This window comes from Photobacterium carnosum (assembly GCF_021236965.1).
Lineage (GTDB): Bacteria > Pseudomonadota > Gammaproteobacteria > Enterobacterales > Vibrionaceae > Photobacterium > Photobacterium carnosum.
Map to the genome: position 1 here is coordinate 115,344 of NZ_WMDN01000006.1, position 57,671 is coordinate 173,014.

A 57,671-nucleotide genomic window follows, 5' to 3' on the forward strand; every position below is an offset into this window, starting at 1 on the left:
AAATATTAGATGAAATTTCAGTCATTTGATTAACAAAGGTTAGTCGGCTAGCACCTTTGACCAATAACTGTTTATTTATACCAATATTGCTTTTAAAGCCAAATGTTTTAAACAAATAATTGGTTTCTTCACATTCACGAAAATAGACCTGAGCTTTCGAGTTACGATCTAAAAAGTGACTAACTCCGTTGCAATGATCATGATGACGATGTGAAATAATAGCTGCGTCTACATTGTTAATATCAACATTCAATAATGCTGCATTATCACAAAAAGCTTCACTGCTTCCGGCATCAAATAATATACTTTTCCCCATAGCGCTTGCGTGAATAGATAGCCCTCTTTCTATCGCTAGGTCTGTTCGATTATTCAATCTTGTATTATCAATTAAAGATGTCAATATCATAAAAGAATTACCTATCAATATAAATTTGAGCCTTAGCTCTTAACGCCTGCATACGTTTACTACCATGCAACTATACTTAATATTGACGCCTTAAAACGAGAAACACTCAGCAAACTGATATTACCAAGCGTAGTAAATCGGGTTGATACATTTGTTGAACGAACAACACATTACCCACCTAACTCTACAAGATAAACGTCCTGCCACTATTGATGGTTATAATCGTACATTTTGACGTGATTGAAAATAATGATCGTTGATTTATGCGTTATGGTAAAGAATAACGCTGGTTATTATTCGTCATCTCGGAAGTTGAGGAACGAAGCTATCCGTGATCTATTCATCACGTAATCGAGCCTAAAAGACACCAACAAAAATAGCAAAAATAGCAAAAATAGCAAAAATAATGGCATTAATGCGTAATAATTAAAGAGGATCTAATTATAAATCAATGAATTAAATTGATTGGTTCACGCCAAGGATGACGCTCGGCATCACCCTTCATGATATTTTCAATATTTACTTATATAAAGTGGCTTGGGCTTGTCCAACACTTCGAATAGGTGTCGGCTGCGCGATACATGTGCTTATTTGTTAGACAACTTGCCGCTACGAATGAAGATCACTGTCGAACATTTACAATCCGGTCTATACCTGTGCTGTATTTTATAAAGCCACCTTCACCGAAGTTTTCTTTTGTTTTTGAATCAATACTATTGCTCTGCATCGTAGAAAGGAATCGGACCAAATATAGTCCAGATGTACTTGCTTCATAAGCATAAGAAATATCATATTTTTCATGGGGTCCAATATCAATATAAGGCAATGTGATTTTGTTTTGTCCTTGATACCTAGAGTGACCCAGATACACAGGTTCGTCGTAAACAACTTGTCCATCTTTAAATTTCATTTTTGTAACTAAAATAGAATTTTTATCAAGTGAAATACGAACATCTTCATTTCCTATATTTTCTAGAGTAATTTCCATAGCTAAAACAACACCGCTCTTTGTCATAAACTGCTTAACAGTCATCTCCGTCAGGACACTAGACATTAAACTCGTTTTTTGTTGAAGCTCAATAACCTGAAGCTCAGCGATGCTTTGTTCCCGTTTAACCCAAGTACCATACACCGCCCAAGCAGCAACACAGATGGCTGCGAGAATTGAGAATACTTCTTTCGCTATGGTAACTTTTTCAACAATCTTCATTTTGCCACCTTGGTTGCCTAACGCCGCATTAAGCGGACTAAAATTGTGGGTTATACTGTGTAGCGAAGCGGAACGTAACCCACTGTTTTAGTTCCGTTTAAATGCCTTGTTAGCTACTCTATTACGTATTCAATGAATCGAGTAAAATAACGTGACTATATTCCTCAGAGCTTATTGTGCCATTCCCAAGAAAAGCACTAAACTTTTTCTCAGAATCGAATAACAGAGAATGGCTTCTAGTTTTAAGTTGTAGGTCTTCTTTTATACCTAGTGGCTTTAAAAAAGCGTCATTAAACTTATCAAAGTCTGCAAATATATTAAAATGCATAACTTCCATTGATTTCCCTTTTACTAAATTGGCTGAGCCACTAAATACTTCACATCGCTCTCGACTGATACCACAATATATTTTGGCATGAAAGTCATTTGTTTGTTTAAGCTCTGACAACAAGTCTGAACCAAGCTCAAATTCACTGAGTGTTTCATAAGGAATATTGTTCTCTTTTAAATATGCTTTTCTAAAACTCAAGAACTGACCATATTTTAGTAAAATCTTTGATTTTTTGTGATCTAATCTATTTATTAACTCTAGCCAAGTATCCATTAATTCTGCGGATTTTAACCACTGATGACCAACGAATGGGGTTATAATATAAACTTTCTCAAATAAGAGTGTCCACCTTGGTATTAATTTATATAACCAAGATACAGAATTGTTCTTAGAGTAAACACCTGACGTAATTCGGTTATCAACATCACTAGCCCCCAAAATGTTACAAATTGAAAAATCTCCAATTTCAACATTTACAGTTTCGGCATACTTTTTAAAAAAGAAGCTTTTACATTCATTACCACAGGAACATTTAAAGCCCAACTTGACTATTATATGCTCTGGACTTTGACCTCTAGAATTTTTCAATGACCAGTTTACATAGTTGTAATATTCCTTTTGGAATAGATCAAATTTCTCTTCGAATACTCCAAGAGATAATCGTTCAAGGTTTTCACCACATTGATTACAGACGTAGAGAGGATAATCATCATAAATGTAATTAAGGTAATATTGTTTTAGTTTATTATCACCTTCCACACTAGTTGTAGTATTTAATAAGTTTTTATATAACTCTTCTTTGCCTGTTTCGTCATTATTGAAATAATAATCTGTTTTAGTAGCACCATTACTAAATTCTGAAAATTCTGGATTGATTACATCTACTGCGAAATTTTTATTACACTTAGAACATTCCCCAATCATCACACCATCTTCATCGAATGCAGGAACTGTAATACCATTATCTAAAGCACATGATTTTGTAAATGCTTCAGAGATAGTTACAACACTGCTACAATTAGGGCATTTTGTGTTTTTTTCAAAAACCTGCTCGTTTGATTCTATTAACAAACGTTTATTCATTCTTAAAAATTCAGGGGGAAGTTGAAGCTTTCCGTTTTGAACAATCATAGTGAACTCTCAATTATATAGCTTGATAGCTAACAGCTTATTATATTAACAACTTACCCGAATTTATTCTTTGAACATGCGCCCGTATTTATCTTTTCATAATATAAAAAACATTATAAATCAGATACATTTTTACTGTTCAAACCCAATAATAATCACAAAATCGGCACTGACCTATTAGTTTCTGGATTTTCTACTAATGATGAATATAAGAATATTTGGCAGTAGTATATTTAGTTTGAAAACTCAACGCGCTGTGAGTAGATTCCCTATCGCCCTCGCGGGCATTCACTGTAGGGAATGACGGATACACTCAGCCCATTATTCATCATCTCGAAAGTTGAAAAACGAAGCTATCCGTGATCTATTCACCACGTAATCGAGCCTTAAAGACACCAGCGAAAATAACAAAGCCAATGGAATTAACGCGTAATAATTAAAGAGGATCTAATTATAAATCAATGAATTAAATTGATTGGTTCACACCAAGGATAACTCTCGACTTCTTTTCAGCACCCCCCTTCATGATATTTTCAATATTTACTTATATAAAGCTGCTCGGGCTTGTCCAACACTTCGAATAGGTGTCAGCTGCGCGATACATGTGCTTATTTGTTAACTGCGCTTTTCAGCTTTAGTTACACAAACAGAAAATAGCTCTTTCATTGGCGCATAATTACAATGGTAACCATGGATATTTGCAGTTACCCACTGTTCAGACGTAATACCAGAAAAATTAATATTGTAACCACAGTTAATTGCAATGTGTTCAAACAACAAACGTTGGGTGCGACCATTACCTTCACGAAATGGATGTAGAACGTTAATATCGCAATAATACTCAGCTAATTTAGTAAGAAATTCATCGAATGATAGATCAACTAAATACTTATCTTTTTCTAACATTGAAAACAGATTATTCGCTTCTTTTCCAATCCTAGCAACATTGCAGAAGCGTGTATTTCCTTTTGAAATATCAATCGTTCTTAACTCGCCAGCCCATTCAAATAGATCAGAGAACAAGATACGGTGAATTGAACACAAATAAATAAAGTCGTAAGGAGGTAATTGAAACTCCACATACATTGCAGCTAACGTCGTTAAATCACGCTCAGCAGCCTTTAATACTGCTTCATTATTAATATTGAGCTTATTAACTAGAACCGTACTATTTTCGTAAGTATAAGGATCATGTGTTGTTCCATATTTATCAGCCATTGAGCGCCTCTAACGAATTTACGTTTGAGTATTTATTTAACAATATTTGACGTTGTTGCTCTCTATCGAGAGATAAATCGAAATCACTAGCAATATCATGCCCTTCTAAACGCATACTTTCTTTAAAGTTATCCATTTTGACTTGCTCGAAATAGGCATGTTTATCTTCATAAGAAGAAAGTATTGAATTACTAGGCATCACTAAATCAATATTATTAAGTTGAGATTGAATCGCTTTCCCTGATTCAAAAACACCCCAACTATTAATAGAAAAATGAAAGGTTCGACCTTGACGCTTTCTTTCAATATTTAAGCCTAGGTTTTCAATTAGTGAATTAACTACAGATTGTACTTTACGTTCAGAGATCCCAGTAGCAGCAACAATAGCTTGAGTATTTGGAGATTCTAATCGTGTCATTGCAGCTAAAACTAATAATTCGTACTTCATGCTTACCTCGCACATTTATGCGGAAATAATATTAGTCTACAACTCAAAGAGAATGATTGCCATATTTTGAAAGCTACAGTTAACGCCCAACAACATGCTGATAGTAGATTCCCTATCTCGTTCGTAACCTCACTGTAGGGAATGACGGGGTAAGTTGGGCATTCACTAGCAGGAATGTTTATGTTTCACCACAGAGATACAAGACACCCATATCTATACGATTCAATGTAGATTTCAGTGCGTGGTGAACAAACAGAGCCCTCAGTACAAAATTGAACGCTCTATTTCTGATAACCACTAATTGCAGAGCGGTAATTTTTATTGCCAGTTGGGATTTTGGCTCAAGGCTTGTGTGAAGACACTTTTTACTTGCTGATCAGGCTGACCAATATATTGATATGTTGCGTAAATACTTGGGGTATTCAATGCGTCAGGCACATCTTTTACATGCACAATCATTGAATATTTTTTATTATTATCGGCCGTTAAGGTGATCATAAAATCACTGGCACAATCATGAGGTTTACAAAAAGAAACAGCATCGTAAGTATCGCCGCCCATCACAATCGCTTCTAACGGTGATGTTACCATGTCATCTTTTATCCAATCTGGAAGCTGTTTTTCGACACTCGCTATCGATTGAACTGCATTTGCTGTCACAATTTTAGCACTCGGCTGAGTTGACGATGTATGAGAATTATTACACCCCACAAGCATGACACTGATTACTGCTACTAATAACAATTTTTTCATTCTGACTCTTGTAACCAATAGTTAGGTTTATAATTAAAATATAAGTAATTAACATCATATAGTGATACCACATATAACGACTATTATTTTATTCTTTTAACTGTCTATTAAATCTTACTGGGGTATATTTAATTCAATCACAACACAATGTAACAACTGATTTTATCGAAAAAAATCAAATAGCATACCCTATTATTGTGATTTAGGTTATGGTGTCAGCAATTGAATAAAAGAAGTGATGATATGCCACTAATTACAGAAAAACTGATTACTTTAAAAAACGCGTGGATGGCTAGCCATGTTACTGATGCTGAATTTCCAACCCCATTAAGTGAACTAGGTTTACATCTGTATCAACTCGCACACTCAGAACTGTCTACACAGATCATTGACTCAATTATCTCTCCAAGTGAATCATCGTTAACGTTTTATCCTGTTGATTGTCATCCCCTCACTATCCGTTATGCATTGGTTTATTCAAGCTATTGGCAACAAGAAGATCAACAACAAGCTATTGTTGAGTACCTGACTCAGATTATGTTTGAAGCCGACACAAAAGCACAACTGTATGTGGGTTTTTATAACGGTAAGCCTGCAGCAACAGGTATGATTTATACTGATATTAACGATGATAAAAAAATATCATTAGTCAGTGATATCCATGCATTACCACTGCCTAATCAGACCCAACTAATGCAAAACATGGAGCAGTTTTTATTACATACTGCTCAACAAACCTCTGCAACAGTAATACTGCAAAAATAATATTGATAATCAAGATGTAGTTATATTACATCTTGATATTTTTACTACCTAGATCTCAAATATATAATGTTCTTTACACTCCCTTTTGACGCACCAATAAACTCTGCCATAATTACTAACACAACGTCCCCCTTAGTGATTGGTTGCATAATAATTACACTAACTGGACAGTATTAGATAATAAGGGACGATATGAAAGGGATTATTTTTACTGAATTTATTTCGATTGTAGAAACACAATTTGGTTTAGAAATAAGTCAGCAAATGTTTGATCATGCTAATGATGCTGGTGTTTATACCACTATTGGCAGCTATGATCATCGTCGGTTAATTAAACTCATCATGAGCTTAAGCCATATCACTCACATTCCGGCACAAGATCTACAGCAAACCTATGGTCGATTAGTTTTTCCTGCACTATTACAAGCACTACCCATACCTGATATTGAAAATGATGATACTTTTAGCTTTATTGCAAAAGTCGAACGACATATTCATATTGAAGTCAAAAAACTCTATCCTGATGTAACACCACCTAAATTCACATTTAGTAATCAAACCCAATCAACCATGATCTTAGATTATCATTCAGCTCGTTGCATGGGGTACGTTTGCATGGGCGTATTAGAAGGCTGTGCTAGTTATTTTAATCAATCATTAACCATCGCAATGCAACCTATGAATGCCTCACAAAGTCATGTCCGATTTTCATTAACACTCACTGGTGACTAACATGGATACCAATCGCCATATTATGTTATTAGAACGCAAACTAGAGCGAGAACATGCTTCGCGTATTATGGCTGAGAAATTATTAGAAATAAAAAGCCGCGAACTTTTTGAAATTAATAACATATTAGAAAAATCATTAGAAAAACTACGACTACAAGCAGAGTTAGATTCTGCTCAACTCGCCTATCAAACAAAGATAGAAAATTTACTCCTTACTTATGCACGGTTATTTCTCAAACAAGCGCCCTCTTGTGACAATATTCAGCAATTAATCGAAAGCCTCATTGATGGCTACTACATTACTGCCTGTCATATTTCCATTATGCCCATTGAAAACATTACCATTAGTGGTGAATATTGCAGTGGACGTGAACAGATATGGTGCCCACCAGCCGCTCTTAAAAATCAAATCTCTTTATGGGATCCAACAACCAACCTTTACTGGACGGCATTAATTAATAACAACGATATTGTGGGATATTTTGCAGCAAGAATATCGGCCCCAACAAATAGAACAACCATAATTCAGCAGCATCTAGCACTTTTTTGTGAATTATTTCGGTCTGCTATTGGGCGTCAAATCACACTAAGCCGCGCAATTCATGCCCGTCAACGTGCTGAGGATTCAGAGCAATCAACCCGTGATTTTTTGGCGATGATTAACCATGAATTACGTACTCCCCTTAATGGTTTATTAGGGACTGCAGAGCTATTACAAGACACAGAATTGAATGCCAATCAAAATAAATTATTAACCACATTAAATCATTCCGGCGAACTACTTCGCGCTATTATTAACGACTTACTTGATTACAGTAAAATAAATGCTGGCATGTTAGAGCTAATAGAAAAACCCTTTAATAGCCATTTATTAGTCACTAAATTAAGGGATATATTTTCTCATCGTGCGTTAGAAAAACGGTTAGATTTCACCATTGATTATGATACTGATATTCCACGTTCAATTAATGCAGATGAAGATCGTCTTAAACAAATCTACGTTAACCTTATTGCTAATGCGATAAAATTTACCCATCAAGGATTTGTACGTGCAAAATTTAGTTGGCAGGATAATCGTCTAATATTTACCGTAGAAGACAGTGGTTGCGGTATTGAACAACAGCAACAACATAAATTATTTAAACCGTTTAGTCAGATCGATATATCAAGTAAGCGTAGCCATGAAGGTACTGGATTAGGACTGGCAATCTGTAAACAATTATGTGAACAAATGAACGGTAATATTACGTTATCGAGTGAGCCTAAAAAAGGAACTACGTTTTCAGTATCACTGCCATTAACAATAAGTACACGTGACGAAACACTCTCTAATCATCCACCGATTACACACGAAGCATTACAAAAATTAAATATTTTGGTCGTGGAAGATTTAAAAACAAACCAAATGATCATTCAACTAATGCTTCAAAAACATAATATTAATGTCACTATCGTTGATAATGGTCAGGCGGCGTTAGATATCATTGCCAACCAACCTTTTGACATTGTACTGATGGATTGTCGTATGCCGATTATGGATGGCTATTGTGCCACCAAAATTTTACGTCAACAACATTTCACCAAACCTATTATTGCATTAACGGCAGGTACAACAACCGCTGAGCGAGAAGCGTGTATTAACGCTGGTATGGACGATATTTTATGTAAACCTTACATGGCCTCTGAATTACTCGCGATGCTAAACGAATGGTTTAATAGCTCGCATCAATCTCATTTTAGCCGTGAGTCAAAGACTTAACATCACGGCTAAACGATTCTATTACCGATTAATACCCATTCATCATTATGGCTGTTTAGTTTGGGGCGAATGTAACCCCACAAGTGATGGTGATGGCTGTTGTACTAACTCATTAGGCTGAGGATGTAATGTCGGTTTCAGCAAAACATACTCCATAATATCTCGCGCCAAAGGAGCAGCATGCCAACCCCAACCACCATGTTCTAACACCACCGTCACTAAAATAGTGGGATCATTAGCAGGAGCAAAACCCGTAAATAAAGCGTGATCTTTAAAATGCTCAGCAACTTCATTCGCGTTGTAATGTTCAGTATCCTTCATTGAATAGACCTGACTTGTACCTGTTTTACCCGCCACTTGAAATGGCATATTTTGGAACATTCGACTAGCCGTTCCTTTTTCAACAACAAGCTCCATACCCTTTTTAATGATCGCCCAATCTTTTTGAGGTACTGAGGTCAGAGGTTTAAAATCAGCAAAAGTAACCGGTTGCTGAACCTTACCATCAATGATGTCTTTTAATAAATGAGGACGATGCTCAATGCCGTCTTCTGCAATAACTGAGGTCGCTTTCGCTATCTGTATCGGGGTTGCGGTCCAATATCCTTGACCAATTCCTAGTGGTACAGTGTCTCCTTGCATCCAATGATGATGAAAACGCGCCATTTTCCATGCTCGAGTAGGCATAATACCGGTTGAATCTTCATCGATATCAATACCTGAGTGTTGACCATAACCAAATTTAGTCATCCACATTGATAATCGATCAATGCCTAAATCATAAGCCACTTGATAAAAATAGGTATTCACTGATTTTTCAATCGCTTTATAGATATCAACATTGGCAAAGCCTTGCTTTCTATCATCTCTGAACTTACGACTTTTACTATGAGGAATACGCCACCAGCCATGGTTATTACGCACCGTATGTACCGTGATGACCCCTGTTGTTAAACCAGCGGCAGCAAGTTCAGGTTTTACAGTTGAACCCGGCGGATATAAACCTAGAGTAGCGCGGTTAATAAGCGGACGTGCGGGGTCATTCAGTAATGCGGCATAGGCTTTCGATGAGATGCCATTAACAAACAAATTCGGGTTATAACTCGGACTTGAAACCATGGCTAAAATCGCTCCATTCTTCGGGTTCATTGCCACGATAGCACCTCGACGAACTTTCGTTACTATCAAGCCTGTTATTGGATCTTGCTGTTGTAATGTCAGTAATTTTTGTGAATAAAGCTGTAAGTTAATATCAATCGTTAACGTTAGATCTTTGCCTGCAACGGGCGGTACATAAGATAATGTTCGTACAACGCGACCATGACTATTTACTTCAACTGTTTCATAGCCAGTTTTACCATGAAGAAGATTCTCATAGTGATGTTCAATGCCTAACTTACCAATAGTACGGGTTGCTTTATAATTTTCGTATTCACCGCTCTTTTTTAAGGCTGCAATATCACGATCATTAATTTTCCCAACATAACCTAATAGATGTGTTAATGCGGCACCATAAGGATAATAGCGCTCTAAATGCGCATCAACATTCACTCCAGGATATTCAAATTCATTAACGGAAAATACCGCTACTTGTTTGTTATTCATCTGCGCAATGAGCGTTACAGGTTTAAAGGCTTGAGTCTGTGATTTTGCTTTATTAAACGCAGTAATATTTTGATCTGATATTCCCAACAATTGCTGAAGTTGGTTTAATACCTGTGGCAGATTTTTTACTTGATCAGGTGTTATTTCTAATGAACAAACGGGAATATTATCCGCCAATATCACCCCATTACGATCATAAATACGACCACGATTAGGCGCGACAGGGATCAATTTAATACTATTATTATTAGATCGCGCTTTATATTGACTATAATCCTGTACTTGTAAATGATAAAGGTTGGCAATCAACACACAAGTTAAAATCAAAATGCCAATAAAAGCTTGAATGGCTCGACGAATAAATAAGGCTTTTTCTTGTTTATGATCGCGAATCTGACGGTAGCATTTTTTCTTCATAGAACGTTTAATTGACTCATAATCGGGGCGATAATTCGCTAATCCTCAAATAATAACACCGTATTGATTCTTTTATAGAATACAATATGCCAGCATAGTTTAAATAATAATAACATACTGATGTTTACTGCTAATTTTGTTATTGAAAGTGGTATGAAATTCACAACCTACGATTTACAACCTTAATGATCACGCTACAATACGGCTCGTCTTAATAGCTAAAGATTAAAAAATGATTAATTCTCGTTCCGCAGATAGCGTTATCGTACTCGACTTTGAAACAACGGGCTTATCACCAGCCCAAGGTGATCGAGCCATTGAGATAGGTGCTGTTAAACTTGAACATGGTCAGGTAGTTGCACATTTCCAGCAATTAATGAATCCCGGCTTTCGTGTCAGTAGTTTTATCGAGAACTATACTAGCATTAGTAATAATATGCTCCGTACGGCACCTTGTTGTGAAGACGTTATGGCTGATTTCGCTGATTTTATTGGTGATGCTAACCTTGTTGCTCATAATGCTTCTTTTGATCAACGTTTTCTTACTGCTGAATTAGATATTATTGGTCGTCAATACCGTGAACAATTTGCCTGTTCAATGCTAATTGCTCGACGTTTATACCAACATGCACCCAACCACAAGCTGGGCACTTTAGTGGAATATAAGCATATTCACCATGATGGTGTTTTTCACCGAGCATTAGCAGATTCGGAAATGACGGCCCGATTATGGCTAACAATGATTGATGATATTAAACATCAATATGGCATTAACGATATACCATTTTCATTAATGCAAAAATTCGCTAAAACGCCTAAAGCCAATATCAACAAAGTGTTCTGCTAGCGGGAGGTCTTCTCCCACATTCAAAGCATCACTGTTATTAATGTCTCACTCTGGTATGCTACATATCAATAATTTAGCGTAATCATAAAGCCTAAGTCATGCACTTCGGCTTATATTTACTGAGAGTGTGTAGTGTGCCAAACGTTAATCAGCCTTCTTATGAAGTGCCCGTACCTACCGTTAAAATTGCCAGTTTTAACTTATTAAATTATCTTGAGCCACCAATGGCTTATTATGATTTTCAAAATATTTATACCCTTGAACAATGGCATAAAAAACAAGCATGGATAACTCGATTTCTTGATAAAAACCAACCTGACATTATTGGTTTTCAAGAAGTATTCAGTAGTGAGAGTCTACAATCTCTGTTGGAAAAAGCGGGTTACCCTTATTATGCGGTAATTGATTCTCCCACAGTGATTGATGATTTTATTTACCGTAGCCCTGTCGTTGCTATCGCATCAAAATTTCCTATTACTGAAATATCGACCGTAACAGCCGATCAACAAGCTGCTACATTATTGGGTTTGCACGATTTTCACTTTAGTCGAAAGCCCCTTAGAGCCACAATTAATATTCCACATATTGGCTTAACTGACTGCTATGTTACGCATTTCAAATCAAAACGTTCATTATTTGATGATCCACTTCCTAGTACTATTGTTCCATCAGACACTGCATTATCACGTTTTGCAGGACAACGCTTAGGCAGTTGGGGCTCAGCGATGTTGCGCGGCACTGAAGCGAATCTATTATTGTTAGCCATTTTAAAACAACGCGAATCAAGCGCTCGACCAATGTTATTAATGGGCGACTTTAATGATGAACTATCAAGCTCATGTTTAGAACAACTGATCGCTGGCAATGTTTTTGGCATGTCTGACAGTGATATTGAGCGTTTAATTGGTTATTACCGTTTATACGATAGTTGGACGTTGTTTACCCAAAATACTGAACAAGCAACATTGTCCCGACCACCAACGCATTACTTTGGTGCAAAAAGCTCAGTACTTGATTATATTTTATTATCACAAGAGTTTAATGCCCAATACCGCGGTTCATTATTTGAAGTCAGCCATTATCATACGGAAGATAAACACCTAGTTAACAGCAGCTTTGAAGAAGATGGTTATAGTACTGACCATGCTCTTCCCTGTGTGACATTGTCATTACGATGTTAATTACACAAATTATAGATAAAAAAAACCAGCGTTATGATTCATCATCATTAACACTGGTTTTTATTAAGTCTATTTACTAAAGCGATTTATTAAACCGCAGTAGCGACTTTAGTTTACCGTTGCAGCAGGCTTACGGTTACGTTGCGGTGTGCGACGAGGTGGCTTACCATCTACTGCTTTAGGTTTAGCATCTGCAGGACGTGGCTTACGAGCAGGTTTTGCACCTTCACTACGTGGCGCATCATCACTGCGAGGTGTTGCTTTACGTCGAGCAGAAGGCTTACTGTTAGAGAAAGTACGCTTTTCGCCATTAGCATTTGGCTTCTTAGCTGTTTTAGGCTTGCTAAGAGGACGTGTGTCTAATCTTGACGCTGGTAAATTAATCGATGGTTCAAAACCTTCAACAATTTCACGATCTAATATTTGCTTTGTTAGACGCTCAATGGCAATTAAATCGCCGTATTCATCAGCACAAACTAATGAAATAGCTTCGCCAACACAACCTGCACGGCCTGTACGACCAATACGGTGAACGTAATCTTCAGCAACATGCGGTAATTCAAAGTTAACCACTTGCGGCAATTGTTCAATATCTAAGCCACGAGCTGCAATATCTGTTGCAACAAGTACACGAACATTACCTGATTTAAAGTTAGCTAGCGCTTTTGTACGTGCGCCTTGGCTCTTATTACCGTGAATAGCAGCAGATGAAATACCGCGGCTTTCTAAGTGAGTCGCTAATCGGTTTGCACCATGTTTAGTTTTAGTAAACACTAACACTTGCTTCCAACTACGCTCATTTAACAACTTCGTTAATAAGTTTGCTTTTTTCTTTTGATCAACAGGGCAAATCCACTGCTTAACCGTCGGTGCCGCTTGGTTGCGAGGATTAACATCAATCTCAACAGGATTATTCACTAAGCCTTTAGCAAGCGTACGAATGTCATCAGAGAATGTCGCTGAAAACAATAGGTTTTGACGTTGCTTTGGTAATAACGCTAAAATTTTACGAATATCACGAATAAAGCCCATATCTAACATACGGTCTGCTTCATCCAAAACTAAAATTTCAACATCACGGAATTTAACCGCATTCTGGTTGTGTAAATCCATTAAACGACCAGGTGTTGCAACTAAAACATCAGCACCTTGACGTAGACGGTTTATTTGTGGATTGGCTTTTACACCACCAAATACAACGGCTGAATTAATTGGTAAATTTTTACTATATTTTGCAACATTCTCAGCAACTTGAGCCGCAAGCTCACGGGTTGGTGTTAGAATAAGTGCACGAATATGATGTGAACGAGCAGGTTGACCACCAGATAATTTCTCTAGCAGCGGCAATGTAAAACCTGCTGTTTTGCCTGTACCCGTTTGTGCCGCCGCCATGACATCCTTGCCTTCCAAAATTGCTGGAATTGCTTGCGCTTGAATTGGGGATGGTTTTTCGTAGCCTTGCTTAGCAACGGCTTCAAGAATTGGGGCGGATAGGCCTAAAGAGGCAAAACTCATAGCATCTCTCTTTGTATAAAATAAACGCACAGTAGCGTAGTAGCTTGTTCATCTGATGATAAGCAAGCAATCACCCTATAAATAATAATAGGTATGATACGAAAAAACAGAAAAACGACCAAAATCATGTTTCTGTTTAAGGTATAACATTAATATTTTTTAACTATTAATTAACTGTAGATTCAATTTCACTATCAATAATAGTTTCTGATGTTGCATCTACAGTTTCAGTAACCAGTGCGGCTTCATCATCAAGCGTGGCACGTTCTGCTTTAGAAATATAACGGGGCTTAGTGCTTTTATTCAGCTTAGCATTCGCCTTCTTTATTCTCTTTTTTAGCGTTTCGTTAATTTTTTTCTTTCTATTCATAATCGTGTCAGTTGATATTTTGAGCCATTTTTAAACAGGGAGCTGATTGTAATCATTCGCAGCTGAATAACAAGCATTATCCTCATAATGCAATTATAAAAGCTAAATTATCATCCTCGACACACCTGATCATAACTAATTAGACTATTACTAAGGAGATCAAGTTCATTAAAAGGAATAAATAATGTCCGTTCGACAAACTGTCACCGTTTTACTGTTTGAACAATTTGAATTACTTGACGCATTAGGCCCATTGCATATGTTTGGTTTATTACCCGAGTATTATCAACTGCAAATCATAACAATCAATGGGCAGCATGTTACTAGTACTCAGGGTATTAATATGCAACCAACACTAAGCTTTAATGACACAATATCTGCGGGAATCTTAATTATCCCTGGAGGCGCGGGTATTCGGCTTGCAACTCATAACAAAGACATTTTAGCTTGGCTGAAAAAAGTCGCACCACAACAACGCATTGTATGTTCCACGTCAACTGGCGCTGCATTACTTGCCAACGCGGGATTACTCGACAATGGCAAAGCAACTACCACTCAAAAAAACCTTGATTGGGTGTGTCAATTTGGTCACAACATTCAGTGGCAAACTTCAGCTCGATGGGTACGTTATGGCAATGTTTTCACAGCATCAGGAAGCTCAGCAAGCCTTGATATGTCATTAGCGATTATCGGTCATCAACATGGTGATTCTATTGCTCGCCGCATTGCTGCTGACACGGAATATTTATGGCTTAACGATCCTAACGATGACCCTTTCGCCCCCCTCCATCTCGTTAAATAATTTCATTAATGAAACAAATAAGCGACACTACTTCCACATAACATAACTTTTTACTGATATTGCCGTCTTTAATAAGTCAATAAGGGGAATAGCACGAACTACAATACTAATTTTCACTTCTTTTTCATTGTCATCGTTATCCACATCAACCACTTGCTGTGTATTCTGCGCTAACACTTGTTGTTGCTTTGCAACCGTGAGATTTTTTTCTAAATTAGCTAAAGCACTCCCAACATCTTCTGCTGTTATTGCTCCTGGTATCTCTGTTGTAAATTCCATCATCGTAATCAATGATTGCGCAATATCACCAAACATTGTGACATTATTATGAGATTTGCTACTAAATGTAACTAACATTATTGTCTCCAGCGTTTAATACCAACGTAATTGTTTATCTATTTAACCACACAAACACCTTTGCTACATTAAAATTACATAAAAAAACAGTCCTTAATGAACATTAATTGTAATTACGCACAGGCTTGTATATGCCATTAATGTCGGTATAATATCATTGACTAAAAACTATAAATACTGTGGAATATGAACATCTTACGCAATTTTATGTTTCTTCTATTATGCTTCATTACAGGCTGTGATAAAGAAAGCTATATCGATTATTCTTCTTTTAATATCAAACCTGAAATTATTCCATATCAAAAACAACAAGGCTTTATTATAACAAACAACTATAGTCCGTTTAAAATACCATCAGAGTTTAATAATCTTGAATATGCAGCTAAAAAATTAGTTTCGTCAAACTGGTTATCTAATCCACATTATCTTGAAGATATTAACCATCTAATATATTTATTTAATCAAACACACATTAAAAATTCAGATGTTTTTATTCAAGCACTTAATAATAGCGCTTTAATCTATAAAAAAAACATGATTGAAGTTAATATTATAAAAAGAAAACTTCAAGCAGACATCACTCAAAAATTAAATCATTACCAACAACAATTAACATTAATAAACACTCAGCTTGAAATAATGCAAATCAATGAAAAGAAACAGATTAAACATATTTCAAATATAAAAAACACCATAAAAGAAAAGCAACAATATTATACTAAATTACGTCGTTCTTTAAAGCGTGACTTACAAGCTATTTTACTCAATAATGATCTTACTTTTGACCTAATATCCGATATTAAATTCAAATATAGAATAGACAAAACACTTCATTGCTCAAAGTATTTAGATATTTATCAAAAAATAAAATTAACCTCCCCTTATGCTTGTATTTATTATAATAAAGAAGAATTAATTAATAAAATACCAAAAGAAAAACAGCATAAAATAGCTGTTATTATTGATACGTACATACCAAAATTGTGGAAGACAATGGTACAACTTAATGGCTATTTTGAATATGATTATAACAAACAAGTTTTTAATAATTATTTACAAAAAGATTTAATGGTAGCTAATAATAATTTAGCTATTAAACGTACCTTTAAGACAGAACAACAAGTTCAATATTCAATAGAAAAACTCATTAATAAAAGTAAACAATTAAATATCGCAATGGCTGCTAATATTAATAAAAACTTATTAGATAAAGATAATATGATTGATATATCAAGCACTGCATTTTATGATCAATTATTACCATTGTTAAGTAATAATATAAAGGACCCTACCCTTAATTTTTCATTACTTTATAATAATAAATCCTTAATTAAAAAATTCACTCAAGAATATGCAATAAAAATACTGAATGAATACCCTAAAAAATTAACATTTAGCGTTGCAGACAACGGAAAATTTACCCTTCCAAAAATACGCGAGAATCGCTATAAAATAGTTATTGATGTAAAAGAAAGTTACAGTGTCATTTATAATAATGATAATATTCTAACACTACCTACAGATCTCCGCCGAAACACGCCCAATACAATAGCTATGGGGTATAATCTTAACCAAGTTATCAGCCAGAAATTATTTAAACAGTGGTATAACAGCTAGTAAGCATATTGTTAATATCATCTTAGGAGTGTTCTGATATTATCCATACAATACTTATAGCCTCGTTTATACTGATCGCATTGATATTTAAATAAAATTATTCTCTTATTATAATAAACAACAGTTAAAGAATAGAAAAAACAAATGAAATTTTAAATGTTTTGTATATAAAATAACAAATTGTGCCTTATTTATCGTACATCTTAAATTATTTATTTCCACAAAACTTAACATTCTGAGTACACTTAATAAGTAGTCCTTATTTTTACACCCTTATTACTTGCGATAATTTGGAGTTATTATGACTGATAAAACACTTATAGCTGACACTCATGATATTTTTAATGCTTTTATTGTTAATGGGTTACACCATCATTATTCAATATATTGCCAATTCCCTTTTAATGAAGATATTGTTAATCAACATAGTTATGGTGATAATTTTGATATCGAATTTAATGATGGTCACAGGCATCATCAATAAAGCCCCTACTTTTATAATAAATAAAGGCTTTTGTAATGTGCTTATCTATCATCAATTTAAATGACTGATCATCATTTATGACGACGCGTTCTAACATCTGCCGCAAGTTGACGTAAAACTTTATCAGTATCATTCCAACCGATACAAGCATCAGTAATGCTTTGACCATAAATTGGTGTTTCACCATCAATAATATCTTGACGACCTGCAACTAAATGACTTTCTATCATCACACCAAAAATAGCCTTATTACCATTGGCAATTTGCTGACCAACATCTTCAGACACAATAACCTGTCGTTGATATTGTTTTGAACTATTCGCGTGACTAAAATCAATCATCAATTTATTACGTAAACCCGCATTAACTAGCTGCTGCATAATAACATTGACATCATCTTCACCATAATTTGGCGCTTTACCACCACGCAATATAATATGACAATCTTCATTCCCCGCAGTTGCAACAATTGCAGAGTGGCCATATTTTGTTACTGATAGAAAATGATGAGGTGCACTTGCTGAACCAATAGCATCTGTTGCTATTTTAATATTGCCATCGGTGCCATTTTTAAAGCCAACAGGACAAGAAAGCCCAGACGAAAGCTCACGATGGACTTGCGATTCTGTTGTTCGAGCGCCAATTGCCCCCCAACTTATAAGATCCCCCATATATTGAGGTGTGATCATATCTAAGAACTCACCTGCCGTTGGTAATCCTAAATCAGTCAGATCGGCGAGCAGTTTTCGTCCAATCCTCAAACCATCATTAAGTTGAAAACTATTATCCATATACGGGTCGTTAATCAACCCTTTCCAACCAACCGTTGTTCGTGGTTTTTCAAAGTAAACTCGCATCACAATTTCAAGATCGTCTTTAAGCTCTTCTCGTAACAGCCTAAGCTTATTGCCATACTCTAATGCAGCTTGAGGATCATGAATTGAGCAAGGTCCAACAATGACCAATAAACGATCATCTTGATCATTTAAAATATTATGAATTGATTTACGTGACTCATACACTGTTTTTGCTGCTGTTTCAGATGCAGGAAACCGCTCTAACACTGCAATCGGTGGTAAAAGTTCTTTGATTTCACTAATACGAATATCATCCGTTTTATGCATACATCTACTTCCTATAATTCCTTTTAATACACAATAATTAGTCAACAAAAGACAATTAACCATAAAATATTAATTTTGATACATTTGCTTAACTTATCGTTTAAAAACTAAGAGTGCAAATAGTTATTAGATCAAAAATAGCATTAATTTTTTCATTTTATGATAAATGTTGCATAAGACTTCCTATAAATGGCAATATATGAACAGAAACATCAAAAAATATGGAATATATCATTACACGAGAGAATAGAAACACTGTAAAATATACTTACAAAATAATGAATAACTAAATTTTTTATGCTTTATAGAATACAGATATACGTAATATAGTATTAAAATAGCATTGACCAATATTAATATATTAATTAAATAACTATGTATTCTTTTACCATAAAACATAACTATAGATAAAATAAGTAGATGTCTATTAATTTTAAGGAGTGTTGCATTGTCTGAAAACAACATCATCACATTTAATAATGTTGACAAATGGTATGGTAATTATCATGCACTCAAAAATATTAATCTTTCTATTAGTAAAGGTGAAAGATTGGTCATTTGTGGGCCTTCAGGTTCAGGAAAATCCACATTAATTCGCTGTATAAATGGTTTAGAGCAATATAATAACGGTGACATAACCGTGGCTGGACATTTGCTTAATAACAAAGAGCTTCATACCATACGCGGTCAAGTTGGCATGGTGTTTCAACACTTCAATTTATTTCCTCATATGACCGTTTTAGATAACCTTACATTAGCTCCTCGTCGTGCATTAAAAATGTCAAAAATCGACGCAGAGAATTTAGCTCGCAAGTTTCTCGACCGCGTTCATATAGGTCATCAGGCAGATAAATTTCCAGGACAGCTCTCTGGCGGTCAACAACAGCGAGTGGCGATTGCTCGATCTTTATGTATGAAACCCAATATTTTGCTTTTTGATGAACCAACGTCAGCGCTTGATCCTGAAATGATCCGTGAAGTTCTTGATGTAATGAAAGAACTCGCAGATGATGGAATTACCATGATTTGTGTTACACATGAGATGGGGTTTGCACGTCAAGTTGCAGATCGGGTTGTGTTTATGGATCAAGGTGAGATTATTGAAATAGCACCTCCTGCACTCTTATTTGATAACCCTAAACATCAGCGCACACAACAATTTCTTGAAAACATTCTTAGCTATTGAGATCAAAATAATGACCCAAGATACGCGATCTCAAATTCCTAAACTCATCACCATTATCTTACAAGTAATCTGCGTTGCTTCAATCATAATGTTGCTACTCAATAGCGGTGCAAAAGCCATGAATTATCACTGGCAATGGTATCGTATTCCTGAATATCTTTGGCTTAAAGAAGACGGCCAATGGTATCCTGGTGACCTACTTGAAGGTTTAATGGTAACGCTGAAAATATCAAGTATCAGTTTAATCTGTACTGTTGTAATCGGATTTATTACCGCTTTATTACGAATGTCTAATTCTATTGTCGGTAGAGGCCTTGCCCGTGGCTACATTGAAGTCATCCGTAGTACACCTTTACTCGTACAAATCTACCTATTATATTTTGTATTTGGCCCAGTATTAGGCATTGATCGTACGAGTACGGCCATCTTAGCACTGTCTTTATTTCAAGGTGCTTATAGTGCTGAAATTTTCAGAGCAGGACTTCAAGGGATCCCGCGAGGTCAACGAGAAGCTGCTGAAAGTTTAGGGTTATCACAAATTGACAGTTATAGATTTGTTGTTATTCCACAAATGTTTAGAAAAATCATTCCACCGCTCACAAATGAAGCGGTATCTTTAGTAAAAAATTCTTCCATTGTCAGTATTATGGCTATATTTGATTTGACAACAGAAGGACGAAATATTGTCGCAGACACCGCAATGCCGTTTGAAGTTTGGTTTACCGTCGCGGCGATTTATCTTTGTATCACTTTAACATTATCAGCATTAGCTGTTTGGCTTGAACGCCGTTTAAGTATTCCTAACCACTAAATTCACATACACATCGATGGAGAAAGCTATGAAACGCTTTATTACGGTATTAGTGACCGTTTTCACTTGCTTATTAGGGGCAAGTAATGCCTTTGCGGCTGACAACAATAATGCACTACAACAAATAAAAGAAAATGGCACATTACGCGTTGGTTTATCAACATTTGTTCCTTGGGCTATGCGTGATAAACAAGGTGATTTAATTGGTTTTGAAGTCGATGTTGCTAAACGTTTAGCCGCTGACGCAGGTTTAAAAGTTGAATTCGTGCCTACTGCTTGGGATGGTATTATTCCAGCACTATTAGCAGGTAAATTTGATGTCATTATTGGTGGTTTAACCATTACACCTAAACGTAATATGAGTGTTCTTTTTTCTCACCCCTATTCATACTCTGCCGTTCAAATGGTCGCTAATAAAAAACTCGCATCAAAAATGACAACGATTGCAGACTATAATAAACGTAGCGTAACAATTGCCGTACGCAGTGGTGCCTACCCGGTTCAAACTGCACGTCAATTATTTCCAAAAGCAAAACTACGCCAGTTTGATGATGAAACTCAAGCTTTCCAAGAAGTACTCAATGGTAATGCACAAGCAGCATTAGCTTCGACTCCAACACCTGAACAAATGGTCATTAAAAATCCAGATAGTTTATTTATGCCCTTTAAAAAACCATTAACACGCTATGCAACAGGTTTTGCTATCCGCCAGGGTAATTTTAACTTACTCAACTTCCTGAACAATTGGATTCAAGTACGCACAGAAGATGGTTGGTTAAATGAACGTTACCAATATTGGTTTAAAACAACTAATTGGCAAAATCAGGTTAACGAGAATAAATAATAATGACTGTAGCTAAAACGTCATGTCACAGTACATCACAGGCGGGTTCACCCCTGCCTGTGAATCGTCGATTTAATTTCAAACTCAATAAGCTCGATATTATTTTACTCATCATTATTGGGTGTTTTATTAGCTGGTTAGTTTATCGATCATCCATTGGTATTCACTACAATTGGCATTGGCATCAAGCATTCAAGCTGATCTTTACTAATAGTAAAGATGGTGGAATACCTTATTTTATGCAAGGTATTATTAGTACTATTCGAGTCAGTATCTGGGGAATGATTTTTGCCGCCACATTTGGTTTATTGATCGCTTTAGCGCATCGCTCATCATTTAAAATCATTCAGCTTATCGCAAGTAGCTATATTCAGTTATTACGTAACATACCACCACTTGTATTTGTGTTTATATTTTATTTTTTCATTTCAAATCAATTGGTTCCACTACTCGGTCTGAGTGATCTATTTCGTCACTATAATGGCAGCGAAAATGTATTACAAATCGTTTTATTTGGACACAGTAATCTGTGGGAAAATTTATTTTCAGGTGTGCTTTGTGTCGGTCTTATTGCTGCGGCTTATATCGCTGAAATTATTCGCTCTGGTATTGATACTATTAGCAAAGGCCAGTGGGAAGCTGCTGATTCATTAGGCTTATCAACATATAGTCGGTTTCGATTTGTAATATTTCCACAAGCCCTAACTGCGATCATACCGACACTTGCGGGACAGTTTATATCCATTGTAAAAGACTCTTCTATTATTTCATTGATTTCTATACAAGAAATGACCTTTACTGGTTCTGAAATCGCTAATTCCTCAGGGTTTATCTTTGAGATATGGCTTATTGTTGGAGCGGTCTACTTTATCTTATGCTTTAGTTTATCGTTACTCTTTAGAAGGCTAGAAAAATACAGTTCACGTCATTTACAACATTCATAAATATCATATGTAAAACCCAAGAATAATAAATATTCTTGGGTTTTATTTTTTTGATATTCCATCTTCTCTATCTTCATACCTTGATATTAATAAATAAAATTATAACTGCGTATACAATAATTATATTATTTGTAAATATTATGTATTTGTTTACTACTTACTATTTTTATATATGCTGTAATTAACCTCTTAAGTTTATTCTTCATGATATCCCCCACGACTACCAATGAATATAAGTTAATTATAGTCAATATTTATACTGTAGGTATGGAAATATTATTAATTGTTTGTGCAACGCTTCACTATTAACCATCGTAAGATACTTGGGTCTTCACACAAATCACTGATACACTCATGGCAAACATTTAATAATGAGCACGAGCATGCAAGGTACACTCAGTAAAATGAAATCATCACTTGGAGACGTTGTTGATTACTATCTCCCTGTTGGCGATCAACAACTTCATCTTAACCCATTTATTGGTAAGCAATTAACCCTTACTCATACGGGTAATATTTTCTGCTGTTCATGTGGTAAGAAAACCAAAAAAAGTTATTCTCAAGGGCATTGCTTTCCTTGTATGAAAAAACTGGCTAGCTGTGATATGTGTATTCTGAAGCCAGAAACTTGCCATTATGCAAAAGGAACCTGCCGAGAGCCGCAATGGGGCGAAGATAATTGCATGGTGCCACACTATGTTTACCTTTCTAATACTTCAGCTCTTAAAGTTGGTATTACCCGCCACACTCAACTCCCTACTCGTTGGATTGATCAAGGTGCAACTCAAGCGCTTGCCGTATTAAAAGTAAAAACGCGCCAAATATCAGGCTTAGTTGAAGTTGCCATTGCTGAAATGGTGGCAGATAAAACCAATTGGCGCACAATGCTAAAAGGTAATAATGCAGATATCGATCTCCAGCAACAAGCTCAATTGTTATTACCAGAAGTAAAACAAAAGCTTGCTGAGATAACTGCAGAGTTTGGTGAAGATGCTATCGAGTATTTAGATAATGACATTGTTGATATTCATTATCCCGTTGATCACTTTCCAACCAAAATAGCGTCTCATAATTTTGATAAAGAGCCCGTTGTAAGCGGTATTCTTGAAGGAATTAAAGGTCAATATTTACTGTTCGATACTGGCGTCATTAACATCCGTAAATTTAGCAGCTATGAAATCATCGTAGCTGAATAATCTTTACTCATAAAAACAAAAACGGCATTCCTCTTTAATAAGGGGAATACCGTTTCTTATATCGTAATCGAAGATAATATTTATTTAGCTTGAGGTTGAATATATTTACGCTGACTATTTTGTACAGCAACGTCACGCATAAAATTCTCACCTAAAACAACACCATTACCACCATCAATAAGTTGATATGCGACTTCATCATTACGATCACCCAGTTTTGTCCGTAATAAAACGACGGGTAATCGCTTTTGATCATCCGATTTTTCCCATGCTTTTACTGGGTATTTATATTCTTTCGCTTGAAAAATAAATTTCACCCAATTATCACCATCACGCTCAAATTCCACGAGATCTTTAACACCAATTCGAGATGTTGATGATTTAGGATCGATATAAGCAGAAATATGTTGGGTACCTGATAATACTAGCACCCATTCATGATGTCCTAAAATTAGCATACCATCTTTGGTGGCCTTTTTTGTGGTCGCCTTTTGCTTATGATTAACAGCCGCTAACTTTGCAGATGCGGTTGAAGCCGTGATTTTATCAGTTGTCACGTTTGTAGGCGCGAAGACCTGTTTTTTTATTTTAATTACTTTTTTTTCCGACGCTTCTGTTTGTTCTTTTGCCGCCGCTTTTATTTCAGCAGCAGTCACCATTGAAATAAATGTCAATGGCTTAGTTATTGGTTTTATTGCTGGTACCGCCAGTTGTTGATCATCATTTGCAGCTAATTGCTGAGCACAACCAAAAAGAAACAAGGCTAATAAACCGACTGCAGTTTTCTTCATAAATTATATCGTCCTTTACATTTTCACAGATCATAACTAACCATAATACGTAGATTCATATTCTGCCAAATAATTCTATACCATCAGATACATCGTTATTGTATAACTGACTCATATTGTGAAAATTTATTGGTTAGCCATTGTTCATTGTACCAACCCATATTACGGCTATGTTTAGCATCATCCCATAAACTAAAAAAATGACGACGCTCTTCAAAACCATCATCTAAATGACTTTTTTCTAGATAACGTTCAGCGATATGTAAATCACTTCGAACATCAAATAAATGAATCACATCCAATTCTCGATGTTTAAAACCGCTATCACAAGGATCCAATAATCCCGCAACTTTAAACGTTGTTGGATCAAAAAGTACATTGGCAATATGACAGTCATCATGTACAAAAGATGATGACTCATGGGCAATCGGGGCTAAAATTTTGGTTCTATTTTCCCAAAGATCAGTGAATTTTTCTTTTAACTTCGAGCTAAAGGGTGAACCTGCACTCATTAAATAGTGATACACACTGCCCATCCAATCATCAAATGCTGAACCTAAATGTTGACTAAACTCACCATTTGAAAGTTCAAACCCTTGTGGATGCTGATGCTCATGCAGTGCTAATAAAATATCAGTATAGTCCTCTCTAAATATCATCACAGCTTTAGAATCATCAGGTAATTGATGAGCAGAGACCCCATCTAACCAATCTAAAACAATATAATCATATCCAGCTTCTCGGCCAAAAAAATAAATTTCAGGCACTGGGCATGATACAATTTTACGCAGCTGCTCTAAACTCGCGACTTCTTTTCCAATACGACCAATTTCACGCGAAAACTTAACCACAATTTTCGACTTCCCTGAGGCAAGAAAAACTACCCAACCATAAAAGGTTTCCTGAATATCACACACATCAGTTTTACGACGAAACATTGTAAAAAAAGCATTTTCAGCAATAGTTTTAAGTTGGGGTTTATTCATCTTTGTTACCTTGATTATCATGGTCACACAATACAGATGATTTATACCTATGTGGAATAAACCATTGGTTTTAAGTGACTTTTCGTTATTTTATGTTTTAAGAATGCATCATAACAGCGAAGATAACCAGTATTGACGAATAGAAAAGATGAAAATAGTTTACTTTTACTTACAATTTCATTTTTAGTGATAATAATCACTTTTTTTTGCTGATAATTTAGAATTCTAAACTATTTAATTTATTTATATAAAAACAACTAATCTATAACATTAAAAAACAACTAAAAAACATATAGATAAAAGGTATAAATATGCTTTTTTTGGTATGCATTCTATTGCAAATCTTTTGTGCGCTTAATTTGTGACAAAAAAACGTCTTGTTTTGTAATCATTCAATAAGAACTTCTTTTTTTTACTTACATAAAATAACTTTACATTTTCATTGTTCTCCTTGCTTAAAGTTGATCGTTATCTAGCTGTTTTTTGTGACCTAGATAAAGTTTTCATGCTAAAAGTCAGTGTTTAGTGTAATATCCAGCGACCAGAGCCAACCTCATTATGCGCTCTGTATTTAATAACGAACGATATCGGGGCGATATGCAATTACTCGAAGCCAAACTCCATAAAATTGACCGTCATAACTACCGCAGCTATTCAAGTATGCGCGGTGAATATCACTTTGTTGATTTCGACTTTTTTATCGATACCGTTCAGTCGGATCCCTTTGCGCCAGCTTCTCGCGTTCGTGCTCGTCGCGCTTGGTCATTAACTGACCTCGAATGGCTACGTGAAAAATCGACTGATTATCAACGTGCAGCTCGTGATTTTATTGCACGTTTCTTTGCTGAATTATCACAGCAAGACAATGCAGTCTTAATTGATATGCCAGGACAAACCATTCTTGATCGCACTTCAGTTGTGTTTGATGAAGAAGGTATTGAATTACGTTTCCGCATTAATATGCCTGCCGATGGCCGTACTATTATTGCGAAAAAAACCCTTAACCTATTGACGTTCTATTTACCAAAGATGATTCGTCGTGCCACTATCGCACGTGAATTGCCAATGGATGAATTACAACGTCACTGTGAAGCGGTTGAAGATCAAGTTGCACTACGTAGCCAGCTTAAACAACATAAGCTGTTAGCCTTTGTTGCAGATGGCAGCTTATTACCTCGTATTGCAGGTAATAGTGATTTACCGTTAACAGACGCAATTCCATTTCTGAGTCCTGATAACTTAGCGGTAGAATTAGAAGCGCCTCATAAAGGTAAAATCCGCGGTATGGGTATTCCAGAAGGTATTACGCTTATCGTTGGTGGTGGTTTCCACGGTAAGTCAACCTTATTGAGTGCCATTGAACGTTCAGTGTATGATCATGTTCCTGGTGATGGTCGTGAATATGTAGTGACTAATGATGCGGCGGCTAAAATTCGCGCTGAAGATGGTCGTTGTGTACACAATGTTGATCTATCACCTTACATCAGCAATTTGCCTATGGGTAAAGATACCACTGCGTTTAGTAGCCAAAATGCTTCTGGCTCAACCTCTCAAGCATCATGGTTACAAGAATCGATTGAATCTGGCGCTGAAGCCTTATTGATTGATGAAGATACATCAGCCTCTAACTTCATGATCCGTGATGAGCGTATGCAAGCACTGATCTGTAAAGAAGATGAGCCAATTACGCCATTAGTTGACCGCATTGCACTGTTACGCGATCAACACAACATCTCAGTAATGTTAGTAATGGGTGGTTCTGGTGACTATCTTGATGTGGCAGATACTGTTATTCAAATGCATAACTATGATGCCGTTGATGTAACAGAAAAAGCACGTGCAGTGGTTGCTTCTCATCCAACACGTCGTAAGCAAGAAGGAACAGAAGTTATTGTTCATCCTCGCACACGTCAAATCAACCGCAGTGCATTACAAGCAATGTTAGAAGAAGGCAAGTTCCGTATTCAAGTTAAAGACAAAACATCACTACGTTTTGGTCGTGAATACATAGACTTAAAAGCCTTAGAGCAAATTGCTCACTCTAGCCAACTATTAGCCATTGGTTACCTATGGTTCCAACTTGCGCAAACTAAGGGCTGGGAAAAAAATCCTACTCATGCGTTTGCCAATATGTTGCACGATAATTGGGCTGATATGATGCCTAAATATGGTGAAATGGCTAAACCTCGCGTTATTGAGGTTATGGCTGTATTGAACCGAATGCGAAAAGCTGAATTTAAGTAAGCTTTAAGCTGACCTCAGTTATTCTTTAAACCCCGCATAATGCGGGGTTTATGTTAACTCAGGACACGGTAGCGCAATAACTTACAATCAACTATAATATGCGGTCATTTTATTCGCAGATTACATTCATAAGCTTACCTTAATCATTAGTTTATGAATGTAATCGGCATAGGCCGACAGTTTAGGAACACAGCATGTCATTTTTATCTCAAGGTTTTTCTCCAGAACTTGTTAAAGCGTTAACCGAAATTGGTTACGAGAAATTAACCCCAATTCAGCAACAAGCAATGCCTCAAGCACGACGTGGTGCTGATATTTTAGCATTGGCACAAACAGGTACAGGCAAAACAGCCGCTTTTGCATTGCCTATTATTCAAAAGTTGTTGGACAAACCTGCAACAAAAAGTCGTTTTAACGTCCGTGCATTAATTCTTGCGCCAACCCGTGAGCTTGCAGAACAGATCTCAGTTAACATCAACGATTACGCTAAGTACACTAATATTAACTGTACCGCGGTGTTTGGTGGCAAAAAAATGTCATCTCAAGAAAGATGCCTAGAAAAAGGTGTTGATATTCTTGTTGCAACACCTGGTCGTTTAATTGAGCACATAGAACAAAAGAACGTTTCATTAGCGAACTTAGAATTTCTAGTGTTTGATGAAGCTGACCGTATGCTTGATATGGGCTTTATCGGTGCTATCCGCGTTATTCTAGAAGACATTCGTACCAAGCCACAAACAATGTTGTTCTCTGCAACCTCTTCTGCGCAGATGAATGCATTAGCCGCTGATATTCTACGTAAACCACAGCGTATTACTGTAACACCAGAAAACAGCACAGCCGCGACGGTTTCTCACGTAGTGTATCCTGTTGATCAAGACCGTAAACGTGAAATGCTGTCTGAATTAATTGGTAAGAAAAACTGGCCACAAGTATTGGTTTTTGTTAACTACAAAGAAACCGCTAACCAGTTAGTGAAAGAACTAAAACTTGATGGCATTAAAGCGGTTCTTTGCCATGGTGATAAAGCACAAAGTGCTCGTCGTCGTGCATTAGAAGAGTTTAAAGAAGGTAAAGCACGTGTAATGATTGCGACGGAAGTTGCTGCACGTGGTTTAGACATTCAAAACTTACCGTATGTTGTTAACTACGACATGCCATTCCTTGCTGAAGATTACGTACACCGTATTGGTCGTACTGGTCGTGCAGGACAAAAAGGCAATGCAATCTCATTTGTTAGCCGTGAAGAAGAACTGACATTAGTGCAGATCGAACGTTTGATTAACCAACGTATTCACCGCGTACAATTGGAAGGTTACGAGCCAAAGAGCCGTGAAGCGCTAGTCGTGCGTATGAATACTAAAGCCGCTTACCGTGATCGTGCAGGTCGTCAAAACAACCCGACTCAAGATCAATCAGCCGCTGAACGTCGCGCTCGTTTACGTAACGCAATTAGCAGCAAAGCAACCAAGATCACTCGCTTGAAGAAGTAAGTTAAATACATTCTTTAATGTATTAACACGAAAAAGCCGAGCTAAGATTTTTATCTTACTCGGCTTTTTTATTTAATCTTTATCAATGCATATTAGTAATAACGATTAATAACAAATAATAACGTATTAACACTGGCACGGTATTACATCGCTAAAATCTAACTATAATGTTCGACGTTCAGCTTTAGTGGGGAAAATTTGACACCAATCTTTCTTCATATCAACCACTTGCCACTGATGCTGTTTTGCTGCTTGCATCAATGCAGGGGTAAATTTACCTTCAAAAGAATCAGCACCATATTGCCATTCACGTGCGCTATCGGTGTGATGAATCAACATGCCTAAACTCGCGCCTTTTTGAGAGGTTGTCCATGACAACATCGCTTTATCACCCGTCGAATTACCAACCGCTAGAATAGGACGCTTACCAATGATCGTTGCAATATTGATCGCCTTTTGTGGGCCGTCATCAATGTATACCAACTTATCATTCTTAATTAATCCACCGTCTTTATAAGTATAACCAAACGCAGTACCAATCACATTTTCAGCAGGAATATGATAAATAGCCTCACTCCATGGCTTGATAAATGCACCACCAGCACCGGTTACAATAAATACTTTAAACTGATGTGCGTGAAGATAGTCAATCAACTCAATCATCGGTTGATAAACTAAATCTGTATATGGACGTTTAAAGCGTGGTGATTGGGCTGTTGAGAGCCAGTCTAAAACATCTTTACTATATTGCTCGGGCGTTAGTCCTGCTTGTGACGTAGCTAAAATAGGCAATAATGCCCCCCAGCCTTTCGCGAAAATAGCTTTAGTATTGTTATCGAGTACCCACTTATACGGTGTTTCTGTTTTCCACTCAGGATGCTGCGCACTTTCATGCTTAATTTGACTAAAAGCAAACAAGAACTGCGTATAAGTTGGCTTTTCAGGCCATAAGGTTCCGTCATTATCTAACACCGCAATACGTGCGCTGGGCTTCACGAAATCAGGATTTCCAGCGGTTGTCACTTCATTAACAAACTGAGTGATCGCACTACGACTAGCACCATTATTCCATAATGGCAGCACATCACCATTATTTAAACATGTTGCACTATAAGCAGACGTTGATACAGCAAGTAAACTGGCAACACCAATCCAGATTGCTGCTATTTTTTGTCTAGTCACAAACCTATGATCCTTATTCTTCGTTTTTATCGTAATAAAAAGCAGGCCATGAATAACCTGCTTTTTTATTTCTTATTTTCTATTTCTTATTTGATTCTAGTTGTAATCTGCGTAAGGATTAACACTACTTAATGTAATTGCATGTTCAAACGCAGACAATTTAATCGCATCAGGTGTAATGGTAACTGAATGCTCATCCATTACCGCTTCACCAAACTGATAACGAATAGTCTCTTGCCCTAGGCATGCGTTAGTATCGTTACGTGTTGTAACCGCTTTAACAGCCTGATTACGCACCTGATAAGCGGCTATTGCATCACTACCGTATTTCGCCGTTAACATTGCAACGGTTTGTTGCGGTGATAACACAAGTCCGGATGCATTGTTACCACCAAAGCCTTTCGCATTAAGAATAACAGCTTTGTAAGCTTGGCCGCAATCACCCGCGAAAGTGTGCTCGGTAAGAATATTCAGATTTGAACAATGAACATCATCAGCAATATGATCAATGGTATTAATCGCAGGTAGCCAACCGTATTGCCATACGCCTAATGAAGCGACAAGCTGATCCCCAGCGGCTGCACTCATTGAATGACCTACATACGATTTAATCGCTGCGACAGGCCAGCTTTCAATACCAAATGTTTTAGCGACTTCATTAAGAATATGGCTTTCAGTCACGCGGTTTTGCGGTGTGCCTGTACCGTGGGCTTGGACAAATGTTTGTTTTACGCCCTCTTCACCAAGAATCGCTTTTGCCAATGCCGCAGCTTTCGCGACGGTGACATAGTTACCAACACCAGGCGCTGAAATTGACTTTTTATTCGCATCAGCATTCACAAACACATCAGCCACAGAGCCATAGATATTAGCCCCTAGCTCAAGTGCTAATTCGTCATCCATTAGCACCACAAATTGCGCAGATTCCGCCATGGTAAAACCTGCGTTTGATGAAAATGGACGACAAGCACGACGATTATCAACACGATCACTGCCATCAAGTGCTTTTAATTGCTCATCTTCAGCCAATGCGCCCATCACCCGGAAGCCTTCCATGATTTCAGGAACAACAGGTGCTTCAGCATTACCGACAATCACAACTTTCGCTTTGCCATGTTGAATATCGTGCATACCTTGACGTAGATTATATAAGAACGTCGCACACGCCCCCATGTTTGTACCCGTTGCGCCAATACTGTTAATCACATAGCCATTAATAAAGTCAGCGGGCATTTGCGCTAATGATAACGCCATCATCTTAGAACTTACACGACCGCCAGTAAGATGCGCCGCAATCATGCCACCTAGCGAGTTATCATCAATTTGTGCTAAACCACTGCCCGCATAGACTGACACTTCGTCGGGTTTGATGTGGCGTAAAACTTCATCCCACTCAAAACCTAACGAGTTAAGTGCATCTGAAGCACCATATATTGTGAGCGACAAACCACGCGGATGAAAACGAGAATTATATAATTTACTAGGATCAAAACCGGCAGGAATATTACCGCCACTAGAAACAGGAAAAGCAACTCGCCCCTCAACTAAGGCATCAAAATCACCATTAACAGTAATAACGGCTTTTGCACCTTGAATATCAACCTGCCAGTTGCTTGGAATATGATTAGGTAATTTAGATTTACGTAAGGTAAATGTGATTTGATCATCTGCTGAATTGAGATTCGCTTTATATTGATATAACAGATTATCAGGATCAAACGAATCAATACGGCGTACACACGTACCCGCTTTAATTGCAGTAATAATATCTTCAGTAATAGCGCCATCATCACTCAATCCCATTCGACGAGCGAGATCTTGCCATGTTGATTGCATTGTATCTTCAGATAGCACATCAGCAATCATAAGTTTATAACTATGAAAGCCAGAACTGCGACCAGCGGCATTGATGCCACCCAAACCAACAATTAGCGGTAATTTTGCCATTTTAATATCCTGAGATCGATTTAATACATCGTTTGAATCAGAATATCAGTATTAATCTGTGATTCACTCTATATTTATGCCAAAATCACTGCCATTACAGCCAAAGATGCGAAAACATTACAATGATGTGTGTTTTATGCACAATTATTGTCAGAGGTAGAATAATGAAAGTAGGTTTTATACTTTTTCATAGAGCATTAATTACGGGCATTTCATTAAGTGCTGAAATGTTAACCAGTGCCGCCAGCCTTCGTGATCGTAAAACTCAACGACAGTCACCCTTTGATATTAAGCTTATTGCTCCAACACTCACATCGCCAAACTTAACCGCAGGTATTCGCATTCAGCCTGATATCACATTTGAAGACCCCGCAAATTTTGACATTATTATTGTGCCACCAATGTGGGGCAACCCAATATCTGCACTGTCAAAACACCCCGAAATCCCCCCTTGGTTAATTAAGCAATATCATAATGGCGCTCAAATTATTGCAACAGGAACCGGCGTGACTTGGCTGGCTGAAACGGGGTTACTAAACCATCAAACTGCCACTACCCATTGGTATTTTTATGACAAATTCTCACAGCGTTATCCACAAATAAAACTTAACCGTAAAGCCTCTATTACTTCAGCGAATGGGCTTTACTGCACCGAAAGTATTAACTCACAAACCGAAATGGTGCTGTATTTAATCTCTAAATATTATGGACAGAAAATCGCCAACACCATTGAAACCCATTATGGTCATGAAATCAGTAAATCGGGTCATCAACCTTTTTATGAAATTGGCGGCCAAGTGCAATTTGATGAATCAATCGCCCAAGCACAAGATTGGATGCAACGCTATATGTCGCAGCCATTAACCACCCAACAAATAGCACAGCATTGTGAATTACCATTACGCAGCTTTAATCGTAAATTTAAAGATCAAGTCGGCCAAGCACCCCATCAATATCTACAAAAAATAAGAATGGAAACAGCCAAAGAATTATTACGGGATTTTGGAATGTCATTGTCTGATGTATCAGAACAGGTGGGATATAAAGATGCTTACCATTTTTCAACACGATTTCAAAAAGAATTTGATATTACACCGTCACAATACCGCAATATGGTAAAAGCCAAAGCGTACAATGTTCAATAACCACAATTAAATAATAAAACAAAAACGCCTAACAATAATTGCTAGGCGTTCTTAGTATAATAAGTGCTTTTATGACAGCGATTAAAATTTTCGACTGGTCACATCTTCGTACTCACCATCAATCACGTTTGCTGTCGTTTGACGCTGCTGACGAAACACATTGTTCATAGTTTCATCTTGCCCAGCAAAACCTTCTGTGAAATTATTTTCTTTAAATTGCATACCTTCGGCAGCAAGTTTACGTTTAATAAATGGCTTCGCAATCATTGCTGCAAGGCCAAGAAACAATGCCATAATGGTAGCAAAAGAAACTGCAAATAAACCGATTACAACAGCAAAAAAACCAGTAAGTAAATTTCTCATGGACACGCCTCTCTAAATCATATCAATCAGGCTATTAGGTTATCCTAATGTTTATCTCATACCTGATAAGTTCGCTTATTTTAACATCAATTCAATACTTTTATTATCTATGTAGATAATAGCTTTTTATAAATGAACCAATCATGAACACAAGCATTAATTTGTTATATAAAGTATGTTTTATTATACTTTACAGTGAAAGGAAAGATAATTTTTATTCATCGATAAAATGTTACTATTCGTTTGCTGTAATAATGGCTTAAACGGCTAACGTCATTTCACTATAAATATCGCACTGAATACGACTAATTTTATCATTAGCCAATAAGAAGTAAGCATCTTGAGGTAAATCTTGAGAAAACACCTCACTATAAGTCATCCCTGCATATACGCCGCGAAATACAGCACCGGTTAAACCATGAGAGATAATAATTATATTCTCAGGCACTGAAACATCGGCTAAAAAATCTTCAATACGATCTTTAACGCCATAGTATGACTCCGCATTTGGCGCCATTAAATACCAATCACGTTGTTCGCAAAGCCGTGGTTGCTGGGCTTTAAGATCAGGAATATATGCTTTTTCCCAATCGCCTAAACAAAATTCTTGTAAGCGTATATCTTGCACTATCTTATCTGAATCAATACCAATTTGTTCTGCAACGATTGCAGCAGTTTGCATCGCACGACCTAATGGACTTGAATAAATAGTCCACTGCCGTTTGTTTGCTAATTTATTTTTTAAAGATAAACCGATCGTCGTTGCTTGTTGTTGTCCTAAATCTGTTAGACTAGAATTACAATGTCCTTGTAAGCGTTGTTGTGCATTAAAAACTGTTTGACCATGACGTAATAAAAATATGCTTTTTGACATTATGCCCCCTTGTGTAGCGCTTTAGATTATACTATCAAGGCATCACCAACAATATAAAAACCAAAAACAAACACTAACGCCTGTTTTTATTTTTAACTCATTCTTGTCATCAAAAATAAAATAAACAAACCAACGCAAACGATTACCTTAGCTAAGATATTGATCTTAAATAAAAAAATAAAATAATCACAGACAATAGCACTCTTTATACCCATAAAGCATCATGTTATGATGCCGTCCCTATTTAGCCAATGAACATATAACAGACAATTTAATACGTCTAACCTCTGCTTTGTTATAAGCAATTCGCATCTTTGGCTTATACGGATATAGCCTTTAAGTAATTCATAAAATAATTAAAAATCACTGAGAAACACTAACGATATCAATACAAATTTGTTCTCAGTAGATAAAAAGAATAGAGACTATTAATGGTAAATATCATTATTAACGGTAACACATTCAAGGTAAATCAAAGTCTAACCTTGCTCAACGCTGCAGAAGAATGTGGCATTACTATTCCATCGCTATGTGGTATCGATGGTTTTCATCATAACTGTGATTTATGTGACGTTGAAGTTGAACATCATGGCACGGTGAAAGCGTGCCGCACGTATCCTACCGAAGGGATGATCGTTACAACAACGTCAACAGCATTAATTCAACGGCGCAAACACGCATTAGAGCAGATATTATCCGCCCATAATATCAGTTGCAGTGTGCCACCATGCCAAGTCGCTTGCCCAGCAGATGTTGATATTCAATCTTATCTCTATTTTATTGCGACTAATCAGCCTCAAAAAGCCATTGAAGTCATCAAAAAAACACTACCAATGCCACTGTCTATTGGTCGAGTATGCCCCGCTTTTTGTGAAGCTAAATGTCAGCGTAAATTAGTGGATGGTTCAATTGCGATTCGACAGATAAAACGCTATGCCGCAGATATTGATCTAGCATCATTACATGCTTATACCCCAACAAAAAAATCCACTAAAGCACAGCATATTGCCATTGTTGGTGCCGGTCCTGGTGGATTAAGTTGTGGTTATTTCTTAAGTAATGAAGGTTACAACGTCACTGTTTTTGAATCTATGCCTCAAGCTGGCGGTTGGTTACGCTACGGCATTCCAGAATACCGCTTACCTAAAGCTATTTTAGATCAAGAAATTGACATCATGTGCCGTAATGGTATGACGATTGAAACCGATAAAAAGTTGGGTACTGATTTTACGTTATCGTCATTACAACACAACTATGATGCCGTCTGTTTAGCGGTTGGTGCTTCACTCGCCAGTGAAATGAATTATCAAGGTACCGATCTTGATGGGCATTATCTTGGTGTCGACTTTTTAAAAGATCAGATGCTAGATAAACACTATACCATCGGTAAAAAAGTAGCGGTTATCGGGGGGGGGAATACAGCAATTGATTGCGCACGAACAGCATTACGTTTAGGGGCACATACCACCCTGATCTATCGTCGTACCCGTGATGAAATGCCGGCTGAATTATATGAAATTGAAGAAGCAGAACACGAAGGGGTTAACTTCTTATTTTTAACTAATCCGGTGGAAAATATTGCCGATGAAAATGGTCATATTTGCCAAGTAAAATTAGAAACTATGGCGCTTGGTGAACCTGATGCGACAGGTCGCTGTTCTCCGAAGGCGACCGGTGAATATGTTTATGCTGAATTTGACACAGTGATTGCTGCTGTCTCACAGAAAACAGATACGCGATTTTTAGATAACGATACTGTTCAATTGCCTATCAATCATAGGAATACACTCGATACCGATGAACAAACAATGTATTCAGGTGTCGATAAGATTTTTGGTATTGGTGATTTTCGTCGAGGTCCAGCAACGGCTATTGAAGCGATTGCTGATGGACGTAAAGCTGCCCAAGCGATTGATGCGCAATTTGGTGGCAACATGGAAAAACTCTACACCGAGTCATTCCGTGAACGCAATGTGGCACGTGGACATTTAATTCGACCCGATCATGTCAATAAGCTCAAAAATGTAATGCGTTCATTACTTTCAAATTCAGATAATAATGCAACCGATATTGAAGCTCAGCTTGAACACGTATTAAAACAAGTCATGCGCAATAAAATGTCAGAGTTGAATGTTGATGATCGCCATTTAAGTTTTAATGAAGTTGAAACAGGCTATAGCCATCAAGCTGCTATTGATGAAGCAAAACGTTGTCTAAGCTGTGGTTGTCACGATGGTAATGACTGTAAATTACGCCATTACGCGACCGATTATCATGTTGATAAGCAATTGATCATCAGTGGATTACGTCCTATTAGTGCTTAATCAAATTTAACCCATAAACAAAGTACAAATAAAAAAGCCACACTCATATTGATAATCATCATAAACGAGCGTGGCTTTTGTTTACATTAATACTTTCGTCGTTATTATCTTAACAAATGACGTTAACGAGTTACTTTAACGGTACTGGATTTTCAGCAAAGTAACGTTCAACAATATTTATATCTGATGCAGGACGAGGTACACGCATATTGTGCGCAATACCATTGTAAAGATCTTCTCTTGGCGTTTTATAAAAACTATTAATATTATCGTCTAAATATGGTAATTCTTGGCGACGAATCATCATTTGTTGGATATCTTGTGACATCCGTTGCATCCCAGTGGAATATGACGAAAAACTACTCGAATGGCTGCCCCAATGATGACCGAACTCGTGGCCTACAACGCCTATACCTGATTTGTAGTAATGAGCATAATAGTTCCAAGTATCAATACCTAAAACATCGCCACCACCCAAACCACCACCGATGGTTGTAACACCTAATCGAATACCACCACGTTCCATAAACTCTTTGAATATACGTTGGTAATCATCACTACTAAAATAGCCACCTGGCGCATAAACAGGACCGGCATTACCGTAAAACTCATGCTCACCGCCACCAATACTTTGCTTATAATTAAACCATAAATGTTCAAACTCAGGGCTGTTAATCACATAAGCAAAGTTAGCCATGATAATCATCCACTCACGCGCATAAACAGGCGTTATTTTCTCCCAATGGCCATCTGCTCGAGAATATTTACCAAAACTTAAACTCCACTTCATACGGAAATCAGTGATCTTTTTAACAAACTCATCAGTTTCAGATGTTAAACGAATATCAAATAAATCACTTGGTAGATAACTGACATCGCCAATACCATAGAAAGTCACTGATTGCGTGCCATCAGAGGTAGGATAAGCATAATTATCAACTACTTTTTGTTCTATCGTATATTGGTTAAAAGCAGGTAATTGATCGACAGAACCCAATGTTAACCAAGTATCACTGCCTTTAAACTGTGCTTCCACATTAAGATTTGATGTTTCTTGAGCGGCATAACTTGTCAGTGCCAAATGGGTCTTATCTTGTTTACCTGATAGTAAACGATTAATTCGTACGGAGTGATTTTCAGTGAGGCTTTCCCAACTCTCTCCATCAAATAATAATGGCGTTCTAACGACATTTTCAGCCATAAGATCAATAGCCGTCGGCGTTTCGCCAACAGTATTCGACAAATGCATTTTTATTAATTCAATATCAGCCAATAATATTGTATTACCTTGTAGCATTGCTAATGTTTTATCTTCTGCTGCTAAATCAAAAGATGCTGTTAACGTCTTTTCTTTATTTTCAATTTGATCAAAATACTTAACCATATTTTGATCTGCTACTGCGATATTTTCAGGATCATTAAAATGTAATTTACCCTTTGAATATACATTTAATCGACCATTTTTATCTGCTGTATAAACATCACCATTCTTTGTTTCATAAACATTACGTTTAAAATGTGTTGTATATTTTGGCTCAACTAATTCAGTACTCTTTTCAAGATTCGCAATGTCATAAACATAAGTTGCTGTATTATCAAATGAAGCAATGAGTTCATTACCAACAACTTCTAATTTTATATTGCGTAATATATTATTACTTTCAGGCAAACTTAAAAAAGCATATTTTGACGCACGTTTATGATTACTTTCCGTTACATCACTTTGATTATAAACAGAAATCTTACCTGTAATGTCTGCAACAAAAACATAATTATCATTTACTGCGACAGCATAAGGATGCGTTAATGTCGTGTTGAATGTATTACCAGACCATGTCCCTGTACCTAATGACATAATAATTTGGTCGTCATTCTGTGTATCATAAATATCAACACGGTTTGACGATAATGACGCAACATATAAACGATTGTTATGCTCTGTAATATCACTGACTATACGGTATGTTTCCGCAACACCATTTTTAGTAAACCCGGTAATTGGCGTTAATGGTTGCTGAGTTTTTAAATCAAAACGATCAACACGAGAAAATGTACTATTTGTATTACCAACATACACTTTATCATTAATCACCGCGATCGATTCAGGCACAAAATCGCGGGCTTGTTGATAACCAAAACTAGAGAAGTCGAGTTTTTTTGCCGAGCCTAAAAATTGGGTAATAGATAATTTTTCATTATCTTCAATAGCACATGATGCAGTCTCAATAACAAGGTGACTATCCCCGACTGGCGTGGCAATTAGATTATTAGGTGAATATTCAATTAAACAGCCATTACCATAATCATAATTACCAAATGTTTTATTAACCATCACGATACCAAGATCGTACCAAGTCAATTCCCAGTCTGATCCTATAAAGTCAAACACATTTCTAAAACGCGTTTCATCAGTAAAAGTAGGAGTCGGAAAATCAAACTGAATATAATTATCATTATTAAGATGATAGTTTATACCGTTAATGCTGATATTACGCTGACCATCAATAATAACTATATTATTTTCATCTTGAGCTAATAAACGAATTTCTTCTATTTTATCATTAACTTTATTATAAATAGTTTGAGATTCAGATTTAATATATTCGTCAGAAGTAATATAGTTAGACGCAGATACATTAATACTTAATAATGCTGCTGCAATGGATAATACAATCACTTTTTTTTTCATATGCCTAGCCTCGATGTAATATTTGGCCAGTATGCATGCTACTTTTTACTTTGTAATGTGATTTTTCTTCTTCATTGAAAGTAGTTTTAATTCGTATATCTTTTTTATAATTAATACCTTACAAGTATACATGCGACAATTAAAATAACCAAAGAGAATGGTTCAGGTTAGACCTATATGATAAATTTATTCAATTAATAAGATAAAATCATAGGTAGTATATGTCTCATTAATATTCTCTAGCCATAATAAAACTTAAACTATTACGTAATATTATGGGGAAAATAACGATCATCATATATGGATATGGATATGGATATGGATATGGATATATTACAGTATGTTTTATAAAAAAATTGCCAGTAACTATTACATATACTGGCAATTATAAAAAATTAACCTACCAAATTCATTGGACGTAATTTTACATATTCAAACAATTTGTATTCTTCAGCTGTCGTTAAAAAATTCTGAAAATGTGTACTTGCTAAATGCTCATCAAGGTGGGCTTGAGAAAGCCACACTTCTTGCATCACAAATAAACCCTCTACATTTTGATCAGTGAACAACTGATAACTCTCACAGCCTTTTTCTAAATGCGTCGGCGCAATCAGTGATTCTAATAGTGCTTGTGCTTTTTCAAGACAGTTAGGATTTGCTTTAATTTCTGCTAATAAATAGATCATGGGTTAACACTCCGTAAAAATTTTTTCATCCGACCAACGTGATTTCGGCACATTAGCATTAAAATCATCAGTACTATGATAGCCAACAGGCACTATCACTAAACTGGTAAAACCTTGCGCGCTTAGATTAAATTCTTTATCTAAAACATCACAATCAAAACCTTCAATAGGCACAGCATCAATGCCCATGGCAGCAACGCCTAATAATAATGAACCAATGTTAAGATAGACTTGTTTTTGCATCCAATGATCAGCATCACCTAGGGTTTTTCGATGTAAATCAACAAAGAAATTACGTCCATCAAACATGCGTTGTTTTGATTGTTCATTAGAGAAACGGCCATCTTGCTGTTCAGATGTTAATAAATCCTTTAGATAATCATCATCAATTGTCGTTTTTGAGCAAAAAACTAACACATGTGATGCATCCAATATTTTAGGCTTATTAAAAACATAAGGGCCTTCAGTCGCTTTTGCTATACGCTGCTTGGCATCATCAGTTGCAGCAACGATAACATGCCAAGGTTGTGAATTCACACTAGAAGCACTTAGCCGAATCAACGCTTTAATTTGTTGTAATTGATCATCAGTTAACTTACGAGAAGGATCAAAAACTTTGGTTGAATAGCGTTTGTTGGCAGCATCAACAATACTCATATTATTTTCCTAGTGCGGTATATTCGTTAAGTAGACACCATACTCTTTCATGATAAAAAGGAAAACCTATCTAACGACTCGATTTTCCAAACTCATATTTAATATCATGTAGCAATACGACTATTGATTAACTCTGCTTTAAATCATCATTAATCATCTTAAATCCAGCTTGACGCCCTAATTCATAGCCTATATTTAGTTTATTTACATCGCGCGTTAATCGCTTAATCAGAAAGTTTTTATTCGGTACAATCGCAGTAATGCGACAATCAGCAGGAGGATTACGGATAAAATACAATGCTTTGTTATAACGCGATTCTTTTGTGAGAAATTCTTGACCAAATACTGGTGTTGTTTTGAATATTTTATGTGTTAGCCAAGGAACTTGATGGCTATGAACAAAATTAGCCTGTGCATGCGATAAAATAACCGTAATATCACGCGCGCCACGACGATAAGCTTCAATAACCGGAATAGGATCAGCGATACCACCATCACTCATGGCAATACCATCCACTTTAGGGAAATTACGGTAAACAATCGGTAATGCACATGTTGCTGTCATCAAACTTTGTAAGTTATCGCGCTTAACTTCAATATAATCAGCATCACCCGTGACAATATTTGTCGTTGTGGCAAATAAAGGGATACCTTGGCTTTCATATTTATCGATTTCTAGTGGCAGATTATTAATACTTTCAGACCATAGCCAATCAATATCGATAAGATTGCCGCCTTTGGCAAAACGAAAATAATTAATAAATGACTTACTACGTGCGTACTCAGTAATTACTTGATAATTGCGCTTATGATTTTTACACAAGTAACCCATTAACACCATTGAACCCGCAGAAACACCAATCGTAAAGTCGAACGGGTTATAATCTTTTTCAAGGAAAGCATCTAAAACACCCGTAGCAAAAATACCACGCATTGCTCCACCTTCAACAACTAAAGCACGTTTAGGTGTATCATTCATAAACATTGATCCTTATAAGTCATGAACTGAATAATATTCAATTATGTATGGGATTAGAATATCAATATAAGACTAATATTACTGCACACAACTATAGAAAAAATCAAAAAAAACGCCATACACTCTCTATAATAAAAAATAGATGACGTTTTCATTTACTTATTAGTCCTATTTTTGACGACCAAAAACTTTAACACCAGCACGCGTACCGTCAGAATTACCATACACTTCTAGCTTCTTCACACAACGTTTATATGAGAATTTACGCCAGCTTGTTTCTTGATTTTTTTTCAGATCACGATAGAAAGATATATTACGTGTTTCGCCATTTCTAAATGTTACTTTAATGCGTTCAAGACGTAAGTTACGTTCTGCCTTTACTTTAATCGCATCGGTATTACGACACACTATTAACGGAATTTTTGCGCCATGATTGCCAATTTCAAGTAAAATAGTACGACCAAGTGTAATTTGATCATAAGCGTGAGCTGCTGATATACTACCGAAAAAACTTAGGCCAACAAATAGGTAAGGAAGCGCTTTTTTTATATTCATGATCTATTAAATAAATAAGCTAAAAGTAGCCGCTATCGTAGCGTATATTCATAAAAAAACGAGCACATAATCACAACTTCATTCCGTATATATCTTAAATTCGGCAATATTAACAACTAAAGTAAGTAAATATCTGTCTCCATCATTAACACATCAGAATAAAAACAATTCGCCCACTTATTTAACGAATAAAACACAGGTTGATCGTTACCAAATAAAATCAGCAATACGTTCATCTGCAATGTAATAAACAATATCACCCGCTTTAATTATCGTCGCTAAACTTGGGTTAATTTCACAGGCTTTATCGTGCTGATGTACCGCAATAATGATCGCTTCATGCCGTTTTTTAAACGTATAATAAATGGACTCCAATGTCATATTTTCAATATTTTCAGGTACTTTACTTGAGTATTGTGTTTGCCCTTTATGTGCACTCACCAATTCAGAATGAATAAAACTTGAACCTTTATCTATTACAGATTTAGCGACTAACTCTGTTGATAATGAAGAAATACATTCTGAATTAGGACAATATTTATGCAATAAATCACGCTTAATTGAGTCATCAAAATGAGCAACCAAATGTGCATCACTATTTTGTTCTGCAATAAATAAGCTTACCGTTAATGTTGCGTCATCTAAATCAGTATCAACAATCACAGCACTTGCCATTGAAAGGCTCGCTCGCTCCATTTCTATCGCATCAGTAAAAGAGTTAACTCGGACAAAATAGATGTCAGTATCAAATGGTGATTCTTCATACTCACACGATACCACCACAATTTCACGTCGACCTTGTTCTTCTCTTCTTAACATTTCCAACAAATGCGGTGTACGACGACTATTGATACCAATAATAATAATATGATTTTTTAATTTCAAATGTTGTTTCCCCCTTCGATTTGCACGCCAAAAATCAGTAAAAAAGACTGCTATTTTACCGATCAATAATGCAAATAAACCCACACCACACGGAATAATAAATAAAGCACTAAAGAGTTGTCCGTATATTGTTGTTGGGCTTAAATCACCATAGCCAACGGTGCTGCTGGTCGTTACTATATAGTAAATAAAACTCACAACGTTATTCGTTAAATGACGCTCATTGGCAAGAACCAAGCCCACCCAACTCGATATCACATAACCACTGATAAGTAATATCAACGTATACCTATTAATTGCCATAAAATGCTTATTAATGACTTGTTTTATGACTTTTAATAGTGCATGCATGTCGTTTCCTTTTGATTTACATCAGATTAACAGTTTAACGAATCCTTACTATCTTGTATGTATAATCAGTAAAATAATGCTAACTAGATCTAAAAATGTTTTTTCATCAAATTTAGATTTAAGTTTATTACTTTTCATATATAAGCAACTTACAAAGCTATTATTAATTTATTTCTAAGTTAATATGAATATTAAAAATAATAAATTTATATAATATATTTACAATAAAAAAGAGCAGTAGAATTATAATAATGCCTATGTTATCTTTATATTAAATTCAATAATAAATATTAATCATGTACTTTATAGTTAAGAATTTAAATAACACATCAGATATTGAACTTAAATTCCCAGTTAATAATAACTTTATCGGTTTATCTGCAATTGAGCGTTCTAATTGTATTCGTTTAATACTCGCTATTTTTGAATCTGCAACAGAAGTGATTAATGATATTATATTTGATGAAGTTTCATTATTCATAAATAAAGAGAATACTATCTATCAAATAACATATACAAAGAAAAAAAACAACTTATCTTATCATGTACACACTAGTAATAATAAAGACCACCCTTCACTACATAAATTCATAGAATAAAAAGCATGCCGATAATCATTAATAATTATCGGCATGCTTTTATTTTACACAATCCAAAATATTACCCATACACTTCTACCTTCTCTGAATAATAAGATTCGCCCTTTTCATCATAACTTTGGCGTTCAGAACAAATAGAAACAGTTCTAAAAGATATATTTTTACAGATAACGCACTGGATTGTTTGGTTTTTACAATTCCAATATATATCTTCATCTACACTAGTTGTACCAAATTGTTCAATTGACGATAATACATAATGATCGGTTATTTTCTGACACTCATTACAATTTATTTGATGCTTATTTTTATCACACTCTATAATATTAGTATCATATGTTATTTTCATATTTCTATACCCTAGATACTTTTTATTATTACTCTTTGATTACTAAATAAAAAATTTAATTCTAATCATCCTTCTTGTTTTAGCTTTTTTGTTAAGCATCTGATTTTTATGTCTAAATTTTTAAATAACCACCATTAAAATTCTGCAACACTTCAACTGGCACCTACTTAATAAACAATTTCAATATTATACAATATAAATGATTAATTTGTTAGATATTAACTTTGATTACAACACGGATGATTTTAATATATAAATTTAATAATCTATATTGCTGTTATTTATAAAACACAACGACAATTATCTTAATAAGAATTACATCATTAATCATTTGTTGTAAACACTCTTAACCAATACAATAATCCCGCTATACACCAAGATAATAATATAGGTATGATTAATGCGTAACTTATTGATAATACCATCAATTGACTACCAACAATCGCGCCAATGAAAATAGACAACCATAAACAGAACTGTTTAATCAAGACGTTTTTATCACCTTGTCCCAATAACAACATAGCCAACTCTCGTCCTGTATTTGCTAGGAAAGCCGTTGCAAATGTTAATGGCATCGCTTTACTTATCGTGATCCTTAATGCAATATTTTGTAACCCCATAGCAAAAGCTAGCACAAAATTAGTTGCCATCGGGATAGTAATTTGTTCAATAAAAAAAGCGCTGCATAACAATATAGAAACTGCACTCATCACCAGCCAACGATAGTTTTTTTTCTGCAATACTGCAATCATTTCACCGACAGTGATCCCTGAAACAAATAGCAAGATCACACCAATATAAGATATTGATTGACTATATTGATGGCTAGAAAGCAGCATCGCTACATGTGTTGTATTACCACTCATAAAAGAGACAAACAAACCATTTTTAAGATGAATAAAACCAATCGCATCAATAATACCTGCGACGAATAACAACATAAATGGCATTGCGGTAAGAATAGCGGGCTTAATTACGGATAGGTTCAATGGGTCATAACATAGGTAGTAATAACAATATGTTATGTATTACATTAAATTTTGGCATTTAACAAGCTATGAGCAGTCAAACTTCTGTTTAAAAACATGAGCTGCTCATCATTAAAGATAAATAGATTTACCTGATTACCACTATTTAACAGCTACTGTTAAATTATCTTCTATACTTTAAGATATTGAAGTATAGGAGTATAGGAGTATAGGAGTAACGTTATACTTAAGAATTAAATCCAATTTCAGAAAGACTTTTCTATACCCGAATTTATGCAAATGTACGGGACAGAAATGCAATGTAAGGAACGTTTATTTCATCTTCGATGGGAAAATGGTTACGTTTGTCCCGACTGTAGGTCTAAAAGCTATTGTAAACTTAAATCACGACCATTATATCAATGCAATAAGTATCACTATCAGACGTCTTTGACAGCTGGTACTCTATTTTCGCATTCAAAATTACCGTTAACCACATGGTTTTTAGCTATTTATCTCATCACTCAAGATAAAAATAGTATTTCAGCATTAGAACTAAAACGTAAATTAGGGATTTTTTACAACGCAGGATGGCGAATAAAACATAAGCTCATGCAAGTGATGAAAGAACATGATGATAATCGAAAGTTAAGCAATATCGTGCAATTGGATGACGCATATATTGGCGGTAAACAAAAAGGCAAGCGAGGGCGTGGTGCCGAAGGCAAAACACCCTTCGTATCAGCGATCTCTTTGAATGAAGAAGGTCATCCTATTTATATGCCGCTAAGTGTTGTTTCTTGTTTTAAAAAACAAGAAATTACAGATTGGGCCAAAAAGCATTTAAAAGAAAAAACATTAGTTATATCAGATGGTTTACCCTGCTTTAATGGCCTGGTAGCAGCAGATATTATTCATGGTTCCTTATCAAAAAATGGTAAGGAACTTCATCAATATGAAGCTGCATTTCATTGGGTAGATACCATGATTGGTAACGTTAAAAATTCAATAAAATGGACGTATCACGCAATTAGAGAAAAACACATTCCTCGTTATTTTGGTGAATTCTGTTTTCGATTTAATTATCGCTTCCGAATTGAAGATATATTCAATACGCTGATTAAATGTGGTACAAAATCACCACCGATGCCAGAGAAGTTATTAACATTGGCTGAAGCTCGGTGGTAATCAGGTAAATTTAATTGCACATGACTGCTTCATTAAAAGTGCATATTCTCTTATCTTATTATTAATAAACACATACGTTATTGGTCTGTAATGCTTCCACTAAGCGGCTCTTAGCAAAAAGTTGCTTTAAATGGCTAATCCCATAGCCTTGTTCGCTATTTTTTCAAAGCTTTTACTTAACTCATTTTCTTTATGATAAGTTATAAGTAAATGCTTCATTGCCCTAGTGAAACCCACATAAAGTAAGCGAACAATAGAAGATATATCTTCTTCATCTTGAGATTGATGGCTACTATCTAAAATAACAACTGTATCAAACTCAAGTCCTTTACTACTGTGAATAGGTAAAATAACCAACTGGTTTTTCTTTGAATCATATTTTTTTTTGTAATCAGATTTAGCCAACCAAATACAATCTATCCCCTCTTGCTTTAAAGCATCAAAAGCCTTTTTACCCATATAACTACTCGGGTACAAAATAGCAATGTCTTGTAATAATTTCCCATCACCTATCCACTTCTTAATACAACAAACTAAAAATTTAACTTCCTCATCAGCGTGCACAAATTGACGAACAATTGGATTTCCACCATATATACCTACAGCTTCAGGTTTAATCACTGGAATATCATCATGATCAGCTTGTTCAAAATAAGTTTGCGCAAATTGATAAGAAAAATTAAGGATTTCTTGGGTATTACGATAATTAAGTTTTAAAATCGTTGTGCGTCCTTGGGCTTGTATACCCACACTTGATAGTGAAAAATTAAGACCATTTTTATGCTTATAAATTGATTGCGCATCATCATATAAAAGAAGCAATGAATTAGTATCAGGATCAACCATCTGAGTGATCAACTTTAACCAATCAGCCTCAAAATCATGTCCTTCATCAATTAATATTGCGCCATATTGTGCTCTTGGAATTTCGCCACTATCTACACCAAGAATCACACTATCAACTTGTCTTTCCCAAATAGCATTATCTCCCTCAACTAACTTAGAATGATAAGTTCTCAACTGCCGCCCACACCAATCATGAAAATGATAAACCTGTACCTTATGTTCTATTTTTTTATCACAAATAAAACTCCGCAGTTTTGCAGCTAACGTAATATTAAAGCATAATATTAATATCGGTTTTTGTAATAACAACGCTAAATGCAAACATCGATAGCCAAGAATAAGCGTTTTTCCAGATCCAGCAACACCATGAATAACTCGATGTCCATCCCCCAAACTTCGAGCTAATAGCTCCTGTTGAATATCCATAATTTTAATAATATCAGGAATATTTCCAGCAAAATTATGAATACTCTGTTCATTCTCGTTGTCATCAAATAATGAGGCTTGTTCTGTAGATTGAATACGTATTTCAGGATAAAGATGCCATCGAATACGATCAATTTGAGGAAGAATTAATCGATGAGGAAACGTATAATTAAACATCCCCCATAATTTACTTTGGAAAACTTCGATATCTACACTTTCTGTCATTTCATCCTTACAAATTACTAAATGTGGTGGTAATACTGTTTCTTGTGCATCAAGAGGAATCGCATCATTTAATTGTTTACGAGTGATATTTGTTAGTACCACACCATAACCATACGGAAAAATTAATGATCCTTGATATTTACCCGTTTGATTGATTAATTGAGGATCGATTTTTAATTTATTTAATACAGTATAAGTACACTGTCGAACTTGCTCTAAAGGATTAGCTTTTCGCTCTAAACCTTTATCGGTATGAAGCACTACTTGTGTACTTGTAATATCAGAGATTGAAGATAGCCTCCAATCTTTAACTTCAATAAATAACAAACCACGATCTGGATGCAAAATAATAAAATCAGGGTAACGCCGTATTTTTCCAACGGGAATATCAAACCAACAAAGACAGTCATCTTCTAAGTGGCTTTCTAACCTTCGAGCAAAACGTTTCTCTCCGGGTGTTATTTTTTTATTAAAATAGGTTGTTAATGTAGGGATTAAAGTTGCCATTACCATTTACTCATTAAAATACTATAAATTCAATATGGTATAAATAGAACTCTTTTCCAAAGCGCACCATAATACATGGTAAAAAATAGCGCATAAGTGTGTATGCTAATATGACATAGCGCATAAATTACTTATTTGATAAAATTTTTATTAAAAAGACAAATATAAATATTTAAGCGTATTATTTAATAAACACTAATTAGGATTTTCGATGTCGATTGATTTCTATAACACCCATGCTGATGACTTTTATCAATCTACGGTAGATATTGATATAAGCCCATTACTTAATCGATTCATTCCCTCTTTAGCACCTACTGCACATATTCTTGATGCAGGTTGTGGTTCTGGTCGTGATAGTAAATCATTTATTGATCATGGTTTCCAAGTAACGGCTATTGATGCTAGTGAAGAACTTGGAAAACTAGCTGAAATATTAATCAATCAGCCAGTAGAAATTACAACATTCCAAAGTTTCGTAACAACAGAAAAATTCGATGCTATTTGGGCGTGTGCGTCACTATTACATGTTTCATCACATGAATTAAATGACGTTTTTAAAAAACTATCAAACTATTTGGTTAATGACGGTATTTTCTATTGTTCATTTAAATATGGTAATGATGATGTAGAAAGAAATAGCCGTTCATTTACTAACTGTGATGAAAAACGGTTAAGCCAATTTATCGCAAATACGCCACTTCAAATCAAAGAAACATGGACAACAAGTGACTTACGCCCTGAACGTAAAAATGAAAAATGGCTAAATGTTATTTTGGAGAAAAATAATGACTGATAGCATTTCGCTGTATACGGGTCATAACCTAACAGTCGGCTCTTATCAGGATCCACTTTTAGACAAACTGGTTATTGCAATTAATCATGCTTCGATTATTGAAATCTCTGTCTCTTTCATTATGAAGTCAGGTCTTGATTTACTTTTTAATGCTTTATTGGATGCTCTTAATCGTGGAGCTGAACTACGTTTATTAACCTCCGATTATTTATCTGTGACACAACCTGTCGCTCTTCGAGAACTGATGCTATTAGTGGATAAGGGCGCAAATGTCCGTGTATTTCAGTGTGAAGGCAATATCAGCTTTCACCTTAAGTCCTACATATTAATTAAATCTCATCATAACCAAATTGTCCAAGGCTGTGCATGGATTGGCTCTAATAATATGAGTAAAATGGCCTTAACTCAAGGCCATGAATGGGCATTACGTTTCGATTATGAAAAACCTGATAATTCAAAGGCAGCACTTGAATTTCATCATATTCGTCAACAGTTTGAACATATATTTACTAACCCTCTAACACATTCATTATCACATAAATGGATCGATACTTATAACACACGCTATAAAAAACAGAACCCACACTTTATACGATTAATAACAACAGAAACAGAGCCAGAATTAGACTCTTTTGTACCTAACAATATTCAAACTGAAGCGCTCCTAGCCTTAGAACAAACTCGCCTAAATGGATATCAGCGAGGATTAGTGGTATTGGCCACTGGTATGGGTAAGACTTGGCTATCAGCTTTTGACGCCAAACAAATGAATGCCAAAAGAGTATTATTTGTTGCTCACCGAGAAGAGATCTTATTACAAGCTGAACGCACTTTTATTCAGCTTAATGAGAACATAAGAACCGGACGCTACAATGGCACATCAAAAGATACGGAAGCAGACTACCTTTTTGCATCGATTCAAACTATCGGTCGTCGAGAACATCTTGCATTATTTGATAAAAAGCATTTTGATTATGTGATCGTTGATGAATTTCATCATGCTAGTTCATCAACCTATCAATCACTATTAGCCTATTTTGATCCTAGTTTTTTACTAGGGTTAACCGCTACGCCTGAACGTTCAGATCAAGCTGATATTCTCTCATTATGTAATAACAATTTAGTATTTGAACGAAATCTTGTTCATGGTATTAATAATAAAATATTAGTGCCGTTTGATTATTACGGTATTTACGATCAATTCGTTAACTACCAAGAAATACCGTGGCGAAATGGTAAATTCGATCCAGCAGCATTAGACACAGCATTTGCGACTCAGCAACGAGCACAGCACATTCTGAAGCACTGGGAGGCAAAGAAACTGACACGAACTCTTGCCTTTTGTATTTCAAAAAAACACGCAGATTATATGGCGAAGTTTTTCTGCAATAAAGGATACAACGCTGCTGCCGTATACAGTAATTCTGCAATGCAGCGTAATGAAGCCTTAACAGCATTACAAAATGGCATTATCGATATTATTTTTTCAGTTGATCTGTTTAATGAAGGAACTGATATCCCATCAATAGACACTATATTGATGATTCGACCAACAGAATCCAAGATCTTATTCTTACAACAGTTAGGACGCGGGTTACGACAATCAAAAGATACCCAAAAGGATAAGTTATTAGTGTTAGATTTTATTGGTAATCACCAATCATTTTTAACCAAACCTTCGACGCTACTTGATATATCAAGCACACGAGAAATCGCTCAACGTTCAGCAAAACAGATTACGCTTACTGACGGCTGTTTTATCAATTTTGATCCTGAATTAACGCAATTTTGGCAAGAGCTTGCCAGCCGTTACAAAGCCACCAGTATTGATGAGTACAGAGAACTAAAAAACATTTTAGATCATCGTCCTACAGCTACAGAATTTATACTAGCTAATTACCGATTAGATAAAGTTAAACAACAACATGGAAGTTGGTTCTCATTAGTCGCCGCAGAAGAACAAACACCTGAGTTGACACATTTGGTTAATAACTACGGTAAATTTCTGCATAATGGTATAGCCCAAACAGCCATGACAAAATGCTTTAAAGCTATTTTACTTGAGGCGTTTTTACATTTAGATGGCTTTACAGCACCACCAACAACAGAAATATTAGCAGAACAAAGCTTACTCGTACTTAATCGTTATCCTGAATTAAAAGCAAAAGATGTTGCTAAAGCCGAGCAACAATGCAAGCCAACGGATTCTCGATGGCATCAATATTGGCTAAAAAATCCAATCAAAGCATACACAACAGCAAATAAAAATGGAGAGCAGTGGTTCTCAATCATTAATGATAGGTTTATTGCTAATTTCATTGTAGATCAAGATGATAAGCCACAATTACATAACGCTGTAAAAGAACTGGTTGATTTACGATTAGCTCAGTATGTGCAAAGAAATACTAAGAATCCGATTTAACTCTCTTTTTAATAACGTTTATATAATATTTCCAAAGATATTCAGAACAATAACTAACCATGCTTACGGCGCTGTAACGTCTAAATACATTAACGGGCAAGCATCCCCTAGCAGTTATGGTAAACTCAGTGATAAGTATTTGTATGTAAGCGATCGCAGCATTAATAGTGTGGATAGTAAATGTCATCCACCGTTATCGTTTACAAAAGTTTTTAGTACCCCCTGATGTACCCCATGGGGCTACTAGCAAAAATAAAGAGTATAAAAATCAAATGACTAGTCAAACAATTCAGTGGTTCCCGGGGCATATGCATAAAGCCCGTAAAGAAATTGAAGAGGCAATGCCAAAAGTCGATGTAATCATCGAAGTGTTAGATGCCCGTATTCCTTTTAGTAGTGAAAATCCGCTAATTAAATCATTCCGTGAAACGAATGACGGCAAGCCTGTTGTTAAAGTACTTAACAAACGTGACTTAGCTGATCCTGAAATGACCCAATTGTGGATTGATCATCTTGAAAAAGAACAAGGTGTAAAAGCAATTGCGATTACGACAGAAAACTTGAACGAAGTTAATCAGATTCTGGATCTCTGCCGTAAGCTTGCACCACAACGTGAAGATGCAGGTAAGAAAATTCGTACGATGATCATGGGGATTCCTAACGTAGGTAAATCAACCATTATCAATGCCCTTGCGGGTCGTTCTGTTGCAATTACAGGTAACCAACCTGCCGTTACTCGTCAGCAACAACGTATTAATTTAGATAATGGTATTTTACTGTCTGATACTCCTGGGATTTTGTGGCCAAAAGTAGAAAACCCGCACAGTGGTTTTCGTTTAGCGGCAACAGGTGCGATTAAAGATACTGCCATGGATTATATCGATGTTGGCTTCTTTGCTATTGAATACCTGATTAAAGCCTACCCTGATTTGATCAAAGCACGTTACAACCTTGACGATGACTTACCTGAATCTGCAATTGAATTAATCGAAGAGATCGGTCGTAAGCGTGGTTGTTTAAAAGGCGGTGGTCGTGTTGATTTACACAAAGCCTCTGTTATTTTGATTAATGAATTACGTAATGGCACCTTGGGTCACATCACGCTTGAACATCCAGACATGATCACTGAAGAATTGATCAATGTTGCGATTGCATCTGAACGTAAAATAGAAGAAAAGATTAAGAAAAAAGAAGAGCGTCGTAAGCGTTACCTTAAAAATAAACGCTAAGTAATAAAACAATATTTTTTTACACAAGTTTTAATAGTCACTTCTATCTGTTTATTAATTTATATCTGATAGAGTGACTTTTTTTATGCTTTTAATAAACCCAGATATAAAAGAAAACTTTTTATTGGTCAGCATTAATTTTTTTCGTATTAAATCTAAAATCACGACACCTCAAACTCAATTACAACACTAATGATTTTATTGTTACTTATTGATTTATCCGCCCAATAAACAAATATAACCCATTAAATAATAAGTTCTTTTGTTAATTAATTATTCTATTAAAAGCATGTGATTAAATTCACCTCTAAGCATTTTTTCTATACCGATACGATTATAAATAAAAGCATCATTTCGGATTAGTTTTTCTCATTTTACTCGCGTCGCCGTTGCGTGAATAATCGCTCCGCTTTCAGTCGGAAGCAAACTTAAACAGCACTGTCTCTTCCTCCCTCCTACCTTTTTCGGTCGGCGGGTTTTTGACTACTCTTTACAGGGTTACTCCTTTATATAAAGAGACAGATTATCTAAACCGAATTTAATGTGGAGAGTACGGTAGTGCAACACACCACTACTTGTCATAAAAGTAACGGCATGCTTGTGCCCGTTGCTGGACTAACTGTATTTGCAATCGCTTCAGGCTACTTAATGAGCTTGATCCCACTATCATTAGCAAATTTTAATATTGATAGTAGTTATGCCAGTTGGTTAGCGAGTATCTATTATCTTGGCTTATTAATAGGGTCATTAATGATCGAACCTATTATTGCTAAAATAGGTCACCGCATTGCCTTTATTAGCTTTCTTACATTATTAGCGTCAACGGTTGCTGTATTACCTTTGTTTCCACATAAAGAACTATGGCTATTTTCACGTTTAATTGCAGGTATGGCTGTAGCCGGTATTTTTGTTGTTGTTGAATCATGGTTATTGATTGGCGACAGTGCAAAAGAGCGAGCTAAACGTCTTGGGTTTTACATGACGTCATTGTATGGCGGTACGACTATCGGTCAGCTTGCTGTGGGTTACTTTGGTGTACAAGGTTTTGTACCTTTTATCGTGATCTTAGTCCTATTATTTATTGCCGTTTTGCCCCCCTTGTTTATTAAGCAAGGTCAGCCAGACAGCCATGGACACCAAGTGCTTTCTCTTAAACAAATTTCACGTTTAAGTAAGCCAGCAATTATTGGTTGCATCACATCTGGTGTGGTGATGGGAAGTATTTATGGTTTGATGCCATTAGCGCTTAAAGCCAGCTCACTTTCTACCAATCAAGTTGGTGTATTAATGGCGGCGATTATTCTTGGCGGCATGGTTATTCAGCCAATTATTAGCAAGCTTTCTATTGTAATGAGCAAGACGTTATTACTTGCATTAATGTCATTACTTGGTGTGTTTGCAATGGGTTTAACCTATTTATCGTCAGATTACATCATGCTGGTTAGTGCATTAGCGTTATTAGGTATGTCAGCATTTGCGTTGTACCCAATTGCGATTACGCTAGCATGTGACAATTTAGATTCGTCTTACATTGTTGCTGCCACCCAAGTAATGCTATTTAGTTACAGCATTGGTTCAGCATTAGGTCCTATTGGTGCGAATAGCTTCATGGCGGAGCAAAATGGTTTGATGGATTTCTTCTTTATCGTGCTACTAGCAACCGCTATTTATATGCTATTTGCAAGTTTACAACGCAAGCCTCAAGTATTGGCAAGCTGATACACAGTATGCGTAAAAAAGGGCATAATGGTTAATACCGTTGTGCCCTTTTTGTTATGTTGTTAGTTAGTTTGGTCGATCTTATTTTACCAATACCGCAGCACCAAAGACACCTGCACTATCACCTAAATCTGGCTTCACAATCTGAGTGTTTAACTCACCATTAAATAAATGTGGCAATATGGCTTGCTGTGCTTGTTGGTATAAAACATCGATATTACCCACACCGCCGCCAATAACAATTACATCAGGATCAAGCACATTTATAATCTGTGCAGCAGCAATACCAAAGTAATGTGACATTCTGGCCAATGTTGCTTGAGCGTGAAGATCATTTCCAGCGGCGCGCTCCACTATTTCTGGTAATGATAATTCGACGCCAGATTGTTCAAAGTAGAACCGTTCTAAGCCTTTACCTGAAATAACGGTTTCTAAACATCCTGATTGACCGCAATAACAAGGAGCGCCATTAGGCTCTATAACATTATGTCCCCACTCTCCGGCAATGCCATGACAACCATATAGACATTTACCATTAACGACCACACCAGAACCAACACCAGTACCCATGATGATGCCAAACACGACTTCAGCATTAGGCTTTACTCGCTTTGCTGCACCAAAATGTGCTTCAGCGAGAGCAAAACAATTCGCATCATTGGCTAATACAACTTGTGCATCTAATAACTGGGAAAGATCTTTATCAAGCGGTTTGCCATTAAGTGCGGTTGAATTACAATTTTTCATCACTCCATGACGAGGATCTAACGTCCCTGGCGTACCAAAACCAATCGCTAAAGGTCGTTGCCCTAATTGTTCAGCACATCGATCAATCAGTAATTTAATCTGATTTAAAATATGGGCATAGCCTTGATCGCTTTCTGTTGCTATACGTTCTCTGACGATACATTTATCGGTACTACGCTCAATCACTGCACATTCAATTTTTGTGCCGCCTAAATCAACACCCCAGTAATAACGATCCATTCCTACTCCACTGCGATTTTATTATTTTCAGTTATTATATTAAGCCATAGTATTAAATACTGCGACATTGTCGAAAAAACACTCAATCACCATGATTATTAGCAGTATTTAAGACAATAATTTGTGTATTTATTAGGTTAATGCAACAGAAACACATTTTATTGCAAAATATATCTTGTAGCGAAGCGATAATATTTTAAAGTAGCGGTAATTATCATCGATGCGCAATTACGCGTGGTTTACAGTAGTACTTAATGAATAAATACCGTCCTTATCTTGATCTACCACTTTGTATATCAATTCTTCTTCTAATCACGTTTAGTTCATTAACAGTATGGAGCGCAAGTAGCTTTAGTGTTCCTATTATTGAACGTCACCTCATTCGAGGTATATTGGCTATTGGTGTATTAATTTTAATGTCGGCCATTCCTCCGGCTATCTACCAACGCTATGCACCTTATTTATTTGTTATTACTGTGGTTTTCTTACTTGGTGTGTTTGTTCTTGGTGATAGTACGAATGGTTCTCGACGTTGGTTAGCCCTTGGCCCTATTCGTTTTCAACCCTCAGAATTGGTTAAAATTGCTGTTCCATTAATGATTGCATGGGTATTAATTGCAGAAGCTGGGCGTCCAACGCTCAAAAAAGTACTGATTTGCCTGATGATCACAGCTATTCCTGCGGGACTTATTTTTATCCAGCCCGACCTTGATGGCGCTATTTTTACTATTTTGTATGCTTTGTTTGTACTTTTCTATGCAGGCATGAGCTGGAAGCTAATTTCGACAGTATTAGGGATTATTGGTGTCATCATACCGCTAGCGTGGTATTTCGTGATGGAGACTTACCAAAAAAAGCGGGTATTACAGTTTCTTGATCCTGAATCTGACCCCCTTGGTTCTGGTTATCAGATCATCCAATCAAAAATTGCCATTGGGTCTGGCGGCATACGCGGCAAAGGCTGGACAGATGCAACTCAAGGTAATTTAGGATTTATTCCAGAAAGCCACACTGACTTTATTTTTTCAACTTTTGCTGAAGAATGGGGTTATTGGGGTAGCGTCTTTTTGTTGGGGATCTACGCCTTTATGACATTTAGAGTGATATGGTTAGCAAATCAATCAGAATCACCATTTGCGCGCTTAGTCAGTGCCGCTTTCGCGTTAAGCTTCTTCCTTTATAGCTTTATTAATATTGGCATGGTGA

Annotated in this window: 50 protein-coding genes (2 of these 50 cut by a window edge); 23 read left to right on the top strand and 27 right to left on the bottom strand. The window is 36.1% G+C overall.

Going from position 1 to position 57,671, the window contains the following annotated elements; translation table 11 throughout:
* From GLP24_RS08270 to GLP24_RS08295, 6 genes are all read right to left on the bottom strand, one after another.
* Nucleotides 1-406, bottom strand: the 5' portion of a protein-coding gene (locus GLP24_RS08270; protein WP_232599738.1) for an MBL fold metallo-hydrolase. Its footprint begins 440 nt before the window's first position; 406 of the gene's 846 nt are visible here — the first part of the coding sequence; the start codon lies at nucleotides 404-406; its stop codon lies beyond the left edge, outside the window.
* A 622-nt stretch (nucleotides 407-1,028) separates the two neighbouring features.
* Nucleotides 1,029-1,616: a hypothetical protein gene (locus tag GLP24_RS08275; protein WP_232599586.1), complete on the bottom strand. Its 588-nt coding sequence runs from the start codon at nucleotides 1,614-1,616 to the stop codon at nucleotides 1,029-1,031.
* Nucleotides 1,617-1,737: 121 nt separating this feature from the next.
* Nucleotides 1,738-3,078, bottom strand: a complete 1,341-nt coding sequence (locus GLP24_RS08280) for a phospholipase D-like domain-containing protein (RefSeq protein ID WP_232599585.1) — start codon at nucleotides 3,076-3,078, stop codon at nucleotides 1,738-1,740.
* A gap of 615 nt (nucleotides 3,079-3,693) precedes the next feature.
* Nucleotides 3,694-4,296 (bottom strand): putative adenosine monophosphate-protein transferase Fic, encoded by a 603-nt coding sequence (locus GLP24_RS08285; protein WP_107250022.1) that lies wholly within the window; start codon nucleotides 4,294-4,296, stop codon nucleotides 3,694-3,696.
* Nucleotides 4,289-4,744, bottom strand: a complete 456-nt coding sequence (locus GLP24_RS08290; protein ID WP_232599583.1) for a YhfG family protein — start codon at nucleotides 4,742-4,744, stop codon at nucleotides 4,289-4,291. Before GLP24_RS08290 ends, GLP24_RS08285 begins: the two co-directional genes overlap by 8 nt.
* A gap of 318 nt (nucleotides 4,745-5,062) precedes the next feature.
* Nucleotides 5,063-5,497 (bottom strand): Ivy family c-type lysozyme inhibitor, encoded by a 435-nt coding sequence (locus GLP24_RS08295; protein WP_232599582.1) that lies wholly within the window; start codon nucleotides 5,495-5,497, stop codon nucleotides 5,063-5,065.
* Between the two features lie 243 nt (nucleotides 5,498-5,740).
* Between GLP24_RS08295 and GLP24_RS08300 the strand changes: the two genes are divergently transcribed.
* The 3 genes from GLP24_RS08300 (at nucleotide 5,741) to GLP24_RS08310 (ending at nucleotide 8,753) form a co-directional block, all read left to right on the top strand.
* Nucleotides 5,741-6,262: a hypothetical protein gene (locus GLP24_RS08300; protein ID WP_232612952.1), complete on the top strand. Its 522-nt coding sequence runs from the start codon at nucleotides 5,741-5,743 to the stop codon at nucleotides 6,260-6,262.
* Nucleotides 6,263-6,454: 192 nt separating this feature from the next.
* A complete protein-coding gene (locus GLP24_RS08305) occupies nucleotides 6,455-6,994 on the top strand; it encodes a heme NO-binding domain-containing protein (RefSeq protein ID WP_232615849.1) in 540 nt (179 codons plus the stop codon).
* 1 nt (nucleotide 6,995) lies between these two features.
* Complete coding sequence (locus GLP24_RS08310; protein ID WP_232615850.1) at nucleotides 6,996-8,753, top strand: ATP-binding protein; 1,758 nt, start codon at nucleotides 6,996-6,998, stop codon at nucleotides 8,751-8,753.
* Between the two features lie 45 nt (nucleotides 8,754-8,798).
* On the opposite strand, the gene mrdA is transcribed toward GLP24_RS08310, so the two are convergent.
* Complete coding sequence (gene mrdA / locus GLP24_RS08315) at nucleotides 8,799-10,775, bottom strand: penicillin-binding protein 2 (RefSeq protein WP_232577251.1); 1,977 nt, start codon at nucleotides 10,773-10,775, stop codon at nucleotides 8,799-8,801.
* A gap of 235 nt (nucleotides 10,776-11,010) precedes the next feature.
* On the opposite strand from mrdA, the gene GLP24_RS08320 reads away from it, so the two are divergent.
* Together GLP24_RS08320 and GLP24_RS08325 are read left to right on the top strand one after the other, a co-directional pair.
* A complete protein-coding gene (locus GLP24_RS08320) occupies nucleotides 11,011-11,622 on the top strand; it encodes a 3'-5' exonuclease (RefSeq protein ID WP_202820802.1) in 612 nt (203 codons plus the stop codon).
* Nucleotides 11,623-11,756: 134 nt separating this feature from the next.
* On the top strand, nucleotides 11,757-12,803 hold the full coding sequence (locus GLP24_RS08325) for an endonuclease/exonuclease/phosphatase family protein (protein ID WP_227990383.1): 1,047 nt from the start codon (nucleotides 11,757-11,759) through the stop codon (nucleotides 12,801-12,803).
* Nucleotides 12,804-12,911: 108 nt separating this feature from the next.
* On the opposite strand, the gene GLP24_RS08330 is transcribed toward GLP24_RS08325, so the two are convergent.
* Both GLP24_RS08330 and GLP24_RS08335 read right to left on the bottom strand, forming a co-directional pair.
* Nucleotides 12,912-14,318 carry a DEAD/DEAH box helicase gene (locus GLP24_RS08330; RefSeq protein WP_101767719.1) on the bottom strand — a complete coding sequence of 469 codons (1,407 nt, stop codon included), beginning with the start codon at nucleotides 14,316-14,318 and terminating at the stop codon, nucleotides 12,912-12,914.
* Between the two features lie 166 nt (nucleotides 14,319-14,484).
* Nucleotides 14,485-14,688 carry a DUF2986 domain-containing protein gene (locus GLP24_RS08335; protein WP_101767718.1) on the bottom strand — a complete coding sequence of 68 codons (204 nt, stop codon included), beginning with the start codon at nucleotides 14,686-14,688 and terminating at the stop codon, nucleotides 14,485-14,487.
* A gap of 184 nt (nucleotides 14,689-14,872) precedes the next feature.
* Here GLP24_RS08335 and GLP24_RS08340 point away from each other — a divergent pair, with 184 nt between their 5' ends.
* Nucleotides 14,873-15,490 carry a DJ-1/PfpI family protein gene (locus tag GLP24_RS08340; RefSeq protein ID WP_232583541.1) on the top strand — a complete coding sequence of 206 codons (618 nt, stop codon included), beginning with the start codon at nucleotides 14,873-14,875 and terminating at the stop codon, nucleotides 15,488-15,490.
* A 27-nt stretch (nucleotides 15,491-15,517) separates the two neighbouring features.
* Here GLP24_RS08340 and GLP24_RS08345 read toward each other — a convergent pair whose 3' ends face one another.
* Nucleotides 15,518-15,847, bottom strand: a complete 330-nt coding sequence (locus GLP24_RS08345) for a DUF1840 domain-containing protein (protein ID WP_101767716.1) — start codon at nucleotides 15,845-15,847, stop codon at nucleotides 15,518-15,520.
* A gap of 207 nt (nucleotides 15,848-16,054) precedes the next feature.
* Between GLP24_RS08345 and GLP24_RS08350 the strand changes: the two genes are divergently transcribed.
* Entirely contained in the window at nucleotides 16,055-17,464 is a 1,410-nt protein-coding gene (locus tag GLP24_RS08350; RefSeq protein WP_232615851.1) for a hypothetical protein, read from the top strand.
* A 301-nt stretch (nucleotides 17,465-17,765) separates the two neighbouring features.
* Nucleotides 17,766-17,948: a hypothetical protein gene (locus GLP24_RS08355; RefSeq protein WP_152653483.1), complete on the top strand. Its 183-nt coding sequence runs from the start codon at nucleotides 17,766-17,768 to the stop codon at nucleotides 17,946-17,948.
* A 71-nt stretch (nucleotides 17,949-18,019) separates the two neighbouring features.
* On the opposite strand, the gene aroG is transcribed toward GLP24_RS08355, so the two are convergent.
* Nucleotides 18,020-19,072 (bottom strand): 3-deoxy-7-phosphoheptulonate synthase AroG, encoded by a 1,053-nt coding sequence (aroG, locus tag GLP24_RS08360; protein ID WP_232615852.1) that lies wholly within the window; start codon nucleotides 19,070-19,072, stop codon nucleotides 18,020-18,022.
* 448 nt (nucleotides 19,073-19,520) lie between these two features.
* On the opposite strand from aroG, the gene GLP24_RS08365 reads away from it, so the two are divergent.
* The 5 genes from GLP24_RS08365 to GLP24_RS08385 all read left to right on the top strand — a co-directional run bounded on the left by GLP24_RS08365 (nucleotide 19,521) and on the right by GLP24_RS08385 (nucleotide 24,053).
* Nucleotides 19,521-20,258 (top strand): amino acid ABC transporter ATP-binding protein, encoded by a 738-nt coding sequence (locus GLP24_RS08365; RefSeq protein WP_101767712.1) that lies wholly within the window; start codon nucleotides 19,521-19,523, stop codon nucleotides 20,256-20,258.
* Nucleotides 20,259-20,268: 10 nt separating this feature from the next.
* Nucleotides 20,269-21,069: an amino acid ABC transporter permease gene (locus GLP24_RS08370; protein WP_152653482.1), complete on the top strand. Its 801-nt coding sequence runs from the start codon at nucleotides 20,269-20,271 to the stop codon at nucleotides 21,067-21,069.
* A gap of 28 nt (nucleotides 21,070-21,097) precedes the next feature.
* Nucleotides 21,098-21,913 carry a transporter substrate-binding domain-containing protein gene (locus GLP24_RS08375; RefSeq protein ID WP_101767710.1) on the top strand — a complete coding sequence of 272 codons (816 nt, stop codon included), beginning with the start codon at nucleotides 21,098-21,100 and terminating at the stop codon, nucleotides 21,911-21,913.
* Nucleotides 21,914-21,915: 2 nt separating this feature from the next.
* Entirely contained in the window at nucleotides 21,916-22,857 is a 942-nt protein-coding gene (locus GLP24_RS08380; protein ID WP_232601463.1) for an amino acid ABC transporter permease, read from the top strand.
* A gap of 371 nt (nucleotides 22,858-23,228) precedes the next feature.
* Nucleotides 23,229-24,053: a DUF2797 domain-containing protein gene (locus GLP24_RS08385; RefSeq protein WP_373322853.1), complete on the top strand. Its 825-nt coding sequence runs from the start codon at nucleotides 23,229-23,231 to the stop codon at nucleotides 24,051-24,053.
* Nucleotides 24,054-24,133: 80 nt separating this feature from the next.
* Here the strand turns inward: GLP24_RS08385 and GLP24_RS08390 are convergent, their stop codons facing one another.
* Nucleotides 24,134-24,844: a putative ATP-dependent zinc protease gene (locus tag GLP24_RS08390; protein ID WP_232599577.1), complete on the bottom strand. Its 711-nt coding sequence runs from the start codon at nucleotides 24,842-24,844 to the stop codon at nucleotides 24,134-24,136.
* Nucleotides 24,845-24,939: 95 nt separating this feature from the next.
* Complete coding sequence (locus GLP24_RS08395) at nucleotides 24,940-25,830, bottom strand: phosphotransferase (protein ID WP_101767707.1); 891 nt, start codon at nucleotides 25,828-25,830, stop codon at nucleotides 24,940-24,942.
* A gap of 597 nt (nucleotides 25,831-26,427) precedes the next feature.
* Here GLP24_RS08395 and GLP24_RS08400 point away from each other — a divergent pair.
* Nucleotides 26,428-28,074, top strand: a complete 1,647-nt coding sequence (locus tag GLP24_RS08400) for an ABC-ATPase domain-containing protein (protein WP_045036806.1) — start codon at nucleotides 26,428-26,430, stop codon at nucleotides 28,072-28,074.
* Nucleotides 28,075-28,268: 194 nt separating this feature from the next.
* On the top strand, nucleotides 28,269-29,567 hold the full coding sequence (locus tag GLP24_RS08405) for a DEAD/DEAH box helicase (RefSeq protein WP_101767706.1): 1,299 nt from the start codon (nucleotides 28,269-28,271) through the stop codon (nucleotides 29,565-29,567).
* A 162-nt stretch (nucleotides 29,568-29,729) separates the two neighbouring features.
* On the opposite strand, the gene GLP24_RS08410 is transcribed toward GLP24_RS08405, so the two are convergent.
* Both GLP24_RS08410 and GLP24_RS08415 read right to left on the bottom strand, forming a co-directional pair.
* On the bottom strand, nucleotides 29,730-30,749 hold the full coding sequence (locus tag GLP24_RS08410; RefSeq protein ID WP_232583544.1) for an HAD family hydrolase: 1,020 nt from the start codon (nucleotides 30,747-30,749) through the stop codon (nucleotides 29,730-29,732).
* A 96-nt stretch (nucleotides 30,750-30,845) separates the two neighbouring features.
* Nucleotides 30,846-32,696, bottom strand: coding sequence for a beta-ketoacyl synthase (locus tag GLP24_RS08415; protein WP_232612945.1), 1,851 nt, complete (start codon nucleotides 32,694-32,696; stop codon nucleotides 30,846-30,848).
* A 164-nt stretch (nucleotides 32,697-32,860) separates the two neighbouring features.
* On the opposite strand from GLP24_RS08415, the gene GLP24_RS08420 reads away from it, so the two are divergent.
* A complete protein-coding gene (locus GLP24_RS08420; protein WP_045036773.1) occupies nucleotides 32,861-33,841 on the top strand; it encodes a GlxA family transcriptional regulator in 981 nt (326 codons plus the stop codon).
* 81 nt (nucleotides 33,842-33,922) lie between these two features.
* Here GLP24_RS08420 and GLP24_RS08425 read toward each other — a convergent pair whose 3' ends face one another.
* Both GLP24_RS08425 and GLP24_RS08430 read right to left on the bottom strand, forming a co-directional pair.
* Entirely contained in the window at nucleotides 33,923-34,204 is a 282-nt protein-coding gene (locus GLP24_RS08425) for a hypothetical protein (protein ID WP_101767703.1), read from the bottom strand.
* 259 nt (nucleotides 34,205-34,463) lie between these two features.
* Nucleotides 34,464-35,078: a histidine phosphatase family protein gene (locus tag GLP24_RS08430; protein WP_101767702.1), complete on the bottom strand. Its 615-nt coding sequence runs from the start codon at nucleotides 35,076-35,078 to the stop codon at nucleotides 34,464-34,466.
* Nucleotides 35,079-35,509: 431 nt separating this feature from the next.
* On the opposite strand from GLP24_RS08430, the gene GLP24_RS08435 reads away from it, so the two are divergent.
* Nucleotides 35,510-37,402 (top strand): FAD-dependent oxidoreductase, encoded by a 1,893-nt coding sequence (locus GLP24_RS08435; protein ID WP_232615853.1) that lies wholly within the window; start codon nucleotides 35,510-35,512, stop codon nucleotides 37,400-37,402.
* A 130-nt stretch (nucleotides 37,403-37,532) separates the two neighbouring features.
* Here GLP24_RS08435 and GLP24_RS08440 read toward each other — a convergent pair whose 3' ends face one another.
* The 8 genes from GLP24_RS08440 to GLP24_RS08475 all read right to left on the bottom strand — a co-directional run bounded on the left by GLP24_RS08440 (nucleotide 37,533) and on the right by GLP24_RS08475 (nucleotide 46,141).
* Entirely contained in the window at nucleotides 37,533-40,091 is a 2,559-nt protein-coding gene (locus tag GLP24_RS08440; protein WP_232615854.1) for an NHL repeat-containing protein, read from the bottom strand.
* A 395-nt stretch (nucleotides 40,092-40,486) separates the two neighbouring features.
* Nucleotides 40,487-40,777 (bottom strand): putative quinol monooxygenase, encoded by a 291-nt coding sequence (locus GLP24_RS08445; protein ID WP_101767699.1) that lies wholly within the window; start codon nucleotides 40,775-40,777, stop codon nucleotides 40,487-40,489.
* Nucleotides 40,778-40,780: 3 nt separating this feature from the next.
* On the bottom strand, nucleotides 40,781-41,434 hold the full coding sequence (nfsB, locus tag GLP24_RS08450) for an oxygen-insensitive NAD(P)H nitroreductase (protein WP_152653476.1): 654 nt from the start codon (nucleotides 41,432-41,434) through the stop codon (nucleotides 40,781-40,783).
* A 127-nt stretch (nucleotides 41,435-41,561) separates the two neighbouring features.
* A complete protein-coding gene (locus GLP24_RS08455) occupies nucleotides 41,562-42,413 on the bottom strand; it encodes a patatin-like phospholipase family protein (RefSeq protein ID WP_152653475.1) in 852 nt (283 codons plus the stop codon).
* A gap of 168 nt (nucleotides 42,414-42,581) precedes the next feature.
* Complete coding sequence (locus GLP24_RS08460; RefSeq protein ID WP_101767696.1) at nucleotides 42,582-42,968, bottom strand: DUF2541 family protein; 387 nt, start codon at nucleotides 42,966-42,968, stop codon at nucleotides 42,582-42,584.
* 207 nt (nucleotides 42,969-43,175) lie between these two features.
* Entirely contained in the window at nucleotides 43,176-44,204 is a 1,029-nt protein-coding gene (locus tag GLP24_RS08465) for a potassium channel family protein (protein WP_232615855.1), read from the bottom strand.
* A 660-nt stretch (nucleotides 44,205-44,864) separates the two neighbouring features.
* Nucleotides 44,865-45,152, bottom strand: coding sequence for a hypothetical protein (locus tag GLP24_RS08470; RefSeq protein ID WP_101767693.1), 288 nt, complete (start codon nucleotides 45,150-45,152; stop codon nucleotides 44,865-44,867).
* Between the two features lie 323 nt (nucleotides 45,153-45,475).
* Nucleotides 45,476-46,141, bottom strand: coding sequence for a YoaK family protein (locus GLP24_RS08475; RefSeq protein WP_232615856.1), 666 nt, complete (start codon nucleotides 46,139-46,141; stop codon nucleotides 45,476-45,478).
* Between the two features lie 273 nt (nucleotides 46,142-46,414).
* Between GLP24_RS08475 and GLP24_RS08480 the strand changes: the two genes are divergently transcribed.
* Nucleotides 46,415-47,308: an IS1595 family transposase gene (locus tag GLP24_RS08480; RefSeq protein ID WP_232615857.1), complete on the top strand. Its 894-nt coding sequence runs from the start codon at nucleotides 46,415-46,417 to the stop codon at nucleotides 47,306-47,308.
* A gap of 126 nt (nucleotides 47,309-47,434) precedes the next feature.
* On the opposite strand, the gene GLP24_RS08485 is transcribed toward GLP24_RS08480, so the two are convergent.
* Nucleotides 47,435-49,312 carry a 3'-5' exonuclease gene (locus tag GLP24_RS08485; RefSeq protein ID WP_232615858.1) on the bottom strand — a complete coding sequence of 626 codons (1,878 nt, stop codon included), beginning with the start codon at nucleotides 49,310-49,312 and terminating at the stop codon, nucleotides 47,435-47,437.
* 211 nt (nucleotides 49,313-49,523) lie between these two features.
* Here GLP24_RS08485 and GLP24_RS08490 point away from each other — a divergent pair, with 211 nt between their 5' ends.
* From GLP24_RS08490 to GLP24_RS08505, 4 genes are all read left to right on the top strand, one after another.
* Entirely contained in the window at nucleotides 49,524-50,108 is a 585-nt protein-coding gene (locus GLP24_RS08490; protein WP_232597991.1) for a class I SAM-dependent methyltransferase, read from the top strand.
* Nucleotides 50,101-52,530, top strand: coding sequence for a DEAD/DEAH box helicase family protein (locus GLP24_RS08495; protein WP_232615859.1), 2,430 nt, complete (start codon nucleotides 50,101-50,103; stop codon nucleotides 52,528-52,530). The genes GLP24_RS08490 and GLP24_RS08495 overlap by 8 nt, the downstream gene beginning before the upstream one ends.
* Before the next feature lie 272 nt (nucleotides 52,531-52,802).
* Nucleotides 52,803-53,759 carry a ribosome biogenesis GTPase YlqF gene (gene ylqF / locus GLP24_RS08500; protein ID WP_152653462.1) on the top strand — a complete coding sequence of 319 codons (957 nt, stop codon included), beginning with the start codon at nucleotides 52,803-52,805 and terminating at the stop codon, nucleotides 53,757-53,759.
* Between the two features lie 558 nt (nucleotides 53,760-54,317).
* A complete protein-coding gene (locus tag GLP24_RS08505; RefSeq protein ID WP_227990375.1) occupies nucleotides 54,318-55,478 on the top strand; it encodes an MFS transporter in 1,161 nt (386 codons plus the stop codon).
* 81 nt (nucleotides 55,479-55,559) lie between these two features.
* Here the strand turns inward: GLP24_RS08505 and GLP24_RS08510 are convergent, their stop codons facing one another.
* A complete protein-coding gene (locus GLP24_RS08510; protein WP_232615860.1) occupies nucleotides 55,560-56,465 on the bottom strand; it encodes an ROK family protein in 906 nt (301 codons plus the stop codon).
* 254 nt (nucleotides 56,466-56,719) lie between these two features.
* On the opposite strand from GLP24_RS08510, the gene rodA reads away from it, so the two are divergent.
* Nucleotides 56,720-57,671 carry the 5' portion of a rod shape-determining protein RodA gene (gene rodA / locus GLP24_RS08515; RefSeq protein ID WP_101767671.1) on the top strand. 140 nt of this gene lie beyond the right edge of the window, so 952 of the gene's 1,092 nt are visible here — the first part of the coding sequence; it begins with the start codon at nucleotides 56,720-56,722; its stop codon lies off the right edge, out of view.

Bases quoted from the DNA above. Each gene is read 5' to 3' on its own strand.
- GLP24_RS08275 (WP_232599586.1), bottom strand. From the start codon at position 1,616: ATGAAGATTGTTGAAAAAGTTACCATAGCGAAAGAAGTATTCTCAATT.
- GLP24_RS08280 (WP_232599585.1), bottom strand. From the start codon at position 3,078: ATGATTGTTCAAAACGGAAAGCTTCAACTTCCCCCTGAATTTTTAAGA.
- GLP24_RS08285 (WP_107250022.1), bottom strand. From the start codon at position 4,296: ATGGCTGATAAATATGGAACAACACATGATCCTTATACTTACGAAAAT.
- GLP24_RS08290 (WP_232599583.1), bottom strand. From the start codon at position 4,744: ATGAAGTACGAATTATTAGTTTTAGCTGCAATGACACGATTAGAATCT.
- GLP24_RS08295 (WP_232599582.1), bottom strand. From the start codon at position 5,497: ATGAAAAAATTGTTATTAGTAGCAGTAATCAGTGTCATGCTTGTGGGG.
- GLP24_RS08300 (WP_232612952.1), top strand. From the start codon at position 5,741: ATGCCACTAATTACAGAAAAACTGATTACTTTAAAAAACGCGTGGATG.
- GLP24_RS08305 (WP_232615849.1), top strand. From the start codon at position 6,455: ATGAAAGGGATTATTTTTACTGAATTTATTTCGATTGTAGAAACACAA.
- GLP24_RS08310 (WP_232615850.1), top strand. From the start codon at position 6,996: ATGGATACCAATCGCCATATTATGTTATTAGAACGCAAACTAGAGCGA.
- mrdA (WP_232577251.1), bottom strand. From the start codon at position 10,775: ATGAAGAAAAAATGCTACCGTCAGATTCGCGATCATAAACAAGAAAAA.
- GLP24_RS08330 (WP_101767719.1), bottom strand. From the start codon at position 14,318: ATGAGTTTTGCCTCTTTAGGCCTATCCGCCCCAATTCTTGAAGCCGTT.
- GLP24_RS08335 (WP_101767718.1), bottom strand. From the start codon at position 14,688: ATGAATAGAAAGAAAAAAATTAACGAAACGCTAAAAAAGAGAATAAAG.
- GLP24_RS08340 (WP_232583541.1), top strand. From the start codon at position 14,873: ATGTCCGTTCGACAAACTGTCACCGTTTTACTGTTTGAACAATTTGAA.
- GLP24_RS08345 (WP_101767716.1), bottom strand. From the start codon at position 15,847: ATGTTAGTTACATTTAGTAGCAAATCTCATAATAATGTCACAATGTTT.
- GLP24_RS08350 (WP_232615851.1), top strand. From the start codon at position 16,055: ATGTTTCTTCTATTATGCTTCATTACAGGCTGTGATAAAGAAAGCTAT.
- GLP24_RS08355 (WP_152653483.1), top strand. From the start codon at position 17,766: ATGACTGATAAAACACTTATAGCTGACACTCATGATATTTTTAATGCT.
- aroG (WP_232615852.1), bottom strand. From the start codon at position 19,072: ATGCATAAAACGGATGATATTCGTATTAGTGAAATCAAAGAACTTTTA.
- GLP24_RS08370 (WP_152653482.1), top strand. From the start codon at position 20,269: ATGACCCAAGATACGCGATCTCAAATTCCTAAACTCATCACCATTATC.
- GLP24_RS08375 (WP_101767710.1), top strand. From the start codon at position 21,098: ATGAAACGCTTTATTACGGTATTAGTGACCGTTTTCACTTGCTTATTA.
- GLP24_RS08380 (WP_232601463.1), top strand. From the start codon at position 21,916: ATGACTGTAGCTAAAACGTCATGTCACAGTACATCACAGGCGGGTTCA.
- GLP24_RS08385 (WP_373322853.1), top strand. From the start codon at position 23,229: ATGAGCACGAGCATGCAAGGTACACTCAGTAAAATGAAATCATCACTT.
- GLP24_RS08390 (WP_232599577.1), bottom strand. From the start codon at position 24,844: ATGAAGAAAACTGCAGTCGGTTTATTAGCCTTGTTTCTTTTTGGTTGT.
- GLP24_RS08395 (WP_101767707.1), bottom strand. From the start codon at position 25,830: ATGAATAAACCCCAACTTAAAACTATTGCTGAAAATGCTTTTTTTACA.
- GLP24_RS08400 (WP_045036806.1), top strand. From the start codon at position 26,428: ATGCAATTACTCGAAGCCAAACTCCATAAAATTGACCGTCATAACTAC.
- GLP24_RS08405 (WP_101767706.1), top strand. From the start codon at position 28,269: ATGTCATTTTTATCTCAAGGTTTTTCTCCAGAACTTGTTAAAGCGTTA.
- GLP24_RS08415 (WP_232612945.1), bottom strand. From the start codon at position 32,696: ATGGCAAAATTACCGCTAATTGTTGGTTTGGGTGGCATCAATGCCGCT.
- GLP24_RS08420 (WP_045036773.1), top strand. From the start codon at position 32,861: ATGAAAGTAGGTTTTATACTTTTTCATAGAGCATTAATTACGGGCATT.
- GLP24_RS08425 (WP_101767703.1), bottom strand. From the start codon at position 34,204: ATGAGAAATTTACTTACTGGTTTTTTTGCTGTTGTAATCGGTTTATTT.
- GLP24_RS08430 (WP_101767702.1), bottom strand. From the start codon at position 35,078: ATGTCAAAAAGCATATTTTTATTACGTCATGGTCAAACAGTTTTTAAT.
- GLP24_RS08435 (WP_232615853.1), top strand. From the start codon at position 35,510: ATGGTAAATATCATTATTAACGGTAACACATTCAAGGTAAATCAAAGT.
- GLP24_RS08440 (WP_232615854.1), bottom strand. From the start codon at position 40,091: ATGAAAAAAAAAGTGATTGTATTATCCATTGCAGCAGCATTATTAAGT.
- GLP24_RS08445 (WP_101767699.1), bottom strand. From the start codon at position 40,777: ATGATCTATTTATTAGCAGAAATTAAAGCAAATCCTAACTGTCTTGAA.
- nfsB (WP_152653476.1), bottom strand. From the start codon at position 41,434: ATGAGTATTGTTGATGCTGCCAACAAACGCTATTCAACCAAAGTTTTT.
- GLP24_RS08455 (WP_152653475.1), bottom strand. From the start codon at position 42,413: ATGAATGATACACCTAAACGTGCTTTAGTTGTTGAAGGTGGAGCAATG.
- GLP24_RS08460 (WP_101767696.1), bottom strand. From the start codon at position 42,968: ATGAATATAAAAAAAGCGCTTCCTTACCTATTTGTTGGCCTAAGTTTT.
- GLP24_RS08465 (WP_232615855.1), bottom strand. From the start codon at position 44,204: ATGCATGCACTATTAAAAGTCATAAAACAAGTCATTAATAAGCATTTT.
- GLP24_RS08470 (WP_101767693.1), bottom strand. From the start codon at position 45,152: ATGAAAATAACATATGATACTAATATTATAGAGTGTGATAAAAATAAG.
- GLP24_RS08480 (WP_232615857.1), top strand. From the start codon at position 46,415: ATGCAAATGTACGGGACAGAAATGCAATGTAAGGAACGTTTATTTCAT.
- GLP24_RS08485 (WP_232615858.1), bottom strand. From the start codon at position 49,312: ATGGCAACTTTAATCCCTACATTAACAACCTATTTTAATAAAAAAATA.
- GLP24_RS08490 (WP_232597991.1), top strand. From the start codon at position 49,524: ATGTCGATTGATTTCTATAACACCCATGCTGATGACTTTTATCAATCT.
- GLP24_RS08495 (WP_232615859.1), top strand. From the start codon at position 50,101: ATGACTGATAGCATTTCGCTGTATACGGGTCATAACCTAACAGTCGGC.
- ylqF (WP_152653462.1), top strand. From the start codon at position 52,803: ATGACTAGTCAAACAATTCAGTGGTTCCCGGGGCATATGCATAAAGCC.
- GLP24_RS08510 (WP_232615860.1), bottom strand. From the start codon at position 56,465: ATGGATCGTTATTACTGGGGTGTTGATTTAGGCGGCACAAAAATTGAA.